50 protein-coding genes and 1 riboswitch (2 of these 51 cut by a window edge) are annotated in these 56,066 nt (G+C 65.6%); of the genes, 23 read left to right on the top strand and 27 right to left on the bottom strand.

Annotated elements, in window-relative coordinates:
- Positions 1–610: the 5' end (the start) of an adenosylhomocysteinase gene (gene ahcY, locus ACFW0H_RS07350; protein WP_422913236.1), read on the bottom strand. 800 nt of this gene lie to the left of the window's left edge; only the first 610 of its 1,410 coding nucleotides appear in the window; its start codon is at positions 608–610; its stop codon lies off the left edge, out of view.
- A gap of 22 nt (positions 611–632) precedes the next feature.
- Positions 633–805: riboswitch (S-adenosyl-L-homocysteine riboswitch) on the bottom strand.
- A gap of 185 nt (positions 806–990) precedes the next feature.
- Here ahcY and ACFW0H_RS07355 point away from each other — a divergent pair.
- Both ACFW0H_RS07355 and ACFW0H_RS07360 read left to right on the top strand, forming a co-directional pair.
- Positions 991–1,395: an acyl-CoA thioesterase gene (locus tag ACFW0H_RS07355; RefSeq protein ID WP_422913237.1), complete on the top strand. Its 405-nt coding sequence runs from the start codon at positions 991–993 to the stop codon at positions 1,393–1,395.
- A 190-nt stretch (positions 1,396–1,585) separates the two neighbouring features.
- Complete coding sequence (locus tag ACFW0H_RS07360) at positions 1,586–2,035, top strand: c-type cytochrome (RefSeq protein WP_422913238.1); 450 nt, start codon at positions 1,586–1,588, stop codon at positions 2,033–2,035.
- 108 nt (positions 2,036–2,143) lie between these two features.
- Here ACFW0H_RS07360 and ACFW0H_RS07365 read toward each other — a convergent pair whose 3' ends face one another.
- The 5 genes from ACFW0H_RS07365 to ACFW0H_RS07385 form a co-directional block, all read right to left on the bottom strand.
- On the bottom strand, positions 2,144–2,668 hold the full coding sequence (locus ACFW0H_RS07365; RefSeq protein ID WP_422913239.1) for a helix-turn-helix transcriptional regulator: 525 nt from the start codon (positions 2,666–2,668) through the stop codon (positions 2,144–2,146).
- Between the two features lie 2 nt (positions 2,669–2,670).
- Positions 2,671–2,955, bottom strand: coding sequence for a hypothetical protein (locus ACFW0H_RS07370; RefSeq protein ID WP_422913240.1), 285 nt, complete (start codon positions 2,953–2,955; stop codon positions 2,671–2,673).
- Positions 2,956–3,214: 259 nt separating this feature from the next.
- Positions 3,215–4,888 (bottom strand): NAD-dependent DNA ligase LigB, encoded by a 1,674-nt coding sequence (ligB, locus tag ACFW0H_RS07375; RefSeq protein WP_422913241.1) that lies wholly within the window; start codon positions 4,886–4,888, stop codon positions 3,215–3,217.
- A 196-nt stretch (positions 4,889–5,084) separates the two neighbouring features.
- Complete coding sequence (gene metK, locus ACFW0H_RS07380) at positions 5,085–6,275, bottom strand: methionine adenosyltransferase (RefSeq protein ID WP_422913242.1); 1,191 nt, start codon at positions 6,273–6,275, stop codon at positions 5,085–5,087.
- Positions 6,276–6,294: 19 nt separating this feature from the next.
- Positions 6,295–7,296 (bottom strand): ArsR/SmtB family transcription factor, encoded by a 1,002-nt coding sequence (locus tag ACFW0H_RS07385; RefSeq protein ID WP_422913243.1) that lies wholly within the window; start codon positions 7,294–7,296, stop codon positions 6,295–6,297.
- Between the two features lie 206 nt (positions 7,297–7,502).
- Between ACFW0H_RS07385 and tkt the strand changes: the two genes are divergently transcribed.
- The 7 genes from tkt to ACFW0H_RS07420 all read left to right on the top strand — a co-directional run bounded on the left by tkt (position 7,503) and on the right by ACFW0H_RS07420 (position 14,312).
- Positions 7,503–9,503 carry a transketolase gene (gene tkt, locus ACFW0H_RS07390; RefSeq protein ID WP_422913244.1) on the top strand — a complete coding sequence of 667 codons (2,001 nt, stop codon included), beginning with the start codon at positions 7,503–7,505 and terminating at the stop codon, positions 9,501–9,503.
- A 67-nt stretch (positions 9,504–9,570) separates the two neighbouring features.
- Complete coding sequence (epd, locus tag ACFW0H_RS07395; protein ID WP_422913245.1) at positions 9,571–10,620, top strand: erythrose-4-phosphate dehydrogenase; 1,050 nt, start codon at positions 9,571–9,573, stop codon at positions 10,618–10,620.
- Between the two features lie 28 nt (positions 10,621–10,648).
- Positions 10,649–11,812, top strand: a complete 1,164-nt coding sequence (locus ACFW0H_RS07400; RefSeq protein WP_422913246.1) for a phosphoglycerate kinase — start codon at positions 10,649–10,651, stop codon at positions 11,810–11,812.
- 87 nt (positions 11,813–11,899) lie between these two features.
- A complete protein-coding gene (locus ACFW0H_RS07405) occupies positions 11,900–12,100 on the top strand; it encodes a hypothetical protein (protein WP_422913247.1) in 201 nt (66 codons plus the stop codon).
- A gap of 37 nt (positions 12,101–12,137) precedes the next feature.
- Complete coding sequence (locus ACFW0H_RS07410) at positions 12,138–12,455, top strand: MliC family protein (protein ID WP_422913248.1); 318 nt, start codon at positions 12,138–12,140, stop codon at positions 12,453–12,455.
- Between the two features lie 264 nt (positions 12,456–12,719).
- Positions 12,720–13,784 (top strand): class II fructose-bisphosphate aldolase, encoded by a 1,065-nt coding sequence (gene fba, locus ACFW0H_RS07415; protein ID WP_422913249.1) that lies wholly within the window; start codon positions 12,720–12,722, stop codon positions 13,782–13,784.
- Between the two features lie 66 nt (positions 13,785–13,850).
- Complete coding sequence (locus ACFW0H_RS07420) at positions 13,851–14,312, top strand: hypothetical protein (RefSeq protein WP_422913250.1); 462 nt, start codon at positions 13,851–13,853, stop codon at positions 14,310–14,312.
- 131 nt (positions 14,313–14,443) lie between these two features.
- Here the strand turns inward: ACFW0H_RS07420 and ACFW0H_RS07425 are convergent, their stop codons facing one another.
- Together ACFW0H_RS07425 and ACFW0H_RS07430 are read right to left on the bottom strand one after the other, a co-directional pair.
- Positions 14,444–15,115 carry a polysaccharide lyase family 7 protein gene (locus ACFW0H_RS07425; protein ID WP_422913251.1) on the bottom strand — a complete coding sequence of 224 codons (672 nt, stop codon included), beginning with the start codon at positions 15,113–15,115 and terminating at the stop codon, positions 14,444–14,446.
- A gap of 204 nt (positions 15,116–15,319) precedes the next feature.
- Positions 15,320–15,538 (bottom strand): hypothetical protein, encoded by a 219-nt coding sequence (locus tag ACFW0H_RS07430; protein ID WP_422913252.1) that lies wholly within the window; start codon positions 15,536–15,538, stop codon positions 15,320–15,322.
- Between the two features lie 126 nt (positions 15,539–15,664).
- Between ACFW0H_RS07430 and ACFW0H_RS07435 the strand changes: the two genes are divergently transcribed.
- From ACFW0H_RS07435 to ACFW0H_RS07450, 4 genes are all read left to right on the top strand, one after another.
- Positions 15,665–16,153 (top strand): YgjP-like metallopeptidase domain-containing protein, encoded by a 489-nt coding sequence (locus ACFW0H_RS07435; protein WP_422913253.1) that lies wholly within the window; start codon positions 15,665–15,667, stop codon positions 16,151–16,153.
- 64 nt (positions 16,154–16,217) lie between these two features.
- The gene (locus ACFW0H_RS07440) at positions 16,218–16,973 is read left to right on the top strand and encodes a substrate-binding periplasmic protein (RefSeq protein WP_422913254.1); all 756 of its coding nucleotides are present in this window, start codon (positions 16,218–16,220) and stop codon (positions 16,971–16,973) included.
- A gap of 88 nt (positions 16,974–17,061) precedes the next feature.
- The gene (locus ACFW0H_RS07445; protein ID WP_422913255.1) at positions 17,062–17,919 is read left to right on the top strand and encodes an HDOD domain-containing protein; all 858 of its coding nucleotides are present in this window, start codon (positions 17,062–17,064) and stop codon (positions 17,917–17,919) included.
- Positions 17,920–17,964: 45 nt separating this feature from the next.
- Positions 17,965–18,855: a hypothetical protein gene (locus ACFW0H_RS07450; RefSeq protein ID WP_422913256.1), complete on the top strand. Its 891-nt coding sequence runs from the start codon at positions 17,965–17,967 to the stop codon at positions 18,853–18,855.
- Between the two features lies 1 nt (position 18,856).
- Here the strand turns inward: ACFW0H_RS07450 and ACFW0H_RS07455 are convergent, their stop codons facing one another.
- Positions 18,857–19,090, bottom strand: a complete 234-nt coding sequence (locus ACFW0H_RS07455; protein WP_422913257.1) for a DUF1127 domain-containing protein — start codon at positions 19,088–19,090, stop codon at positions 18,857–18,859.
- Positions 19,091–19,277: 187 nt separating this feature from the next.
- Between ACFW0H_RS07455 and ACFW0H_RS07460 the strand changes: the two genes are divergently transcribed.
- Together ACFW0H_RS07460 and ACFW0H_RS07465 are read left to right on the top strand one after the other, a co-directional pair.
- The gene (locus ACFW0H_RS07460) at positions 19,278–20,696 is read left to right on the top strand and encodes an aminotransferase-like domain-containing protein (RefSeq protein WP_422913258.1); all 1,419 of its coding nucleotides are present in this window, start codon (positions 19,278–19,280) and stop codon (positions 20,694–20,696) included.
- A 238-nt stretch (positions 20,697–20,934) separates the two neighbouring features.
- A complete protein-coding gene (locus tag ACFW0H_RS07465) occupies positions 20,935–21,384 on the top strand; it encodes an REP-associated tyrosine transposase (protein ID WP_422913259.1) in 450 nt (149 codons plus the stop codon).
- Positions 21,385–21,523: 139 nt separating this feature from the next.
- Here the strand turns inward: ACFW0H_RS07465 and yccS are convergent, their stop codons facing one another.
- Positions 21,524–23,701, bottom strand: coding sequence for a YccS family putative transporter (yccS, locus tag ACFW0H_RS07470; protein ID WP_422913260.1), 2,178 nt, complete (start codon positions 23,699–23,701; stop codon positions 21,524–21,526).
- A gap of 238 nt (positions 23,702–23,939) precedes the next feature.
- On the opposite strand from yccS, the gene ACFW0H_RS07475 reads away from it, so the two are divergent.
- Positions 23,940–24,677 (top strand): substrate-binding periplasmic protein, encoded by a 738-nt coding sequence (locus ACFW0H_RS07475; RefSeq protein ID WP_422913261.1) that lies wholly within the window; start codon positions 23,940–23,942, stop codon positions 24,675–24,677.
- Between the two features lie 2 nt (positions 24,678–24,679).
- Here ACFW0H_RS07475 and dbpA read toward each other — a convergent pair whose 3' ends face one another.
- A complete protein-coding gene (dbpA, locus tag ACFW0H_RS07480) occupies positions 24,680–26,059 on the bottom strand; it encodes an ATP-dependent RNA helicase DbpA (protein ID WP_422913262.1) in 1,380 nt (459 codons plus the stop codon).
- 155 nt (positions 26,060–26,214) lie between these two features.
- On the opposite strand from dbpA, the gene torT reads away from it, so the two are divergent.
- Positions 26,215–27,246: a TMAO reductase system periplasmic protein TorT gene (gene torT, locus ACFW0H_RS07485; RefSeq protein WP_422913263.1), complete on the top strand. Its 1,032-nt coding sequence runs from the start codon at positions 26,215–26,217 to the stop codon at positions 27,244–27,246.
- Between the two features lie 200 nt (positions 27,247–27,446).
- On the opposite strand, the gene betA is transcribed toward torT, so the two are convergent.
- The 3 genes from betA to betI (ACFW0H_RS07500) form a co-directional block, all read right to left on the bottom strand.
- Positions 27,447–29,129 (bottom strand): choline dehydrogenase, encoded by a 1,683-nt coding sequence (betA, locus tag ACFW0H_RS07490; protein WP_422913264.1) that lies wholly within the window; start codon positions 29,127–29,129, stop codon positions 27,447–27,449.
- Positions 29,130–29,236: 107 nt separating this feature from the next.
- Entirely contained in the window at positions 29,237–30,709 is a 1,473-nt protein-coding gene (betB, locus tag ACFW0H_RS07495) for a betaine-aldehyde dehydrogenase (RefSeq protein WP_422913265.1), read from the bottom strand.
- Positions 30,710–30,757: 48 nt separating this feature from the next.
- Complete coding sequence (betI, locus tag ACFW0H_RS07500; RefSeq protein WP_422913266.1) at positions 30,758–31,351, bottom strand: transcriptional regulator BetI; 594 nt, start codon at positions 31,349–31,351, stop codon at positions 30,758–30,760.
- A gap of 287 nt (positions 31,352–31,638) precedes the next feature.
- On the opposite strand from betI (ACFW0H_RS07500), the gene ACFW0H_RS07505 reads away from it, so the two are divergent.
- The gene (locus tag ACFW0H_RS07505; RefSeq protein WP_422913304.1) at positions 31,639–33,177 is read left to right on the top strand and encodes a BCCT family transporter; all 1,539 of its coding nucleotides are present in this window, start codon (positions 31,639–31,641) and stop codon (positions 33,175–33,177) included.
- Between the two features lie 165 nt (positions 33,178–33,342).
- Here the strand turns inward: ACFW0H_RS07505 and betI (ACFW0H_RS07510) are convergent, their stop codons facing one another.
- The 6 genes from betI (ACFW0H_RS07510) to choX form a co-directional block, all read right to left on the bottom strand.
- Positions 33,343–33,939, bottom strand: coding sequence for a transcriptional regulator BetI (gene betI / locus ACFW0H_RS07510; protein WP_422913267.1), 597 nt, complete (start codon positions 33,937–33,939; stop codon positions 33,343–33,345).
- A 294-nt stretch (positions 33,940–34,233) separates the two neighbouring features.
- Entirely contained in the window at positions 34,234–35,091 is an 858-nt protein-coding gene (locus ACFW0H_RS07515; RefSeq protein WP_422913268.1) for a glycine betaine ABC transporter substrate-binding protein, read from the bottom strand.
- A 150-nt stretch (positions 35,092–35,241) separates the two neighbouring features.
- Positions 35,242–36,186: a choline ABC transporter substrate-binding protein gene (locus ACFW0H_RS07520; protein ID WP_422913269.1), complete on the bottom strand. Its 945-nt coding sequence runs from the start codon at positions 36,184–36,186 to the stop codon at positions 35,242–35,244.
- A gap of 36 nt (positions 36,187–36,222) precedes the next feature.
- Positions 36,223–37,107, bottom strand: coding sequence for an ABC transporter permease (locus tag ACFW0H_RS07525; protein ID WP_422913270.1), 885 nt, complete (start codon positions 37,105–37,107; stop codon positions 36,223–36,225).
- Between the two features lie 2 nt (positions 37,108–37,109).
- Positions 37,110–38,306: a quaternary amine ABC transporter ATP-binding protein gene (locus ACFW0H_RS07530; RefSeq protein WP_422913271.1), complete on the bottom strand. Its 1,197-nt coding sequence runs from the start codon at positions 38,304–38,306 to the stop codon at positions 37,110–37,112.
- Between the two features lie 416 nt (positions 38,307–38,722).
- Positions 38,723–39,679: a choline ABC transporter substrate-binding protein gene (choX, locus tag ACFW0H_RS07535; RefSeq protein ID WP_422913272.1), complete on the bottom strand. Its 957-nt coding sequence runs from the start codon at positions 39,677–39,679 to the stop codon at positions 38,723–38,725.
- A 418-nt stretch (positions 39,680–40,097) separates the two neighbouring features.
- Here choX and ACFW0H_RS07540 point away from each other — a divergent pair, with 418 nt between their 5' ends.
- Together ACFW0H_RS07540 and gbdR are read left to right on the top strand one after the other, a co-directional pair.
- Positions 40,098–41,474, top strand: coding sequence for an L-serine ammonia-lyase (locus ACFW0H_RS07540; protein WP_422913273.1), 1,377 nt, complete (start codon positions 40,098–40,100; stop codon positions 41,472–41,474).
- 388 nt (positions 41,475–41,862) lie between these two features.
- Positions 41,863–42,963, top strand: coding sequence for a choline metabolism transcriptional regulator GbdR (gbdR, locus tag ACFW0H_RS07545; protein WP_422913274.1), 1,101 nt, complete (start codon positions 41,863–41,865; stop codon positions 42,961–42,963).
- A gap of 236 nt (positions 42,964–43,199) precedes the next feature.
- On the opposite strand, the gene ACFW0H_RS07550 is transcribed toward gbdR, so the two are convergent.
- From ACFW0H_RS07550 to ACFW0H_RS07580, 7 genes are all read right to left on the bottom strand, one after another.
- Positions 43,200–43,445, bottom strand: coding sequence for a hypothetical protein (locus ACFW0H_RS07550; protein ID WP_028630518.1), 246 nt, complete (start codon positions 43,443–43,445; stop codon positions 43,200–43,202).
- Between the two features lie 31 nt (positions 43,446–43,476).
- Complete coding sequence (gene etfB / locus ACFW0H_RS07555) at positions 43,477–44,256, bottom strand: electron transfer flavoprotein subunit beta (RefSeq protein ID WP_422913275.1); 780 nt, start codon at positions 44,254–44,256, stop codon at positions 43,477–43,479.
- Positions 44,246–45,478, bottom strand: coding sequence for an electron transfer flavoprotein subunit alpha (gene etfA, locus ACFW0H_RS07560; RefSeq protein WP_422913276.1), 1,233 nt, complete (start codon positions 45,476–45,478; stop codon positions 44,246–44,248). Before etfA ends, etfB begins: the two co-directional genes overlap by 11 nt.
- Positions 45,479–45,632: 154 nt before the next feature.
- The gene (gene dgcB, locus ACFW0H_RS07565) at positions 45,633–47,591 is read right to left on the bottom strand and encodes a dimethylglycine demethylation protein DgcB (protein ID WP_422913277.1); all 1,959 of its coding nucleotides are present in this window, start codon (positions 47,589–47,591) and stop codon (positions 45,633–45,635) included.
- 158 nt (positions 47,592–47,749) lie between these two features.
- Positions 47,750–49,810: a dimethylglycine demethylation protein DgcA gene (dgcA, locus tag ACFW0H_RS07570; RefSeq protein ID WP_422913278.1), complete on the bottom strand. Its 2,061-nt coding sequence runs from the start codon at positions 49,808–49,810 to the stop codon at positions 47,750–47,752.
- 15 nt (positions 49,811–49,825) lie between these two features.
- The gene (locus tag ACFW0H_RS07575; RefSeq protein WP_422913279.1) at positions 49,826–50,356 is read right to left on the bottom strand and encodes a DUF5943 domain-containing protein; all 531 of its coding nucleotides are present in this window, start codon (positions 50,354–50,356) and stop codon (positions 49,826–49,828) included.
- A 192-nt stretch (positions 50,357–50,548) separates the two neighbouring features.
- Complete coding sequence (locus ACFW0H_RS07580) at positions 50,549–51,526, bottom strand: dipeptidase (protein WP_280323704.1); 978 nt, start codon at positions 51,524–51,526, stop codon at positions 50,549–50,551.
- A gap of 594 nt (positions 51,527–52,120) precedes the next feature.
- Here ACFW0H_RS07580 and ACFW0H_RS07585 point away from each other — a divergent pair.
- The 3 genes in view from ACFW0H_RS07585 to fdhF are tightly spaced (each overlapping or abutting the next) and all read left to right on the top strand, a layout consistent with a single transcriptional unit that may run on beyond the window.
- Positions 52,121–52,603, top strand: a complete 483-nt coding sequence (locus ACFW0H_RS07585) for a formate dehydrogenase subunit gamma (protein WP_422913280.1) — start codon at positions 52,121–52,123, stop codon at positions 52,601–52,603.
- Positions 52,597–54,156 carry a formate dehydrogenase beta subunit gene (locus tag ACFW0H_RS07590; protein WP_422913281.1) on the top strand — a complete coding sequence of 520 codons (1,560 nt, stop codon included), beginning with the start codon at positions 52,597–52,599 and terminating at the stop codon, positions 54,154–54,156. Before ACFW0H_RS07585 ends, ACFW0H_RS07590 begins: the two co-directional genes overlap by 7 nt.
- Positions 54,153–56,066 carry the 5' portion of a formate dehydrogenase subunit alpha gene (fdhF, locus tag ACFW0H_RS07595; protein ID WP_422913282.1) on the top strand. It continues 963 nt past the right edge of the window, so the window shows 1,914 of its 2,877 coding nt (coding positions 1–1,914); its start codon is at positions 54,153–54,155; its stop codon lies off the right edge, out of view. The genes ACFW0H_RS07590 and fdhF overlap by 4 nt, the downstream gene beginning before the upstream one ends.

Genomic DNA, 56,066 nt, shown 5'->3' on the forward strand with positions numbered 1-56,066 from the left:
GGCAGCCGTACTTGTTGTCGTTCTTGCTCTTGGTCACCGAGTCGTTGACGTTGATCGCCGGGACTTTCAGGGTGCCGGCCTTGAGCATGTCGAGCAGGCGGTGCACGCCGGTGGTGGTTTCCTCGGTGATGCCGTGGATCTTCTCCAGCATCTGCGGGTATTTCTTGTGCAGGATCTCGGTCAGGTCACCGCCGTCGTCCAGCACCATGTTGGCGTCCCAGGGCTGGCCGTCCTTGAGGATGGTCTGCTCGATGCACCACTCGTACTCCTGCTCGGTCTCGCCTTTCCAGGCGAACACCGGGATGCCGGCGGCGGCGATGGCGGCGGCGGCCTGGTCCTGGGTGGAGAAGATGTTGCAGGACGACCAGCGCACTTCGGCGCCCAGGGCGGTCAGGGTCTCGATGAGCACGCCGGTCTGGATGGTCATGTGGATGCAGCCGAGGATCTTCGCACCGCGCAAAGGCTGCTGGCCGGCGTATTTGCGGCGCAGGCCCATCAGGGCGGGCATCTCGGATTCGGCGATGATCAGCTCGCGGCGGCCCCAGGCGGCCAGGGAAATGTCGGCGACCTTGAAGTCTTTGAAATCGGCAGGCGTCATGACAGCGCTCATGTATGAGTCTCCATTCGTAGTGTGCGAATGGGCGCCGTTGATGCGTTTGTCGATCGGATGGGTACCGACCGGGTCTACGCCCCTTCCGAGCCTGACAGGCGGAGCCTGATTCGAATCGGGTCGAGTGCCACAGAAATACTCTGAGGTTCGCAAGATTCGAAACAGGCACCACGTGCTGCAGCGCCCCTCGGACGGGTGGCGGGAACGGTCGGACTGCGCCGGCCGTTTGAAAAACCTGCGGATTATAGCGGCGCCGGTGGGCAAGCCCAAGGTTTTCCGTCGCCCGGCCGGTTGCCTATGGTGCCCATTGAAAGCCTTGCCGCGACAAGCGGTACCCGGAAGGGCATGATGCGCGGCATTCCAGACCCGGAGGACGCTGCATGAATTTCCATACGCGCAAGTGGATCAAGCCCGAAGACCTCAACCCCAATGGCACCCTGTTCGGCGGCAGCCTGTTGAAGTGGATAGACGAGGAGGCTGCGATCTACGCCATCGTCCAGCTCGGCAACCAGCGCGTGGTGACCAAGTTCATCTCCGAGATCAACTTCGTCAGTTCGGCGCGCCAGAGCGACATCATCGAGCTGGGGATCACCGCCACCGATTTCGGCCGCACGTCCATCACCCTGCGCTGCGAAGTGCGCAACAAGATCACCCGCAAGAGCATCCTCACCATCGACAAGATGGTCTTCGTGAACATGGGCGAGGATGGCCTGCCGTCGCCCCACGGCAAGACCGAGATCACCTACAGCAAGGACCGCTTGAAGGACGAGTCGCCGTCGGGCTGATCCGGGGGCTGCCGGCGCAGCCCGTCGGTTTCTCCATTCTTGCGCCGAGGCCCGTCGAACGCCCTTGAGGCGCGGGCTTGAGCGCTTCGGCGGCCTTTTGCCGGCGTGCGACAAACTGTCGCCAGGCTTGGTATTTTCCTGGCAGGTGCGGATACTGTCGCGCGCCTTCAGTCCTACCCGTGATTTCCCGATGAATGCCAAGAAGCTTCTGATCCTCGCCGCCTGCATTGGTCTCGCCGCTTGCGGTGGCGTGGACCCCAATTCGCCGCTGGGCAAGCGCCAGGCGATCTTCAAGGACATGCTGCGTACCAGCGAGGACCTCGGTGGCATGCTGCGCGGCCGCATCAGTTTCGACGAGCAGCGTTTCGCCAGCGGTGCCACCAAGCTCGACCAGCTTTCCCGCCAGCCCTGGCAGCATTTCCCCCAGGTTCAGGAAGGCGACTCCGACAGCGCCGCGCGCGACGAAGTCTGGCAGCGCCAGGAGCGCTTCCAGCAACTGGTGCGCGAGCTGGAAGCCAGCACGGGCCAGTTGGCCAGCGCCGTTCAGACCCGTCCGCTGAACGCCCAGGGTGTCGCCCCCCTGGTGCAGAAGGTGGAGGACAGCTGCGAGGCCTGCCACAAGGAGTTCCGCGCCTACTGAGGTGCGCGTCGAGCAGGTTGGGTTGCGCCGGCGGGCATGAGATCCGCCGGATCGCTGGCGGAAAGCCGGTCTTCTAGCGGCTCCAGAAGCCTGACGCAGAGGTTTCGTCTACCACGCCAGTACACCCGGCTCGAAGGTTGGCTTTTTCGCCAGGCGCTGCTGCTCCTTGGCAACATTGACCTGCATGGCAATCTCGGAGACCTCCACCAGATCCGGGGCCAGGGCATAGATGCCTCGCTTCTGCATCCAGGCCAGGATGTCGGCCAGGTGCCAAAGTACGGTTGAGCCTTCATGAACGGGGGCTGGGAAGCTGGTTGCATTGGCCAGCATGAGCTTGCGCATGTTCTGGCGAGTCATGCCGACGATCTCTGCAGCATCGGTCAAGCCAACCAGGTCGGGGGTCACCTCGATAAGCACTGCCGCTGGCAGGGCTTCGCGCACATTTGCCAGCGCACTTTTCACTGCGTCCTCTGCACAGGAGGCTTCACGAGTGAACTCCAAGGCCAGCCGGCCAGGCTGTCCAATCCCAACCAGGGCATCATCACAGCCGGTCCCACCCAGACGTTCGACCAGCGCATCCATATCCTGATCATCAGCGGTCAGTTGGTACTTCAGGGTAAAGATGTAGTCCATCACTATTCCTCCGCTTCAGCCTGTTTCACCTTGGCTGCTTGCTCTTTACGGTGGGTGGTGCAGTTATCCACTGCACGCCGGATGGCTTTGGCAAAATTGCCTGGGTTCCTGGGTGTGCTCCAGATGCTGGTGATGCAGAACTCACCGCATCGGCACTCCTTGTCGTTGTATGGACAATACATTTTTCCCCAGCAGTGGCCGCCACCTTCCACAACTCGCCACCCTTGCGATTCGGCATGTCTCAGCGCCTCTTCGACCTCCTTCTTGGAGTGGGTGGATCGGCTCATCGAGTTGTTTCCAGTGTGTGAATGAGTTGTTTGGTTGTCAACTGACAACTTGTTGAGTGGCAGTCTGTATAAGACCGCTTGAACGGCAAGACGCCTTTCTTCCAGTGCTCGTGAGGCCGGGCGCGGTGCCCGGCGGGAACGGATTCGGTCGCAGCCCATGTGCCGGCTGCCCTGGGAAGGGAATCCTAGGGGAGGCGTATATCGCCGTACCATTGCGCCCCGCCCCGCGCGCTCGTAGGAAACGTCAGGAGTTCCGCGCCTACTGAGGCGCGACGAATCCCTCCACCCCTTCGGTGCTGAGCCGCTCGGCCAGTTCGCGGACTTCCGGGTGCTGGAAGAATCCCCTGAGCTGGCCGGCCCGCGCCGGGCCGATGCCGGCCAGTGCCTGCCAGTCCGCCAATGTCCGCCGGCTCAGTGACGCCCAGTCGCCCTCCAGGGCGGCTGGAGTCGTCGTCGGAATACCCAGTGCCCGCAGCCACTGGCCGAACGGCCGGCGGCGGGCTTCGTCGAAGCGCTGCACCAGTTGCTCCGCCCGGCGGTCGCCTATGCCCGGTCTTTGCGTCAGCGTCCGGGCATCCAGTTCCAGCCACTCCAGCAGTCCGTCCAATTCCAGGCGAGCCCAGGTGCCGCGGCCTACGCCCTTCAAGGCCAGCCCCTTGGGGCCGCTCAGCCAGGCCAGGCGGGCGAGGAATTGCTCCGTGCAGCCGTCGACGGGGCGGAAGCAGCTGAGGGCGTGATACCGGTCCGGCGCTGGTGCTTCCACTTCGGGACGTTGGCTGGCGCGCACGACCACCGAGTCCAGTCGCGGAATGGTGAGGCCGGCCAGGGCGATGGCCACCTGGTCGCCGGGGCGGATATCCAGGCTCCGCCAGCGCTCGACGGAGCCCAGGCCGATGCGCTGGATGCGCCGGCCGTCCAGCTCCACCGGCGCCAGGCGCAGCAAGGGCGTGACCCGGCCGGTGCGGCCCACCTTGAACTCCACCGCGCGAACTTCCGCCAGCGCCTTGGCGAAGGGGTATTTCCAGGCCACGGCCCAGTTCGGCGGCTCTGCCCTCCATTGCCGCGCGGCCGGTCGTCGGCTTTGGCGAACGACGATGCCGTCGCTGGCGAAGGGCAGGGGGGAGCGGTACCAGTGTTGGCGCCAGGCCGCGATGTCCTCGGCACTCTGCACTGGCCGCGTCATCTCGGCGGCGCTGGTGAAGCCCATGGCTTGCAGGCCCTGCAGACGCTCGTCCATTCGATCGGGCCCGTCCGGCCAGTCCCAGACGAAGAGGCCGATGCCGGCGGCATCGTCCGTGGCCAGCTCCTGGCGATTGAGCAGCCCGGCCACCTTGCCGCGGGCGCCCCGGCCGCCCTGGCTGGCCTGCACATGGGCGTCCAGCCGCCAGTAGAGTTCCCCTTGCAGCACGCCATCGCCGATACCGGGCAGGTCCTGGGGAATGGCTGCGATGCGCCGGGTCTGACGGGTCCAGTCCTGCCCCTGGCTGCCGTCGCCGCGGCTGATGGCCTGCACCAGTCGCCCCTGCCGGTAGACCAGGGTGACGGCGACACCATCTACCTTGGGCTGGACCCAGAGGTCGCGCCGCTGGCCCAGCCAGCGGCGCAGGTCGTCGATGTCCCGCAGCTTGTCCAGGCCGGTCTGAGCCACGGGGTGGCGGACTTTGCCATGGCTGGTCGCCAGTGGGTCGCGAACCGGCGGCGCAGCCTCGGGGAAGCAGGCGCGCAACTCTTCCAGGCGGGCGCGGGCCTGATCATAGAGTTCGTCGTCCACTGTCGAGCGGCCCTGGGCGTGATAGGCCCGGTCCCATTCGGCGATGCGGCTGTCGAGGGCGGCCAGTTCGGTGCTGGCGCGGCCCGCTGGCCAGTCGGGGCAGCCATCGGCCAGGGCGGGGAGGGCGACGCAGAGAAAGGGCAGGGCAATCCAGTGGTGCATGGCGAGCCTCCTTGCTCGTCGGGGAGGCGACCACTCTAGTATTCCGGCTTGTGGGCGCGTGCCGAACCGGTTGTCCGTTCGGGCGCTGCTGAGTGTGGGGCGATGGGTATCGCTACGCTCAACCCATCCTACGGGGCCTTCGTCGCGCCAACAAAAAGCCCCGCACTGGGCGGGGCTTTATGCATTTCGTCAGGGCTTACAGGCCAGCGGCGGCGCGCAGGGCTTCGGCCTTGTCGGTCCTTTCCCAGGTGAACGCGGTGAAGGTGTCGTCACCGTAGGTCATCTCGAAAGGATTGCGACCGAAGTGGCCGTAGGCCGCGGTCGGCTGGTACATCGGGTGCAGCAGGTCGAGCATCCGGGTGATGGCGTACGGGCGCAGGTCGAAGTGCTCGCGGACCAGTTGGACGATCTTGTCGTCGCTGATCTTGCCGGTGCCGAAGGTGTTGATCGAGATGGAGGTCGGCAGGGCTACGCCGATGGCGTAGGACACCTGGATCTCGCAACGCTCGGCCAAGCCCGCGGCGACGATGTTCTTGGCCACGTAGCGGCCGGCGTAGGCGGCGGAACGGTCCACCTTGGACGGGTCCTTGCCGGAGAAGGCGCCGCCGCCGTGGCGGGCCATGCCGCCGTAGGTGTCGACGATGATCTTGCGACCGGTCAGGCCGCAGTCGCCCACCGGGCCGCCGATCACGAAGGTGCCGGTCGGGTTGATGTGGAACTGGGTGTCCTTGTGCAGCAGTTCGGCTGGGATCGCGTGCTTGACGATCAGCTCCATCACGCCTTCGCGCAGGTCGGAGTACTTCACGTCGGGGTTGTGCTGGGTGGACAGCACGATGGCGTCGATGCCGACGACCTTGCCGTTCTCGTAGCGGCAGGTGACCTGGCTCTTGGCGTCCGGGCGCAGCCACGGCAGCAGGCCGGACTTGCGGGCTTCGGCCTGGCGCTCCACCAGACGGTGGGAGAAGCAGATCGGAGCGGGCATCAGCACGTCGGTTTCGTTGCTGGCGTAGCCGAACATCAGGCCCTGGTCGCCGGCGCCCTGGTCTTCCGGCTTGGCGCGGTCCACACCCTGGTTGATGTCGGGGGACTGCTTGCCAATGATGTTGAGGATGCCGCAGGTGGCACCGTCGAAGCCGACGTCGGAGCTGTTGTAGCCGATGTCGATGATGACCTTGCGCACCAGCTCTTCCAGGTCGACCCAGGCGGAGGTGGTGACTTCACCGGCGATGATGGCGACACCGGTCTTGACCAGGGTTTCGCAGGCGACGCGGGCGTGCTTGTCCTGGGCGATGATGGCGTCGAGGACGGCATCGGAAATCTGGTCGGCGATCTTGTCCGGATGGCCTTCGGACACGGATTCGGAGGTAAACAGGGAATATTCGCTCATCTATCGGTTTTCCTATTAGTTACCGGTGGGTGAGTTCGCTTCGTGAATCCGGTTTGGCGAAGTGCCTAACCTGAATCTGAAAGCCGTTTCGCAAGCCAATGTAGAGGCTCTCGCCGGGCGTGAGCCCCGCGGCATTGGCCCAACGGGCCAGGTCGTCCTGTTCGAAGCCCAACCATAGATCGCCGCAGGCCTCCCTGGCCCAACTCTGGTTGTGGCTGCACAACTCGGTCACCAGCAGGCTGCCTCCCGGCAGCACCCGCTGGGCCAATTGTTTCATCGCATCGGCCGGCGCGGCGAAATGGTGCAGGACCATGTTCAGCACCACGCAGTCGGCAGCCGCCTGCTCGTCATTCAGGGCATCGGCCAGTCGCAGCTCGACGTTGCCGAGGCCTTCCGCATTACAGCGCATCCGTGCCAGCTCCAGCATCGCCGCGCTGTTGTCCAGTGCGGTGACGCGGGCAAAGCGCCGTGCCAGCTCCGGCAGGAATCCGCCATCGCCCGGGCCGACTTCCAGTGCTGTGGCGCCGGTGTCGAAGTCCAGGGCATCGAGCACCGCCAACACGCTGTCACGGTATTGCGGCAATCCTGCGATCAGGTCCTGCTGCGCCTGGAATTTTTCCGCCGCGCGGGCGAAGTAGTCGCGGCTGACCGCTTCGCGCTGGGCATGGACTTCGGCGATGCGGGCGTCGATCTCCGCCGGCAGCGCGAGGTCGTCCACCTCGGCCAGCAGGGCCGCGTGCAACATGCCGCCAACTCGCTCGTTCTGCGCCAGGGAGCGGCGGTAGAAGATCGCGTTGCCCTCGCGCCGGGTGGCCACCAGGCCTGCCTGGGCCAGCACCTTGAGGTGGTGGCTCATGCCTGACTGGCCGGTGGCGAAGATCTGCGCCAGTTCCAGCACGCCGAAGGAGTCGTTGGCCAGCGCCCGCAGCACGTACAGCCGCAGCGGGTCTCCGCCGGCCTTGCACAGGGCGGCCAGCTCGTCGCTGTCGTCATGACGGATCTGGGGTACGCGCAGGCTCATAGGGCGCGCAGTCTAGTCCCCGTCTCCCGGCGTCGCAATGCCAATATCAAAAAGTTTTGATATTGGCTGATCGGCGGTCGGCAGGGCTTTCGCACAACTGACCGGTGAAACTGCGACCATCTGTGATTGCCCGCGACCTCCCGGCTGGGCGAAAATAGCGGCCTTTTTTCGATTAGCCGTCTATTCAGACCTGCAGGAGATAAGCGATGCCCAGCCGTCGTGAGCGTGCCAATGCCATTCGTGCCCTGAGCATGGATGCGGTGCAGAAAGCCAACAGCGGCCACCCCGGCGCCCCCATGGGGATGGCCGATATCGCCGAAGTGCTCTGGCGGGATTACCTGCAGCACAACCCGAACAACCCCGAGTGGCCCAACCGCGACCGCTTCGTGCTGTCCAACGGCCACGGTTCGATGCTGAACTACTCGCTGCTGCACCTGACCGGCTACGACCTCACCATCGAAGACCTGAAGAACTTCCGCCAACTGAACAGCCGCACCCCGGGCCACCCGGAATACGGCTACACCGCCGGCGTCGAGACCACTACCGGTCCGCTGGGCCAGGGCATCGCCAACGCCGTCGGCTTCGCCATTGCCGAGAAGACCCTGTCCGCGCAGTTCAACCGTGAAGGCCACGCCATCGTCGACCACAACACCTACGTGTTCCTCGGCGACGGCTGCATGATGGAAGGCATCTCCCACGAAGTCTGCGCCCTGGCCGGCACCCTGGGCCTGGGCAAGCTGATCGCCTTCTACGATGACAACGGCATCTCCATCGACGGCGAAGTCCACGGCTGGTTCACCGACGACACCCCGAAGCGCTTCGAAGCCTACGGCTGGCAGGTGATCCGCAACGTCGACGGCCACGATGCCGACGAGATCAAGACCGCCATCGAGACCGCGCGCAAGTCCAGCGACCGTCCGACCCTGATCTGCTGCAAGACCGTGATCGGCTTCGGCTCGCCGAACAAGCAGGGCAAGGAAGAGTGCCACGGTGCTCCCCTGGGCAATGACGAGATCGCCCTGACCCGCGCCGCACTGGGCTGGAACCACGCGCCCTTCGAAGTCCCGGCCGACATCTACGCCGAATGGGACGCCAAGGCCGCCGGCGCCGCCCGCGAAGCCGAGTGGAACGAGCGTTTTGCCGCCTACGCCGCCGCCCATCCGGAACTGGCCGGCGAATTCCAGCGCCGCATCAAGGGTCAGCTGCCAGCCGACTTCTCCGCCAAGGCCGACGCCTACATCGCCGAAGTCGCCGCCAAGGGCGAAACCATCGCCAGCCGCAAGGCCAGCCAGAACGCCCTGAACGCCTTCGGCCCGCTGCTGCCGGAATTCCTCGGCGGCTCGGCTGACCTGGCCGGCTCCAACCTGACCCTGTGGAAGGGCTGCAAGGGCGTTTCGGCCTCCGACGCTTCCGGCAACTACCTGTACTACGGCGTTCGCGAGTTCGGCATGAGCGCCATCATGAACGGCATCGCCCTGCACGGCGGCTTCATTCCCTACGGCGCCACCTTCCTGGTGTTCATGGAGTACGCCTGCAACGCCGTGCGCATGGCCGCCCTGATGAAGAAGCGCGTGCTGTTCGTCTATACCCACGACTCCATCGGTCTGGGCGAAGACGGCCCGACTCACCAGCCGGTTGAGCAGCTGGCCAGCCTGCGCTGCACCCCGAACCTGAACACCTGGCGTCCGGCCGACGCGGTGGAATCCGCCGTGGCCTGGAAGTCCTCCATCGAGCGCAACGACGGCCCGAGCGCACTGATCTTCTCCCGCCAGAACCTGCCCCACCAGGCTCGCGACGCCGCCCAGGTGGCGAACATCGCCCGCGGTGGTTATGTGCTGAAGGACAGCGATGGCGAGCCGGAGCTGATCCTGATCGCCACCGGCTCCGAAGTCGGCCTGGCCGTGCAGGCCTTCGAGCAGCTCAGCGCCGCCGGCCGCAAGGTGCGCGTGGTGTCCATGCCGTCCACCAGCCTGTTCGACCAGCAGGACGCTGCCTACAAGCAGGAAGTACTGCCGGTGCAGGTCGGTGCGCGCATCGCTATCGAGGCCGCCCATGCCGACTTCTGGTACAAGTACGTCGGTCTGGAAGGCCGCGTGATCGGCATGACCACCTTCGGTGAGTCGGCCCCGGCCGCCGCGCTGTTCGAGCATTTCGGCTTCACCGTCGACAATATCGTCGCCACCGCCGAAGAACTGCTGGACGTCTGATCCACCCGTAGGAGCGAGCAAAGCTCGCTCCTACGGTGTTTCCTTTCCCCAGCCCTGCGAGCGCCCCATGCCCAGCAATCGCCCCTTCAAAGTCGCCCTCAACGGCTACGGCCGCATCGGCCGCTGCGTGCTGCGCGCACTTCACGAGCGCAGTGGCGGCGCGAGCTTCGAGATCGTCGCGCTGAATGACCTGGCCGATCAGGCCAGCATCGAGTACCTGACCCGCTTCGACTCCACTCACGGCCGCTTCCCCGGCGAGGTGCGGGTGGATGGCGATTGCCTGCATATCAATGGCGACTGCGTGAAGGTGCTGCGTCACGCCGAGCCGGAAGGCATCGACTGGGCCGCCCTGGGCGTGGACCTGGTACTGGAGTGTTCCGGCCAGTACACCCATCGCCAGGACGCCGAGCGCTTCCTCGCTGCCGGCGCGCCCCGGGTGCTGTTCTCCCAGCCCATGGGGGGCGAGGCGGATATCGATGCCACCGTGGTCTTCGGGGTCAACCAGGACAGCCTGACCGGCGCCGAGAAACTGGTGTCCAACGCCTCCTGTACCACCAACTGTGGTGTGCCCCTGCTGAAACTTCTCAACGAGTCCGTGGGTCTGGAATACGTCTCCATTACCACCATCCACTCGGCGATGAACGACCAGCCCGTGATCGACGCCTACCACCACGAAGACCTGCGCCGCACCCGCTCGGCCTTCCAGTCGGTGATCCCGGTGTCCACCGGCCTTGCCCGCGGCATCGAGCGCCTGCTGCCGGAACTTACCGGGCGCATCCAGGCCAAGGCCATCCGCGTGCCCACGGTGAACGTCTCCTGCCTCGACATCACCTTGCAGACCGCCCGTGATACCTCGGCTGCCGAAATCAACCGCGTGCTGCGGGAGGCCGCCGAGAACGGCGCGCTCAAGGGGATCCTGGCCTACACCGAACTGCCCCACGCCAGCTGCGATTTCAACCACGACCCCCATTCCGCGATTGTCGACGGCAGCCAGACCCGCGTGTCCGGCCCGCGCCTGGTCAACCTGCTGGCCTGGTTCGACAACGAATGGGGCTTCGCCAACCGCATGCTCGACACCGCAGACCACTATCTGCGGGTTTCCGCTGCTTCTCGTTAACAACCAGCCCCCGTGAAGGACTGACCTCATGACCGTGTTGAAAATGATCGACCTCGACCTCCAGGGTAAGCGCGTGCTGATCCGCGAGGATCTCAACGTGCCGGTGAAGGACGGCGTCGTGAAAAGTGACGCGCGCATCCTCGCTTCCCTGCCGACCATCAAGCTGGCACTGGAGAAGGGCGCGGCGGTAATGGTCTGCTCCCACCTGGGCCGTCCCACCGAGGGCGAGTTCTCCGCAGAGAACAGCCTGAAGCCGGTGGCTGACTACCTGTCCGAGGCCCTGGGCCGCGAAGTGCCGCTGGTGGCCGACTACCTGGGCGGCGTGGATGTGCAGCCTGGCCAGGTGGTGCTGTTCGAGAACGTGCGCTTCAACAAGGGCGAGAAGAAGAATGCCGATGAGCTGGCCCAGCAGTACGCCGCCCTCTGCGACGTCTTCGTGATGGACGCCTTCGGCACCGCCCACCGTGCCGAGGGCTCCACCCACGGCGTGGCCAAGTTCGCCAAGGTCGCCGCCGCCGGCCCGCTGCTGGCCGCCGAGCTGGACGCACTGGGCAAGGCCCTGGGCAAGCCGGCCCGCCCGATGGCCGCCATCGTCGCCGGTTCCAAGGTCTCCACCAAGCTGGACGTACTGAACTCCCTGAGCCAGATCTGCGACCAGCTGATCGTCGGCGGCGGCATCGCCAACACCTTCCTCGCCGCCGCTGGCTACAAGGTCGGCAAGTCGCTCTATGAAGCCGACCTGGTGGACACCGCCAAGGCCATCGCCGCCAAGGTCAGCGTGCCGCTGCCGGTGGACGTGGTGGTCGCCAGGGAATTCGCCGAAAGCGCTGCCGCCACCGTCAAGGCTATCAGCGAGGTCGCCGACGACGACATGATCCTCGACATCGGCCCGCAGACCGCCGCCCAGTTCGCCGAGCTGCTGAAGTCCTCCAAGACCATCCTCTGGAACGGTCCGGTGGGCGTGTTCGAGTTCGACCAGTTCGGCAACGGCACCAAGGCCCTGGCCCTGGCCATCGCCGAGAGCCCGGCCTTCTCCATCGCCGGCGGTGGCGACACCCTGGCGGCGATCGACAAGTACGGTGTGGGCGAGCAGATTTCCTATATCTCCACCGGCGGTGGCGCCTTCCTCGAGTTCGTCGAGGGCAAGGTACTGCCGGCCGTGGAAGTGCTGGAACAGCGCGCGAAGGCTTAAGGCGCCGCTACCTCCAGTGGATTCGCACTAAACCCTGGCGGCGCTTCGTGGTCCCTTTACCAGGACCTGCAATAAGGAGGGGCCGCCATGCATGACGCTGCGATCCTGCTGGTGCTGGTCACCGGGCTCTGGGGATGCTCCGGAGCCCGACACGCCAGTACCTGCGAGGTGGTCAGCCCGCCCCAGGTCATTGTTCCTGGCAGCCAGGACGATCAGCGGATAGAAGCGCAAGGCAGCGGCGAACCGCCCGGCGATGAAAATGGACAAGGGGAGCGGCATTGCCCCTGACGATGGAAGAGCGGCGCAGCCGCATCAAGGAGTAGGGATGAAAGGCTTGTTCGCCCTCGCGGGTTTCGCGCTGCTGGCCGGTTGTGCCGGCCGTGAGGGGCCCAGCGACGACTGGACCCGCTGGGTCTGCGACAGCCAGGCGGAACTGCTCTGGCGCTTCACTGATGCGAGCAGGGACAGCGTCGACCTGCGCCTGGGCGGCGGCGATATCGTCCACCGCCTGAAGCGGGAGCCTTCCGGTTCCGGCGCGCTGTTCAGCGACGGCAACCTGGCCTTCCACACCCAGGGTGACGAAGGCCTGGTCTACTGGGCGGCCACCGACGACCTGATCGGCCGCGGCTGCAAGGCGCCTTGAGAACCTGTTTACGATCTGCTGCGCGTCGGAATAGCCGCGTTGAAAATGGCTTCGGAATGCTCATTTACAACTTGTAAACTCCGCTTCCTCAGCCATTTTCGCCTTGCTCTTCTCTAGCTCGCGAAACCGTAAACAGGTTCTGAGGCAGATTTATTTTCCCCGGGGCAGGCGGATGACCGCTCCTCCCCGAAAACTTGAACCCGGCCCGCCCCTGCGGCAGGCTTTGCAATTTGACAGCCCACCCACTCGGGAGACTGAAACACCATGGCACTCATCAGCATGCGCCAGATGCTGGACCACGCCGCCGAATTCGGCTACGGCGTACCGGCTTTCAACGTCAACAACCTGGAACAGATGCGCGCCATCATGGAAGCGGCCGACAAGACCGACTCCCCGGTGATCGTGCAGGCCTCCGCCGGTGCCCGCAAATACGCCGGCGCCCCCTTCCTGCGCCACCTGATCCTGGCCGCCATCGAAGAATTCCCGCACATCCCGGTGTGCATGCACCAGGACCACGGCACCAGCCCCGACGTCTGCCAGCGCTCCATCCAGCTGGGCTTCTCCTCGGTGATGATGGACGGCTCCCTGCGTGAAGACGGCAAGACTCCGGCCGACTATGACTACAACGTCCGCGTGACCCAGCAGACCGTTGCCTTCGCCCACGCCTGCGGCGTATCCGTGGAAGGCGAGCTGGGCTGCCTGGGCAGCCTGGAAACCGGCCAGGCCGGTGAAGAAGACGGCGTCGGCGCCGAAGGCATCCTGGACCACAGCCAGATGCTGACCGATCCGGAAGAGGCCGCTGACTTCGTCAAGAAGACCCAGGTCGATGCCCTCGCCATCGCCATCGGCACCAGCCACGGCGCCTACAAGTTCACCAAGCCGCCGACCGGTGACATCCTCGCCATCGACCGCATCAAGGAAATCCACAAGCGCATCCCCAACACCCACCTGGTGATGCACGGTTCCTCCTCGGTTCCGCAGGACTGGCTGGCGATCATCAACGAGTTCGGTGGCGACATCAAAGAAACCTACGGCGTCCCGGTCGAGGAAATCGTCGAAGGCATCAAGCACGGCGTGCGCAAGGTGAACATCGATACCGACCTGCGCCTGGCTTCCACCGGTGCCATCCGTCGCTTCATGGCCCAGAACCCGGCCGAGTTCGATCCGCGCAAATACTTCGCCAAGACCGTCGAAGCCATGCGCGACATCTGCATCGCCCGCTACGAAGCCTTCGGCACCGCCGGCAATGCCTCCAAGATCAAGCCGATCTCCCTGGATGGCATGTTCGCGCGCTATGCCAAAGGCGAGCTGGCCGCCAAGGTCAACTGATCCCACGGCCTGTACGAGGAGCCCCGCACTGCGGGGCTCTTTCGTATCCGGCACAAGGAGTTTCCGATGCGCCTGCCCCTGTCGATGGGCTTCGTCCTGCTGCTTGCGGGCTGTGCCGGCCAGCCGCCGGTGGCTCCCGCGCCGCCGCCGGAGCCGGTTTCCAGCGACCCGCAGCAGTGCCAGGGCCGCACCGACTGCACCACCAAGACCTCGCGCACCCTGCTGTTCGTCTTCGATTACGCCGAGGCCGGCGGTGCCCTGGTGCAGCGCAAGGGACCCTGGCTGTTCACGCCTTCGGCGGCCAAGCCATCCGGCTGGCCTTCCCTGAAGATCCGCCTGGCCGATCCACCGGCCGGACGCTTCGAGTTCGCCAGCCAGTGCCCGGCGGGGAACTGCCGGATCGGCGAGGACGACCTGCTGAGGGTCTATCGGAGTTATCTGGGGGGTGAGCCTTGCCTGCTGTCGGATGCTAAGGCATTGGCACGGTGCCTGGAGCCGGCCACCCTCACCCCCGACCCCTCTCCCTGAAGAGGAGAGGGGTGACTCGCGCCTGAAGCTTCGGCGTTCGCCGGCAAGCTCGGAGTCAAGTCGAGCCAAGCACTCATCTCGGCGCGGATGAACTCCCCTCGCCCTTCAGGGAGAGGGGCCGGGGGTGAGGGTTACAACCCCCGATGCTCGATCTTCAGGTTGTAGAAGGTCGCCGCCCCCGCCTCGGTCTCGTATCCCGTGTTGTCCTGGGCATACACCCCCGCCTTGAAGTACAGCGGCTTGGGCGCCCATTCCGAGCTCAGCTGCTGGCTCCACAGGCTGCTGTTGACCATGACGCTGAGCTGGCCATTGGGCGCCAGGTCGATCACGTAGCTGAAGCGCTGGTTCAGCGGAATGCCGCTGATCAGCGGGATCACCGTGCTGGTTTCGTCGTTCGGATTGTTGCGCACCTTGGCGACTATGTTCGCGGTGTTGGTCTTGGTCTTGAACTGGTACTCCAGCTTGATCAGCGGGCTGGTGCTGCCATAGGCATGGATCTGGCCGATCACGACCTTCCCGGTGGAAGGCACCTGGCTGACGCTCAGGTTGGCGCTCAGCACGTTGTCGGCGCCGGCGTAGGTCCAGTTGCGCAGACTGCCGTCGGCGTAGGTCTCGCGCAGTTCGGTGCGCGGGTAGCTGGCGTTGGCGGTGGTGGAGCCATTGACCGGCGTCCAGAAGAACAGGCTGTCGGCGGTGGGCTGGAAGAATTGGTCCCGATAGCCGCCGAGCAGCGCCGGGGTTTCGATGGTGATGGCGGGTTCGCCGACGGGCAGGGTGAGATTCCAGGTGGAGAGGTCGATCATGACTGAGTTCTCAGAAAGAACTTTCAGTCGGGCGCTGCGCATCCTCGTCGCTGCTTTTCGCTGCGACGGCGTTCCGGCCAGTTGCGCTCGAACTAAAAGTGAAGGTTGCTGATGGCAGTTGCCCGCCGTGTCGTCCGAAGGCGTTTGGGGCCGTCTCGCAAGCGCTTTATAAGGCCTGTCCGAGTGCCTGTCAGTCACTGGTCGTCATGTCGTTGGCGTCAAATTTTTGATCTTTTTCGCGATGGCCAGTATTGCGCTATTGGCCTTGGACTGGATGCCGCAGATGGTCGGAAAGGCCCGTCCTTGATGGATAAGGGAATTTTTCGGCGGCGCGCGCCGGTTTTTTGGAGCCGTCCGGTTCGCCGGCCGAATACTGGTGAGGAAAAATCCGACGAGTGGTATGGAGAAAAATGAAGGAATCATTGTCCCTCTCGCTCCGAGAGCTGTGCCAGGGGGCCGCAGGCGGTCTGGCCGGCCGGTCGCTCCGGCGCACGGGGTCGGCCGCGGTCGGGTAGACTGTCGCCTTTTTCGACAGCCGACCGCCGCACCATGACCGCTCTCAAGTACCTCCGGGGTTACCCCGCCAACCTGCAGGACCAGGTGGGGCGGATGATCGAGGCCGGCCGCCTGGGCGAATACCTCGAGCGCCGCTATCCCGGCCGCCACGAGGTGCAGAGCGACAAGGCGCTGTACAGCTACGCCATGGCCCTCAAGCAGGAGCACCTGCGCAACGCCCCGGCACCGGACAAGGTGCTCTACGACAACAAGCTCGACGTGGTGCACAAGGCCCTCGGGCTGAACACGGCGATCTCGCGGGTACAGGGCGGCAAGCTCAAGGCCAAGAAGGAAATCCGTGTCGCCTCGCTGTTCAAGGAGGCCGCGCCGGAGTTCCTGCGGATGATCCTGGTCCATGAGCTGGCCCACTTGAAGGAACGCGACCATACCAAGGCCTTCTACCAGCTCTGCGAACACATGCTGCCCGGCTACCACCAGCTGGAGTTCGACCTGCGCGTCTACCTCACCTGGCGTGAGCTCTAGGCCGCCGCCTGCGATCACGGTCGGCTGCTAGGCTCAAGGGAGAAACCGACCGAGGTCCGCGGGCATGCGTCCGATATTCCGCACCCTTTGCGTCATTCTCTGGGTGCTGGGCCTGGTCCCCTTCGCCGCTGCCCGCGACTTGCTCGCCGTGGGCACCGAGTTCCCCGGCATCTATGCCCTGGCGCCCAATGGCCAGCCTGCCGGACTGGGCGTCGATGTGATGCGCGCTGTCGCTACCGAGTTGGGCGACCGGGTGCGCTTCGAGACCTACCCCTGGGCCCGCGCGCAGAAGCTGGTGGAAGAAGGCCGCGCCGACGTGCTGATCGGCCCTTACCGCACTACCGCCCGCGAGCGCCGCTTCCAGTTCGCCGAGCCCGGCTTCTACCGCGACAACGTGGTTTTCTACGCCCGCAGTGATTCCGGCTATTCCTGGGACGGCAGCACCGTGAGCCTGATGGGCAAACGCATCGCGATCATCCATGGTTGGAGCTACGGCGAGCGTTTCGACGCCATGCGCGACCAGCTCGACCTGCACGTCGCGCCTTCGGTGGAGCTGGCATTCAAGCTGCTCATGGCCGGCCGCGCCGACCTGACGGCGAGCAACGAGCGGGACTCCATCCCGCGCATCGAGGCCCTGGGCATCGCCAAGCAGGTGCGGCGCCTCACCCCTGTGATCGATACCCAGATCGGCTACCTCGCCCTGCCCCGGGGCGAATCCCACCACCAGCTGCGCGATGACATCGGCCGGGTGCTGCGGCAGATGCGCGCCGATGGCCGGCTGGCGAAGCTCGCCAGGCCTTACGGCGTGCCGTTGCCCTGATAGACCCTCCGCTCCCGCGAGCGTACCGGTGGGCGGGCATCGCCGGCCCGGCTACACTGCCGCCAGAAAAAGAAAGGGGAGAATCGGTTTGAGCGCAGCAGAGTCGGACTATTCGATTTACCGCAAGGTCGTCACGCAGCTGATGAATGGCGAAGAGCAGCTGCCCAGCCTGCCGATGATCACCCTGGAGATTCGCCGCGCCCTGGCCGACCCGAATGTCAGCGTCGCCCGGCTCAAGCAGGTCATCAGCCGGGACCCGGCCCTCAGTGCGCTGTTGATGAAGCATGCGTCCAGCATCGTGTTCCGCACGACCCAACCGCCCAAGACGCTGGAAGACGTGATCCGTCTGCTCGGCCTGCAGGAGGTGGACCGCATCACCCTGGTGCACAGCCTGAAGAGCCTCTTCACCCTCCACAGCGTCGCTCACAAGCAGCTGTTCATTGGCGTCTGGGCGCGCCTGACCCGCCAGGCCGCCGTCAGTGCCGTGCTGGCACGCCCCCTGGGCTTCGCGCCGGCGGATCACGCGCTGCTGGCCAGCCTGTTGTGCGACGTGGGGGAACTGGCGGTGCTATCGGCGTTCAAGGACGCCAGCCAGGTGCCGACGCCCGACGTCTATGCGCGACTCTGCCGCGAATACGGCAAATCCCTGGGGGTGATCGTGCTGAAGAAATGGGCGGTGGACGAGGGCTACATAGAGGTCGTGCGCAACGCCAGGCAGTGGGATGCCGAGAGCGGCAGTCGTCTGGGGCTGATCGACCTGGTCAACCTCGGCCTCTACCACGCCCAGCGGGACGAAGGTCACTTCGCCCAGTTGCCGGCCATCGAAGCGCTCAGTGCCTTCCGCAAGCTGGTGCCGCCCCTGGATGCGCTGGATGCCGGAGGTGGCCTGGCCCTGGTGGCCGCGCATCAGGACGCCATCCAGCGCACGGCCAGCCTGCTGCGCTAGAACCCGCACCTATACTCAGGCGTACCTTTTCCCTGTGGGTGATCCATGCGCCTGTTCGCGATGCTCTGCCTCGGCCTGTGTCTGGCCTGGCCTCCCGTCACCCTGGCTGCGGAGCGGTGGCGGGTGGCGGTGGCCGAGGTACCGGGACTGGCCGAAGCCAATGGCAGCGGGCCCCTGATCGACCTGGTCCGCGGCCTCGATGAACAGCTGCCGGACATCGATTTCGAGCTGCAGATCATGCCCTTCGCCCGCACTTTTCATGTGCTGCAGAACGGCCAGTGCGAGTTCCAGGTGCCCTTCCTGGGCAACCTGCCGCGTCTGCCGGCGGGGCTGCGCTACGGCTCCGGCAGCCTGTGGCAGGTGCGCTTCGGCCTCTTCACCCGGCGCGACAATGCCCTTGGCGTGGCCCAGTTGCGCGACCCTGTCCATGTGCTGAGTGCCGAGCGCCTAACCGCCAGCGGCCTGAGTGCCCAGCAGCAGGCGCAGCTGGCGCCCCTGCTGGGCCGCAGCTGGCGGCTGGACGAATTGCAGGAACAGCTCGCCGCCCCGACCGTGGACCCGGCGCTGCGCGGACTGGCCTTTCCCTACAAGGTCGAGACCGACCGCGCCCACGCGCCCTGGCTGGGCTTTCCGGCGCTGTCGGGCAACAGCATCGAGAGCAGTCTGCAGAAACTGGTGCGGGGCCGCATCGATGGCTATGTCTTCGCGGTGAACGAGACCGAACATGAGATCGATCGGCTTGGCCTGCGCCAACAACTCCGCGCCCAGGACTTCGGGCTCTACCCGGTGAACTGGCTGGTGCCGGACAATCCCCGCGGCAAGCTGGTGGACCAACGCCTGGCGGAGGCCCTGCGGCGGCTCCAGGCACTGCCTGCTTTCCAGAGCCTGCAGGCGCCGCTGAACAGGCCTTCCAGCGACTGGAAGGCCTGGCCCTGAGTCAGAGCTTCCAGAAAGGCTTCAACGCCTCGTCCAGCGCCTGGGCGCGGGTCAGGCCGACGTCCCGCAAGGCGTGATCATCCAGCTCCAGCAGCTGATGGCGGGTGTGCAGGCGCATCCAGAAGCGCTCCCAGCGGTTGCCCAGCGGGATGGGGGCCAGGGACACGGGGGGGCGTTGCTCCTGTTCCAGTTCCCGTGCTTGGAGAGTCAGGCGTACATCGCTCAGGCCGTTCATCGTCGTGTTCCTCATGCCCTGTGGTGGATCGGGGTGGAGACATGATGGCCGTAGGAAAAGTCTCAATACAGATTCACGATCTGTGTATTTTCTTCATACAGATTGCGTGATTTCCTATCTGAATCCTCCGTTTCGGGATCATCTGTATTGGTGCCGATCCGGATGCGTGCAGATTCGGGAGACTGTCATGAAGCTCTATATCAAGCTGGCCGAGACCCTTGGCGAACGTATCGAACAGGGCTATTACCGCCCTGGCGACCGCCTGCCCTCGGTGCGTGCCCTGAGCCTGGAGCACGGGGTGAGCCTGAGCACGGTGCAGCAGGCCTACCGGATTCTCGAGGACAGTGGCCTGGCCGAGCCGCGGCCCAAGTCCGGCTACTTCGTCCCGCAGAAACGCAAGACCCCGGCGTTGCCGGCGGTGAGCCAGGCGCTGCAGCGTCCGGTGGATGTCTCCCAGTGGAACGACGTGCTCGACCTGGTCAAGCGCAGTGCCAGGGACAACGTCGTGCAACTCGGTCGTGGCGTGCCCGACATCACCAGCCCGACCTTGAAACCGCTGCTGCGCAGCCTCGGCCGGATCAGCCGGCGCCAGGATTCCAGCTGCCTCAACTACGACAGCATCTATGGCACCGAGGCCCTGCGTGAGCAGGTGTCGCGCCTGGCGCTGGACTCGGGCTGCCAGATCCCCGCCAGCGATATCGTCATCACCACCGGCTGCCACGAGGCCCTGTCGGTGGCCATCCGCTCCACCTGCGAGCCGGGCGACATAGTCGCGGTGGATTCGCCGAGCTTTCACGGCACCATGCAGCGACTCAAGGGGTTTGGCATGAAGGCCCTGGAACTGCCCACCGACCCGCTCAACGGCATCAGTCTGGAGGCCCTGGAAATGGCCCTGGAGCAATGGCCGATCAAGCTGATCCAGCTCACCCCCAGTTGCAACAACCCGCTGGGCTACATCATGCCGGAGGCGCGCAAGCGCGCTTTGCTGACCCTGGCCCAGCGCTATGACGTGGCGATCCTCGAAGACGACGTCTACGGCGACCTCGCCTACCAGTACCCGCGACCGCGCACCATCAAGTCATTCGACGACGACGGCCGCGTATTGCTCTGCAGTTCGTTCTCCAAGACCGTGGCCCCCGGCATCCGCGTCGGCTGGATCGCCCCCGGCCGCTACCTCGACCGGGTGCTGCACATGAAATACATCTCCACCGGCGCCACCGCCACCCAGCCGCAACTGGCCCTGGCCGACTTCATCGGCCACGGCCATTACGAACCGCACCTGCGGCGCATGCGCAGTCAGTACCAGCACAGCCGCGACCAGATGATCGACTGGGTGATGCGCTACTTCCCCGAAGGCACCCGCGCCAGCCGGCCCCAGGGCGGCTTCATGCTCTGGGTGGAGCTGGCCGAGGATTTCGACACCCTGCGCCTGAACCGTGCCCTGCTGCCCAAGGGCGTGCAGATCGCCGCCGGCAGCATCTTCTCCGCCTCAGGCAAGTACCGGAACTGCCTGCGGATGAACTATTCGTCCAAGCCGACCCCGGCGATCGAGGCAGCGGTGCGGGCGGTGGGGGAGACGGTGAGGGAGTTGATGGGGGAGGTTTGACCCCCGAGGTCTCTGAAACCTGTAGGGGCGAATTTATTCGCCAAGGGACGCGAAGCGGCCCCTGTGACTTCAAAGGGCAGACCTTCGGTCTGCTTGGCGAATGAATTCGCCCCTACAAAGGCTGCGCCCGAATCGGAGTCTTCCGCGGGCTGGATCATCCATTTCTGCAGACGCCTTAGCCCAGTGCTCGCCTTTTGCCCAATAGAGTCGTTGCCTTCTGCACAACGAGGCAATGGATATGCCAAGGGATGACCTCTTCAAGGGCCGGATATCGACGGTCGGTCAGATCTACCACATCACCACCACAACCGAAGGTCGCAGGCCGCTGTTCAGGGACTTCAACTGCGCCCGCATGGTAATCGCTGAAATGCGTCGGCTTCAGGAGCAGAATCTGCTCCATTCGATTGCCTGGGTACTGATGCCAGACCATCTGCATTGGTTGCTTCAACTCCGAGGGCCCATATCCGTTTCGACCGTTATCAAGGTGCTCAAGGGGCGCTCCGCCCGCCAATTGGGCTTGTATCTGCAAGGATGTCCAGGCATTTGGCAGCGAGGCTTTCATGACCATGCGTTGCGCCAGGAGGACGATGTGCTCAAGGTCGCCCGCTACATAGTGGCCAACCCATTGCGTGCTGGGCTGGTGGAGAGGCTCGGTGACTATCCGTTCTGGGATGCGCACTGGCTCTGATGATGGGGCAACCATCCTGTAGAGGCGAGTTCATTCGCCATGGGCGGCGAAGCCGCCCTTCGAACCGGTCAGGGCAGGCCTCCGGCCTGCTTGGCGAATGAATTCGCCCCTACAAAATTTCTGTGCTCCTGAATGGGGCCTACGCCACCTTCCCCTCATTCAGCAAATGCGCGGCCAGCGTCCGCAGCGCCCCCAACTGGCGGCAGATCAGCCCCAGTTCGGTCTGTACCAGGCGCGGGCGGTCGTCCATGTCTTCCGGCAGTTGCGCCAGGTCCTTGGCCAGGGTCTCTTCCCCGTCGTCCTGGATGCTCACCGCGCGCTTCTCGGCCAGGCCAAGGGCGATTTCGTCGAGGCTGCCGGCGATGCGCTCGGCGGCGGCTTCGATGGTGGCTGTCAGGGCTTCGCCAGGCGTCTCGCTGCGATGGGCGCCAAGGGCGGAGAGGTAGCTGAGCAGCGTGTGGGAGAGCACCAGGAAACGGAAGCCGACGTCCGCCTCCTTACGGAAGTGGCCGGGTTCCATGAGCATGTTGGACAGGGTGGTGGACAGCGCCGCGTCGGCGTTGTGGGCGTTGCGTCGGGCCAGGCGGTAGGCGAGGTCGTCGCGCTTGCCGCTGGCGTACTGCTGCATGATCTGGCGCAGGTAGCGGCTGTTGCAGGCCAGGGTGTTGGCCACCACCTGGTTGAGCCGTCGGCCCTGCCAGTCGGGGAGGATGAAGATCACCGCCAGGCCGGCGATCAGCGCCCCGAGCAGGGTATCCACCAGGCGCGGCAGGAACAGGCCGTAGCTGTCGCCGACCTGGTTGAAGCAGAACAGCACCAGCAGGGTGATGGCGGCGGTGGCCAGGGTATAGCGGGTCGTGCGGGTGGCGAAGAACACCACCCCGGCGACCACGGCGAAGACCGATTGCACCAGGGCGCCGGGGAACAGGTCGAAGAGCGCCCAGCCCAGCGCCAGGCCGAGCAGGGTGCCGGCGATCCGCTGCACCAGCTTGCGCCTCGTGGCACCGAAGTTGGGCTGGCAGACGAATACCGTGGTCAGCAGGATCCAGTAACCCTGTTGCGGGTGGATCAGGTGCAGCACGCCGTAGCCGGCGGCCAGCGCCAGGGCCATGCGCAGGGCGTGGCGGAACACCAGGGAGGTGGGCGTGAGGTTCTGCTTGAGGCGTTCCCAGACGTCCTTCAGGCCCTGGGGCGAGCGGTCCAGCAGGCTGGCATCCTGGGCCTCGGCGAGGGCCTCGGGGTTGCTGGAATCGGTGAGCAGGCGATCCAGGGTGGCGAGGTTGCGCGCCAGGGCGTTGAGCGAGCGCAGCAGGCTGCGCCAGGCGGGATTGCTCTGGATGCGCAGGTGTTCCAGGGACTTGTTCAGGTCTTCCAGGGCCTGGGTGCCGTCCAGGTAGTCGAAGGGCTGGCGCATCTGGATGGCCCGCCCCAGGGCCTGGCAGGCACCGCCCTGCTGGCGCAGCAGGCGCTGGCAACGGAACAGCACGTCACTGTGGAAAAAGGCCTCGGCGAGCTCGTTGTACGGATGATGGGACGAGCTGGCGCGTTCGTGGATGTCCTGGGCCAGGAAGTAGAGCTTGAGGTAGCGGTTCACCTTGGGCCCCGGGCGACCGTTGCCGACCCGGTGCAGGATGATTTCCTTGGCCGCGTTCAGTGCGGCCACCACCTTGCCGTTCTGCTTGGCCAGTTCCAGGCGTCGCGCCTCTCCATCCAGATGGCGCACCGGCTCCAGCAGCGCGGATTTCAGCTTGAGGTACTGCCCCAGCTCGTGGAACAGCTTGGCCAGGCTCTGCTGTACCGGCTGATGGGTGAAAAGCGCCTGCCAGAGTACCGAGAGCAGGCCGTACCAGGCGGCGCCGGCCACCAGCAGGAGGGGCTCCTGCCAGAGGTTGTCGGGTACGCCGTTGCGCTGGTCGACACCGATCATGGTGTAGATGGAGAGGATCAGCGTTGCCGAGGCGATGGCGGCGTAGCGCTCGCCGAGAGCGCCGAGCATGGTCAGGCCGAAGCTGGCCAGGGCCAGGGCGCTGACGAAGATCCAGGGATAGGGGAACAGCAGTTCCACCGAGAGCGAGGCGACGCTGAAGCAGCCGAGGGTCACCAGCAGTGCGGTGAGACGGCCCTGCCAGCTGTCATCGGTCTCCGCCAGGGCGCTGGCGATGATGCCGAGGAAGAGCGGGATCAGCAGCTCCATGCGGTCCTGCTGCCAGCACAGCGCCATGCTCCCGGTAAGGGCGACGAAGACGCGCAGGCTGTAGCTGAACTTGTCCAGCGCCCAGAGGCGGCGCAGCGTTTGGTTGAATCGGGTCGAGGGCATATGGGCCTTGTGGGCGGATGTCCGGTTGCGGCTGTGCTGCCGGCTACAGCCTAAGTGTTGGTGTGGGCGCTGTCAGCCGCCCTGTCGCATTCGATCTCTTGGTCTGTCGCCGAGTGCCGGAAGTCACAGGGATGCAGACGAAATTCAGGTACATCGGTTCCGCCTGGCGCTGGTCGATGCCGAAGATTTGGTACAGGCTGGATAAACCTGCCGGCCAAACCTGTTCGCGGATGCCCGCATGAGAAGTCGCCTTGCTACTGCCCTGTTCGCCCTGCTGCTCGCCTGTGCCGGCGTCAACGCCGAAACGCTGCGCATGGCTGCAAATCTCTGGCCACCCTTCACCGACGCCCGGCTGTCCGGCGATGGCCTGGCGAGCGAATTGGTCCGCACCGCCCTGAAGCGCGCCGGGCATGTCGTCGTGTATGTCGAGGTGCCCTGGGCCCGAGCCTTGCGCGGCCTGGAGATGGGCGAATACGACCTGCTCGTCAGCGCCTGGTACAGCGACGAGCGCGCCCGTTTCGGCCAGTTCTCGAAACCCTACCTGACCAACCGCATCCGCTTCCTCAAGCGCAAGGACACCACGGTCGATTTCCATACCCCCGCCGATCTCAGGCGCTACAGCATCGCCGTGGGGCGCGGCTACCGCTATTCGCCGGCCTTCGATGCCGATACCAGCCTGCACAAGGTGCCGGTGACGGACTTCCCGATGGCCGCGCGGATGCTCGCCGCCGGACGTGTGCAATTGGCCTTGGAGGACGAGCTGGTGGCGCGCTTCTACCTGAACCGCGAATTGAAGGGCATCAGTGACCAGCTGGAGTTCCTGCCCGAGCCGCTTTCCGAGAGCGGCGCGCACATCCTGGTGCGGCTCAGCCATCCGCGACACCAGCAACTGGTGGAAGATTTCGACCGCGCCATCCAGGCCATGCGCGAAGACGGCACCTACCAGGCCATCTTCGCCCGCCACGGCCTGCACTGAACTCAGAGGATGCGCACCTTATAGGAGCGCCCCTTGATGCGGCCCTCGCTGAGGCGCTTGAGCGCCTGCTTGGCGACGCCGCGTTCGACGGCGACGAAGGCCTGGAAGTCGAAGATGGCGATCTTGCCCACCTGGTTGCCGGGTAGCCCGGCGTCTCCGGTGAGGGCACCGAGGATGTCACCGGGGCGCAGTTTTTCCTTGCGCCCGCCGTTGATGCACAGGGTGGCCATCGGGGGCAGCAGCGGCTCCCGGTTCTTCACGATCAGCTCATCGATGCGCTGCCAGTTCAGCGGTGCCTGCTGCAGCTCCTCGATGGCCTGGGCGCGGTTGGCTTCGGCTGGCGCCACCAGGCTCAGGGCGAGGCCCTTTTCGCCGGCGCGGCCGCTGCGGCCGACGCGATGGATGTGCACTTCGGGATCGCGGGACAGTTCGACGTTGATCACCGCTTCCAGCCCGACGATATCCAGGCCGCGCGCGGCGACGTCGGTGGCCACCAGCACGCTGCAGCTCTGGTTGGCGAACAGGGCCAGCACCTGGTCGCGCTCGCGCTGCTCCAGGTCGCCGTGCAGCGACTGGGCGGAGATGCCGTTGTCGCGCAGGTGGGCTTCCAGTTCCTGGCACTGCTGGCGGGTGTGGCAGAAGGCGACGCAGGATTGCGGGCGGTTGCTTTGCAGCAGGCGCAGCACGGCGTCCATGCGCTGGCGCGGGTCGATCTCGTAGAAGCGCTGTTCGATCTGGCTGTCGTCATGCAGCGCCTCTACCTTCACCTGCTGTGGGTCGCGCATGAAGGTCTTGGCCAGTTGGGCGATGCCCGCCGGGTAAGTGGCGGAGAACAGCAGCGTCTGCCGGCGCGCCGGGAGCTGGCCGATGATCTCGGCGATGCTGTCGTAGAAGCCCATGTCGAGCATGCGGTCGGCTTCGTCCAGCACCAGGGTGTTGAGGCCGTCCAGCACCAGCGTGCCCTTGCGCAGGTGTTCCTGCACGCGGCCCGGGGTGCCGACGATGACATGGGCGCCGTGCTCCAGGGAGCCAACCTGGGGCCCGAAAGGCACGCCGCCGCAAAGGGTCAGCACCTTGATATTGCCGTGACCACGGGCCAGGCGGCGGATTTCCTTGGCGACCTGGTCGGCCAGTTCGCGGGTGGGGCAGAGCACCAGCGCCTGGCAACCGAAGAAGCGTGGATTGAGCGGTTCCAGCAGGCCGATGCCGAAGGCGGCGGTCTTGCCGCTGCCGGTCTTGGCCTGGGCGATCAAGTCCTGGCCCTTGAGGATCAGCGGCAGGGCCTGGGCCTGGATCGGCGTCATGTCGCGATAGCCCAGGGTCTCCAGGTTGGTCAGGGTGGCCTCGCAGAGGGGCAGCGAAGAAAAGGCGGTGGTGGTCACGGGACGGGCCTGCAAGTCGAAATGGCGCGCAGTTTAACAGGCCTGGCCCTGCTACCGGGCGACCCGGCTGACGGGCGCGAGGGTCCGCTGGTATCCGGCTGCTAGGCTTGCGACTATCCGACCCTGTTATCCACCCTGAGGATAGGAATGTCCCCATGCGGACTCTCTGTGCCCTATTGTTGAGCTGCCTGAGCGTCGCGCCCGGCCTTGCGGCCGAGTGGTATCCGCAGCAGGTCGAGGTGGACGGTCGGGAAGCCAGCTACCGGCCGCTTGAAAAGGCGAGCAAGCCCTGGCGCATCTGCGCGCTGCTGCCCCATGGCATGGACCGCTACTGGTGGGGTGTGGCTTGGGGGCTGCATGAGGAGGCGCAACGCCAAGGCGTCCAGCTCGGGGTGTACGAAGCCGGTGGCTACCAGTACCCGGACATGCAACGGGCGCAATTGACCCGCTGCGGGCAGCTCGCCGCGGATGCCTATGTGATCGCCGCCATCAAAGCCAAGGGGCTGTGCGACGAGATCGCCCTGCTCAAGCGCGACAAGGTGCCGGTGATCGATCTGGTCAACGGCATCGACTGCCCCGGCGTCACCGCACGTTCACGAGTGGATTTCGCGGGCATGGTGCAAGCGGCCATTGGCTATATCCGCAACCACAGCAAAGGCCGACCGGTGCGAGTGGGTTGGGTGCCCGGCCCGAAGGGCGCCGGTTGGGTGGAGGCTGCGGAACGCAGTCTGGCCGAGGTGACCGCCGGCACCCACATGACCCTGATATCGGCGGGCTATGGCCCGGTGGACCGCTCCACCCAGGCGGTGCTGGTGCGCCAGTTGCTGGCCCGCGAGCCGCAGCTCGACTACATCCTCGGCAATGCCGAGGCGGCTGCCTTCGCCGCTCAGCTGGTGCGTGCCCGTGGCAGCCGCTACAAGGCCCAGGTGGTGTCGTTCTACGCCACCGAGCGGGTGCTGGAGGCCATCGGCGACGGCACCATCCTGGCCGCGCCCACCGATTCTCCGGTAATCCAGGCGCGGGTCGCGGTGGACCTGGCGGTGCGGGCGCTGGAAGGCAAGCGGCTCGCGACCCTGGTCAGCCCGAAGATAGAGGTGATTGACCGGGAGAACCTGAAGGACTTCGACGTCAGCCACCTGATGCCGCCCAGCGGGCACTGGATGATCCGGCAGGAGTTGCCGGAGTAGGGCGCCGGAGCAAGGCCTGCGTTTCCTGTAGGGGCGAATTCATTCGCCATGCGGGCCGAAGGTCCGCTCTTGAGACGCCCCGGGGCGACTTCGTCGCCCTTGGCGAATGAATTCGCCCCTACAGAGTTATTTCCATCCCGCGGAAATGAAAAGGCCCCGGGCGCATAGCGCCTGGGGCCTTCTGCCTGGAGCGGCCAGCCTTACAGCTGACGCACCGGCTTGCCGCGTACCGGCTTGTCGCCCGCCACGTAGTAGCTGGCGGTGCTGCGCGGCAGCGGTTTGCGATTGCGGATTTTGTCGGCGATCTTCTCGGCGATCATGATGGTGGTCGCGTTGAGGTTGCCGGTGATGATCTCCGGCATGATCGAGGCGTCCACCACCCGCAGGCCTTCCATGCCGTGCACGCGGCCCTGGCCGTCCACCACCGCCATGTCGTCGGTGCCCATCTTGCAGGAGCAGGAGGGGTGGAAGGCGGTTTCCGCGTGAGTACGGATGAACTCGTCCAGCTCGGCGTCGGACTTCAGGTTGGCGCCGGGGCTCAGCTCGCGGCCGCGATACGGGTCCAGCGCCGGCTGGGCCATGATCTCGCGGGTGAGGCGGATGCCGTCGCGGAATTCCTGCCAGTCCTGCTCATGGGACATGTAGTTGAACAGGATGCTCGGGTGCTGGCGCGGGTCCTTGGACTTGAGGAGGATGCGGCCGCGGCTCGGCGAACGCATGGAACCCATGTGCGCCTGGAAACCGTGCTCCTGCACGCCCTTGCTGCCGTTGTAGTTGATCGCCACCGGCAGGAAGTGGAACTGGATGTTCGGCCAGGCGAATTCCGCACGGGTGCGGATGAAGCCGCCGGCCTCGAACTGGTTGCTGGCGCCCAGGCCCGTGCCGAGGAGCATCCACTCGGCGCCGATCGCCGGCTGGTTCCACCACTTGGTGGCGGGGTAGATGGACACCGGCTCCTTGCAGGCGTACTGCAGGTAGAGCTCCAGGTGGTCCTGCAGGTTGGCGCCGACGCCCGGCAGGTCATGCACCACCGGCACGTCGAGGTCGCGCAGCAGGGCCGCCGGGCCGACGCCGGAACGCTGCAGCAGCTGCGGCGAGGCGATGGCGCCGCTGCACACCAGCACTTCGCGGCGGGCACGGGCGGTGATCGGGGTGTCGCTGTTGCCCTTGAGGTAGGCGACGCCGATGGCGCGCTTGCCGCTGAACAGGATGCGGTCGCTCAGTGCGTGGGTGACGATGGTCAGGTTCGAGCGGTTGCGTGCCTGGTCCAGGTAGCCGCGGCCGGTCGCGGCGCGGCGGCCTTCCGGGGTCACGGTACGGTCCATGGGACCGAAGCCTTCCTGCTGGTAGCCGTTGAGGTCCTCGGTGCGCGGGTAACCGGCCTGCACGCCGGCCTCGACCATGGCGTGGAACAGCGGGTTGTTGCCGGCCTTGGGCGTGGTCACGCTCACCGGGCCTTCGCCGCCGTGGAAGTCGTTGGGGCCGATGTCGCGGGTCTCCGCCTTGCGGAAGTAGGGCAGGCAGTCCAGGTAGGTCCAGTCTTCCAGGCCCGGGAGCTTGGCCCAGCTGTCGAAGTCCAGGGCGTTGCCGCGGATGTAGCACATGCCGTTGATCAGCGAGGAGCCGCCCAGGCCCTTGCCACGGCCGCACTCCATGCGGCGGTTGTTCATGTAGGGCTCCGGATCGGTCTCGTAGGCCCAGTTGTAGCGGCGGCCCTGCAGCGGGAAGGCGAGGGCGGCGGGCATCTGGGTACGGAAGTCCAGGCGATAGTCCGGGCCGCCGGCTTCCAGCAGCAGCACGCTGACATTGGCGTCTTCGGTCAGGCGGGTGGCCAGGACGTTACCGGCGGAGCCGGCGCCAACGATGATGTAATCGAATTCCATAGAGCAGCATCCTTCGGATGAAAGCTGCAAGCTTCAAGCCGCGAGTAGAAGCGTGAGCGGTTCCGGCTTTTTTCTTGCAGCTTGTGGCTTGCAGCTTGTAGCTGTTTTCAGAACACCGAGTAGTAATCGCCCATCTCGACCTGCACCGACTTGATGCGGGTGTAGTGGGCCAGGGTGGTCAGGCCGTTCTCGCGGCCGACGCCGGACTGCTTGTAGCCGCCCACCGGCATTTCGGCGGGGGACTCGCCCCAGGTGTTGATCCAGCAGATGCCGGCTTCCAGCTTGTGGATCACGCGGTGGGCGCGGGCCAGGTCGCGGGTGACCACGCCGGCGGCCAGGCCGTACTCGGTGTCGTTGGCGCGGCGGATCACTTCTTCCTCGGTGTCGTAGACCAGGATGCTCATCACCGGGCCGAAGATTTCCTCGCGGACGATGGTCATGTCATCGGTGCAGTCGCTGAACACGGTGGCGGCCACATAGGCGCCCTTGGCGAATTCGCCGTCGGTGACGCGCTCGCCGCCGATCAGGAGGCGCGCGCCTTCCTTGCGGCCGGCCTCGATGTAGCCGAGCACGCTTTCCATGTGGGCGAAGCTGGTCAGCGGGCCGAAGTTGGTGTTGGCGTCTTCCGGGTTGCCCAGGCGGATGCGCTTGACGCGCTCGATCACCTTGGCCTCGAAGCGGGCCTGCAGGGCGCGCGGCACGAATACGCGGGTGCCGTTGGTGCAGACCTGGCCGGAGCTGAAGAAGTTGGCCATGACGGCGATGTCGGCGGCGCGGTCGAGGTCGGCGTCTTCGAAGATGATCAGCGGCGACTTGCCGCCCAGTTCCATGGTCACTTCCTTGAGCGACGAGCTGGAGGCGCTGGCCATCACCTTCTTGCCGGTTGAGGTGCCGCCGGTGAAGGAGATCTTCTCGATCAGCGGGTGCTCGGTCAGCCACTGGCCGACTTCACGGCCGCTGCCGGTGAGGACGTTGAACACGCCGTCCGGCACGCCGGCCTCGGTGTAGATCTCGGCCAGTTTCAGGGCGGTCAGCGGAGTGACTTCGCTGGGCTTGAAGATCATGGCGTTGCCGGCGGCGAGCGCTGGAGCGGATTTCCACATGGCGATTTGCACCGGGTAGTTCCAGGCGCCGATACCGGCGACCACGCCCAGGGGCTCGCGGCGGGTGTAGACGAAGCTGGTTTCGCGCAGGGGGATCTGCTCGCCTTCGATGGCGGGGATCAGGCCGGCGTAGTACTCGATCACGTCGGCGCCGGTGACGATGTCCACGGCGCGGGTTTCGGCCAGCGGCTTGCCGGTGTCCAGGGTTTCCAGCTCGGCCAGCTCGTCGTTGCGCTCGCGCAGGATGTCCACGGCGCGGCGCAGGATGCGCGAGCGCTGCATGGCGGTCATCGCGGCCCAGACCTTCTGGCCTTCCACTGCGCTGGCGACGGCGCGCTCGACGTCGTCCTTGCTGGCGCGCTGGACCTTGGCGAGCACTTCACCATTGGCCGGGTTGACGGTCTCGAAGCTGGCGCCGCTGGTGGCCTCGACGTAGCGGCCGCCAATGTAGAGCTTCTGTTCTTCGAATCGGGCCATGGTGGTTGTCCTCTCTTGTAAGTGATGAGCGCAAGGTGGCCGGGCGGTTCAAGCCGCCTGCCTGGCCAGTTGTTGATCAAGGAATTCGTAGGCGATCCGGCGCGCCTGCGCGGTATCGAAGGCTTCGCCGGACAGGGCGCCGCGCAGCCAGAGGCCATCGATCAGGGCGGCCAGGCCGCGGGCGGCGGCGCGGGCACGCCCGGCTTCGAGTTCGCGGCGGAACTGCCAGCAGAGGTTCGAGTACAGGCGCAGGTCGTTGATGCGCTGCAAACGGCGCAGCGACGGCTGGTGCATGCTGCTGGCCCAGAACGCCAGCCAGGTCTTCATGGCCGGGCCGTTGACCTGGGTCTCGTCGAAGTTGCCGTCGATGATGGAGCGGATGTAGCCGCGCGCGGTCTCGTCGCGCATGGCTTCGCGGCGCTTGCGCACCGCGTCCTGCAGATCGTTCATGAGGAAGCGCATGGTGGCTTCCAGCAGGCCGTTCTTGTCCTGGAAGTAGTGGCTGATGATGCCGTTGGAAACCCCGGCCAGCTTCGCGATGTAGGAAATGCTGGCGTCGCCCATGCCGACCTGGTCCACCGCCTCGAGGGTGGCGTGGATCAGCTGGGTGCGGCGCAGGGGCTGCATTCCGACTTTGGGCATTGGGATTTCCTCTTCTTCCGGGCCTTTCCGGACGGGTTGAAATCCAGCCTACTTTATTTTGATTGATCGTTCAAACAACAAAGAATAGGATGCGCACCATGGAACGGTGTGCGGCAGTTCGCCGCACCCGATTCCAGGCCTTCGGCCGGCGGTTGCCACCCGTCGCCGGCTGCGGCCGCGGGTCTGTCGTTGCGCCCATGAGGCGCCTGCTTTCACTGCCCTGGAACGTCCCAATGAGTAAAGCTTCAACAACAACAAGCCATGGGAAGGTGCGCCTGAATCCGGTCGTGTTCTACGGATCCACCGCGCTTATCCTGCTTCTCACGGTTGCCTTGATCGTCTTCCCCGACAGTGCCGGCGCCTGGCTCGGCAAGGCCCAGGCCTGGCTGTCGCGCAGTTTCGGCTGGTACTACATGCTGGCCATCGGCGCGTACCTGTTCTTCGTCCTCTACGTCGCCTTCTCCCGCTACGGCCAACTGCGCCTGGGCGCCGACGACAGCAAGCCGGACTTCAGCTACGGCGCCTGGGCCGGCATGCTGTTCTCCTCGGGCATCGGCATTTCGCTGCTCTACTTCGCCGCGTCCGAGCCCATCGATCACCTCTACAACCCGCCGGAAGGCCAGCCGGGCAGCCAGTTCGCCGCGCGCCAGGCGTTGCAGCTGACCTTCCTCCATTGGGGCGTGCATGGCTGGGCCATCTATGCGCTGGTGGGCCTGGCTGTCGGCTACTTCGCCTACCGCCACAACAAACCGCTGGCGCTGCGCTCGGCGCTCTACCCGCTGTTCGGCGAACGCCTGATGAAGGGCTCGGTGGGCAACGCGGTGGACTGCTTCGGGATCTTCGTGACCCTGCTGGGCCTGGTGACCAATCTCGGCATCGGCTCGTTGCAGGTGTCTTCCGGACTCGAATACCTGTTCGGCATGCCCCATAGCCAGGGCGCGCTGCTGGCGGTGATCCTGGTGATGAGCGCGGTGGCCACCCTGGCCGCGGTGTCCGGCATCGAGAAGGGCATCCGCCGCCTGTCCAACCTGAACATCATCCTGTTCAGCGGCCTGCTGGTGTTCGTGTTGCTGGCCGGCCAGACCCTGCACCTGCTCAACGGCTTCGTGCAGAACCTGGGCGACTACCTCAACGGCCTGGTGCTGAAGACCTTCGACCTCTACGTCTACACCGGCCAATCCGGCAAGAGCGAAGAGTGGATGGGCCTGTGGACCCTGTTCTACTGGGCCTGGTGGATATCCTGGGCGCCCTTCGTCGGCATGTTCGTGGCCCGTATCTCCCGTGGCCGTACCGTGCGCGAACTGGTCAGCGGTGTGCTGCTGATACCGCTGGGCTTCACCCTGGCCTGGCTCTCGGTGTTCGGTAACAGCGCCATCGACCTGGTGATGAACCAGAACGCGGCGGACCTGGGCAAGGCGGCGCTGGAACAGCCGGCCATGTCCATCTACCTGCTGCTGGAGCATTACCCCTGGGCCAAGGCGGTGATCGGCCTGTCGATCTGCGTCGGCTTCGTGCTCTTCCTCACTCCGGCTGACTCCGGCTCGGTGATGCTGGCCAACCTGTCCCGCGAAGAGGGCGACCTGGACGAGGACGCGCCGAACTGGCTGCGTATCTTCTGGTCGGCCGTGGTGACCCTGGCGACCATCGGCCTGCTGTTCGCCGGTAATTTCACCGCCATGCAGACGGTGGTGGTGCTGGCTGGCCTACCGTTCTCGGTGGTGCTGCTGCTCTACATGTTCGCCCTCCTGAAGACCATGAAGGCGGACCTGGCGGCGCAGCAGCCGACCCCGGTCGTGCAGCCGGTGCTGCGTGGCGAAGTGGCCTGATCGGCCATTGGCGTGAAATGAAAAAGCCCGGTCCAAGACCGGGCTTTTTCGTTTGTGGACGGACTGTGTCCTTGTAGGGGCGAATTCATTCGCCAAGCAGGCCGAAGGTCTGCCCTGGGATTTTGAAGGGGGCAGCTGCGCTGCCCTTGGCGAATGAATTCGCCCCTACAGTGTTTCGGCTTTTGCGAGCTGCTGGTCGAGGTAGTCGTAGGCGATCTGCAGGGCCTGATCGATGTTGAAGGCATCGCCCGACAGGGCGCCGCGCAGCCAGAGGCCGTCGATCAGTGCGGCCAGGCCGCGGGCGGCGGCGCGGGCGTCCTCGCGGGGCAGGGTGCGGCGCAGTTCGCAGCAGAGGTTTGAATAGAGCCGGTGGTCGTTGATCCGCTGCAGGCGGCGCAGGGACGGCTGGTGCATGCTGGCGGCCCAGAAGGCCAGCCAGGTCTTCATGGCCGGGCCGCTGACCTGGCTGTCGTCGAAGTTGCCGGCGACTATGGCCCGCAGGTGAGCGCGGGGAGTGTCTTCGCGCAGGGTGGCGCGGCGTTGGCGCACGGCGGAGCTGAGCGCGGCCATCAGGTGCCGCATGGTGGCTTCCAGCAGGCCGTTCTTGTCCTGGAAATAATGGCTGATGATGCCGTTGGACACCCCGGCGACGCGGGCGATATAGGCGATGCTGGCATCGCCCAGGCCTACCTGGTCGACGGCTTCGAGAGTGGCCTGGATCAACTGCGAACGGCGGATCGGCTGCATTCCGACCTTGGGCATCGGGTATTTCCACCAGTCTGTGCGGGATTCGGGGAGCGCGCAGTCTAGGGGGTAATCGATTGATCGATCAATCGAGGGGATTGATCGGGGGCGGCGAGTCCAGGTAGGGCTGACTTCAATGTAGGGGCGAATTCATTCGCCAAGGGCGGCGCAGCTGCGCCGTTCCCCCTTACAGGGCAGACCTTCGGCCTGCTTGGCGAATGAATTCGCCCCTACAAGGCCAGGATCAGGCACCGAAAAAAGCAAAACCCCCACCGGCCTTGCAGTCGGTGGGGGCTCGCTACGCGGGAGGGCTTACTTCAGCCAGTCGTCCACGCGCTCGGGGTTCTTGGCGATCCAGTCCTTGGCGGCCGCTTCCGGCTTGGCGCCTTCGCGGATGGCCAGCATCACGGCGCCCACTTCCTCGCCGCTCCAGGAGAACTTCTTCAGGAACGCGGTGGCTTCGGCGGCCTTGGCTTCCAGACCCGGGTTGACCACGGTGTCGACGTGCTCGTCATCGCCATAGACCTTTTTCGGGTCTTCCAGGAAGCGCAGCTTCCACTTGGCGAACATCCAGTGCGGAATCCAGCCGGTGACCACGATCGGCTTCTGGGCCTTCTCGGCGCGGGTCAGGGCGGTGGCCATGGCCGGGCCGGAGCTGGGCATCAGCTTGATGTCGAGGTTGTATTGCTTGATGGCGTCTTCGGTGCGGCGCATCACACCCGCGCCGGCGTCGATGCCGGTGATCTTGCCGTCGAAGTCCTTGCTGTACTTGCCCAGGTCTTCGATGGATTTGGCCTGCACGTAGTCAGGAACGATAAGGCCGATCTTCGCGCCTTTGTAGTTGGAGCCGAGCACCACCACCTTGTCCTTCAGCTTGGCGTAGTACTCGCCGTGGGTGGCCGGCAGCCAGGCGGAGAGGGTGGCGTCCAGGTCACCGCGGGCCACGCCTTGCCACATGATGGCCGGTTCGACGGGCTGGAGTTCTACGCCGTAACCCAGTTTCTCCTTGAGGATTTCGCCCGCTACATAGGTGGCGGCGACGCTGTCGTCCCAGCCGTTCACGTAGCCGATCTTCAGGGTGGGTTTGTCCGCGGCATTGGCCAGGCCCATGCCAAAGGCGAGGGCGGCGACGCCGAGGGTTTTCAGATACACGGATTTCAACTTGCGCATACGTATTGCTCCATCAGGTGGGATTGGCAGCCAACTACGTGGTCGATGACCCGTTCTCAGGCGGGTTTCGCGACAGTGCCCCTCGCGGCCCGTTGCCGGACCGCGATTGGCGAATTGCAAGGAACGGGGCCCCGGACGGGGCCCGGGGTGTTACAGACCGAGGTGTTTCTTCACGGCGGTGGCGCCGTCCTGGCCGTCATAGGTGGTGACGCCGGCCAGCCACTTGTCCAGCGCGGCCGGGTTGGCCTTGAGCCAGGTGGTGGCGACTTTCACCGGATCCTCCTTCTCGAGGATCTTCTCCATCAGCTGGCTTTCCATCTGCACATTGAACTGCAGGTTGTTCAGCAGCTTGCCGACGTTGGCGCAGCGTTGCTCGTAGTCCGGCGGGATCACGGTGAAGACCTTGGCGGCGCCGTAGTCCGGACCGAATACATCATCGCCGCCGGCGAGGTAGGTGATGTCGAACTGGGTGTTCATCGGGTGCGGTGCCCAGCCCAGGAACACCACCGGCTCCTTCTTCTTCACTGCGCGCTGCACCTGCACCAGCATGCCGGCCTCGGAGGACTCGACCATGCGGAATTCGCCCAGGCCGAACTGGTCGCCCTTGATCATCTTGTCGATCAGCAGGTTGCCGTCGTTACCCGGTTCGATGCCGTAGATCTTGCCGCCGAGCTGGTCCTTGAACTTGGCGATGTCCTGGAAGCTCTTCAGGCCCGCATCAGCCGCGTAGGTCGGAACCGCCAGGGTGTACTTGGCGCCTTCCAGGTTCGGGGTCGGCAGCACTTTCACGCCGTTGTCCTTGGTGAAGGGCTCGATCACCGCGTCCATGGATGGAGCCCAGTAGCCGAGGAACACGTCGATCTGCTTGTTCTTCACCCCGGTGAAGGCGATGGGCACGGACGCCATGATCTTGCGCGGGGTGTAGCCCAGTCCCTCGGTCAGCACCATGGCCACACCCGTGGTGGCGGCGATGTCGGCCCAGCCGATTTCGGCGAAACGGACCTGCTTGCAGCTCTGCGGCTCCTGGGCCCAGGCGCCCTGGGTCAGTGCGCAGGCCAGCAGGCCCAGTGCAGCGACTTTTTTCATTTTTTTCATCAAGCGACTCCCTGACTTTGAAGGATGAAGCGTTCTTTACTGCGCTTGCTGCCGCTGCAATCTCGCGCCGAGCCGGCCAAAGACACGACCGCGGGTGGTCTGGCGCGTTCCGAAGCTTTCGGTGATGCGGTCGAGGATGATTGCCAGCAGTACCACTGCCATGCCGCTTTCGAAGCCCAGGCCAATGTCCAGGCGCTGGATACTGGCGAGTACATCGTTACCCAGGCCGCCGGCGCCGACCATCGACGCGATGATCACCATGGACAACGCCATCATGATCGTCTGGTTGACCCCGGCCATGATCGAGGGCATGGCATTGGGCAGCTGCACTTTGTATAGCAGCTGCCACGGGGTGCAGCCGAAGGATTGGCCGGCTTCGACGATTTCCTTGTTCACCTGGCGGATACCCAGTGCGGTCAGGCGCACCGCCGGGGGCATGGCGAAGATCACCGTGGCGATGATGCCGGGCACACGGCCGAGGCCGAAGAGCATGGCGGCCGGGATCAGGTAGACGAAGGCCGGCATGGTCTGCATGAAGTCCAGGATCGGACGGATGACCACGGCCACGCGCTCGCTCTTGGCGGCCCAGATGCCCAGCGGGATGCCGAGCAGCAGGCTGATCAGGGTGGAGGAGAAGGTCAGGCCGAGGGTGACCACGGTCTGCTCCCAGAACCCGGTCATCACGATCAGGATCAAGGACGCCGCGGTGAAGGCGGCGAACTTGGCGCCGATGCGCCAGAAGCCGAGGCCGACGAAGACGGCGATGATCACCCAGGCCGGCGGCCAGAGCAGGAAGCGTTCGATCAGCTCGGAGAAGCCGCTGACCACGTTACCGACGCTTTCGAAGGCGCCGCTGTAGTTTTCCAGAAGGTGCTGGACGACATCGTTGACCCAGCTGCCCAGATCCAGTTTCTCGCTCATCGTCATTCTCCCCGCAGGCGGCTCAGCAGGCGGCCTTTGCTGATCGCGCCGCAGTAGCGGCCACTCTGGTCGACCACCGGGATCGGCCCTTCATTGATCACCAGGCGCTGGATGACGCTGTCGAGCGGCAGGTCTTCCGGCACCGGGTCGATGTGCTTGAGCAGGTTGTGCTCGAGGTCCAGGGTGCGACCGCCTTCGACCAGCAGAGCGATCTTCTCCAGGCTGATAGAGCCGCGGAACATGTTCTTCTCGTCGACGATGAAGGCGTAGTGCTTGTCCATGGCCTGCAGCTTCTGGCAGACGGTCTGGGCGTCGGGCGCCCTGCCGTTGTGCACGAACAGCGGAACGCTGTCGGACTTGAGCTGGCCGGCGGTGAGGTAGCGGCTGGTGTCGACCGTGTTGAAGAAGTTGCGCACGTAGTCGTTGGCCGGATTCTCGATGATCTCCTGGGGCGTGCCCACCTGGATCAGCTTGCCGCCTTCCATGATGCCGATGCGCGAACCGATGCGCATGGCCTCTTCGATATCGTGGGACACGAAGATGATGGTGCGGCTGTGCTTCTTCTGCAGGTCCAGCAGCACGTCCTGCATCTCGCGGCGCTTGAGCGGGTCGAGGGCGGAGAAGGCCTCGTCCATGATGATCATCGACGGGTCGACCGCCAGGGCGCGGGCCAGGCCGACGCGCTGCTGCATGCCGCCCGACAGCTCATGGGGATACTTGTGGGCGAAGCTGGCCAGGCCGACCTGCTCCAGCACTTCCATGGCGCGCTTCTCGCGTTCCTTCTTGCTCTTGCCGGCCACTTCCAGGCCGAAGGCAGCGTTGTCCAGCACCGTGCGCGAGGGCATCAGTGCGAAGGATTGGAACACCATGCTCATGTCGCGGCGGCGCAGGTCGATCAGTTGCGACTTGGGCAGCTTGGCGACGTTCTGACCATCGATGAAGACATCGCCGGCGGTGGGCTCGATCAGACGATTGATCAAACGGATCAGGGTCGATTTGCCCGAGCCCGACAGGCCCATCAGCACGAAGATCTCGCCTTCGTTGACGCTGAAGGACACATCGCTGACGCCGATCACGGCGCCGCGCTCGGCCAGGATCTTTTCCTTGCTCCAGCCTTGCTTGAGTAAATCGATTGCTTCTTGCGGTTGTTGCCCGAAAACCTTGTAAAGGTTTTGAACCACGATCTTTCCAGACTGCATGGGATATTTCCCCTTCAGTAGACATCCAGGTCAGCTACACGGAGCCAGAACGGACGCTCGATGACGCCCAGCCTGGTGATGCCGACTGTCTTGCCTGTGTGGATAACAATGTTTCGAGAACCTGACAGCCCTCTGGCAGTGTTACGAAACCCATTCCCTGGGCGGGTTCTGCACCTCGAACCGAGGCGCGCGTACTTCCGAAATTTCTTATTAGGCCGGCCTCTACTCGGGGGGAGGCCGCCGCTTGTGTTCTTCGGTCCGGAGCGGAGTGCTCACGGTCTGTCAGTCCACGGGAACCGACAGCGACGAAATCGGGTGACTCAACGATAAAGCCTTGAGGCCTTGGCAATTGTCGGTTTGCGACGTTCATATGTTGGGCGACGACATGGCCAGGGGATATCGCTGGATGCGTTGCGTCAGGGCGCTTCGGCCCGGACGAGCGCTGCCGGGAGTGCACCACCGTCGCGCGCGGTGACGCCCTGCAGCCAGGTGGCCAGGGCGCCGGGATTGGCCTTCAGCCAGGACTTGGCCTCGCGCCGGCGGTTGGTGCTCTGATTAAGTATGGCCTCCATCAGGTGGTTCTCCATGGCCAGGCTGAACTTCAGGTTCTTCAGCAGCCGCCCGAGGTTCGGGCACTCCTGGGTGAGCCCCTTGCGCACCGTGGTATAGACGGTGGCGCCGCCGTAATTCGGGCCGAACCACTCGTCTCCGCCGTCCAGGTAATGCATCTGCAGCTGGTTGTTCATGGGGTGCGGTTCCCAGCCGAGGAACACCGCCCACTGCTGGAGATGCTCGGCGCGCTTGACCTGGGCGAGCATGCCGTTTTCGTTGGACTCAACCAGTTTGAAATTGCCGAGGCCGAATGCGTTCCCGGCAATCATCTTCTGGATCAGCTTGTTGCCGTCGTTGCCGGGCTCGATGCCATAGATCTTCCCGCCCAGCTGCTGCTTGAACCCGGCCAGGTCGGCGAAGCTCTTCACGCCGCCGTCCCAGGCCGCCTGGTTCACCGCCAGGGTGTACTTGGCGCCGGTGAGGTTGGCGCCCAGGCTCTCGACCGTACCTTTCTCCAGGTAGGGGCGGATGTCGTTTTCGCTGGCCGGCATCCAGGTGCCGAGGAACACGTCGACCTTGCCGTCACTCATCGCCTTGTAGGTGTCGGGAACCGACAGGCGACTGACCTTGGTGACGTAGCCGAGCTCGCTCAGCACATGGCGGGTGACGGCGGTGGTGACGGTGATGTCGCTCCAGCCGACATCGGCGAAATGCACGGTGGAGCAGCGCTCGGGATCGGCGGCGGCCAGCGCCGGCTGGGTGGCGATAAGGGCAGTGGCCAGCAGCGTTGCCGCCAGCAGGGAAGTGGTGGGTCGAGTCATCTGGAGGGTCCGTCCACAGCAGGTTTTATTGTCGTTTTTTCCGGACTCGCGTGGCTGTCGGACTGCTGCAGGCCGCGCCCCCGGGCGCCCGGATGATGCGTGCCAGACGTATCGACTGACTACCGACCCGGTCGCACTCAGAACTGATCTGTCGCGGGTGGTGCATCGCATCAGGGGTTCCCGGAGACGGCTTTCTGTAGGGGCGAATTCATTCGCCAAGCAGGCCGAAGGCTTGCCCTTGGGCGCCTGCTGGGGGCAGCTGCGCCGCCCCTGGCGAATGAATTCGCCCCTGCAGGCTGTTCGCCCCCCATGCAGTCGATCACGACGTATTTGGATACGACTAAGTCGGTGTTGGAAGTCTCCGCTTCGGCGAAATGCCGATCATGTCGCCAAGAGTGATCCCGACCGGAGTTTTCCCGTGGCTATCAGCGTGTTCGACCTGTTCAAGATCGGTATCGGCCCCTCCAGCTCGCATACCGTGGGCCCCATGCGCGCGGCGGCGCTGTTCGCCACGGCGCTGCGCGAGCGCGGCCTGCTGGCGCAGGTGACGCGGGTCGAAGTGCGCCTGTACGGCTCGCTGTCGGCCACCGGCGTCGGCCACGGCACCGACCGTGCGACGGTCATGGGGCTGATGGGCGAGTGGCCGGACCGCATCGACCCGAAGCAGATTGCCCCGCGCATTGCCGCGCTGCAGGAAAGCCGCGAGCTGCTGCTGGACGGCACGCAGCCGGTGGCCTTCGACTGGGCGCGCGACCTGCTGCTCCTGGAAGAAAACCTGCCCTACCACCCCAACGCCATGACCCTGATCGTCGAAGGCGAAGCCGGTGAATTGCACCGCGACACCTACTACTCCATCGGCGGCGGCTTCGTGGTCGACGAGGCCCAGGCCAAGTCCGGCCAGCTGGACCAGGACGCCACCGCACTGCCCTACGATTTCTCCAGCGCCGAGGAGCTGCTGCAGCTGTGCCGGCAGCACAACCTGCGCATCTCCGAGGTGATGCTGGCCAACGAGAAGGCCTGGCGCAGCGAGGCGGAGATCCGCTCCGGGCTCTTGAAACTCTGGGACGCCATGCAGGAATGCGTGAGCAACGGCCTGGGCGAGGAGGGCATCCTCCCTGGCGGACTGAACGTGCGCCGCCGCGCGGCCCGGCTGCACCGTAGCCTGCAGGAGCTGGGCAAGCCGAATGTGATCGGCTCGACCATGAGCGCCATGGAATGGGTCAACCTCTACGCCCTGGCGGTGAACGAGGAGAACGCCGCCGGCGGGCGCATGGTGACGGCGCCGACCAACGGCGCGGCGGGGATCATTCCGGCGGTGCTGCACTACTACATGCGCTTCAACCCCGAGGCCAACGACGACGACGTGGTCAATTTCTTCCTCGGCGCGGCGGCGGTGGGCATCCTGTGCAAGAAGAACGCCTCGATCTCCGGCGCCGAAGTGGGCTGCCAGGGCGAAGTGGGCTCGGCCTGCGCGATGGCGGCGGCGGGGCTGGCGGAAGTGCTGGGGGCGACCCCGGCACAGCTGGAGAACGCCGCCGAGATCGGCCTGGAACACAACCTGGGGCTGACCTGCGACCCGGTGGGCGGGCTGGTGCAGGTGCCGTGCATCGAGCGCAACGCGATTGCCGCGGTGAAGGCGATCAACGCGGCGCAGATGGCGCTGCGCGGCGACGGCGAGCACTTCATCTCGCTGGACCGGGTGATCCGCACCATGCGCGACACCGGCGCCGACATGCACGACAAGTACAAGGAAACCTCCCGCGGCGGCCTGGCGGTCAGCGCCATCGAGTGCTGACCCACAATCGTCCGCCGCTGCCTTCCTTTGGTGCGCGAGGCGGCGGATGAGTGGGGTGACCAGCTGGTCATTGCGGAAACCTTCGGTCTGTTACTGAAGGTGTTGTCCTACAGCGCGGGGTGACAGCCACTGACGCCCCCAGTGCTACCTAAGTCCCCAGGGACCGGCGGACGCTGGTTCTGGCGGTCGCAAACAGAATGATTCTGTCGCTCACGCCTAGGCCTTGTGGCACGGGGCTTGGATGGAATTCCCTTTTTTTGATTGAACGACCAATCAATCTAGGCACGACCTTTGCCTAGATTTAGTACTTCCCGGTTTCGCAGTACCGGGCCATAACAAAAAGCCTCGAAACGAGGCTCCGCTCCGTGCCTAGCCCGAGGGTTCGCCTATGTCACAGTTCAACCAAGGGGCTCAACCCCAGAACCGTGTTCCTCAGTCCATCGGTTTCCTGCTGCTGGACAACTTCACCCTGATTTCTCTGGCGTCCGCGGTAGAACCGCTGCGCATGGCCAACCACCTCTCCGGCCGCGAACTCTATCGCTGGCACACCCTCAGCCAGGACGGTCGCCCCGTCAGCGCCAGTGACGGCCTGCAGATCACCCCCGACAGCGGCCTGGACAACGCCCCGGCCCTGGACGCGGTGATTGTCTGCGGCGGCGTCGACATCCAGCACAGCGTCAGCCGCGAGCATGTGCAGTGGCTGCAGTCCCAGGCCCGCCAGGGACGCCAGCTCGGCGCCGTATGCACCGGCAGCTGGGCGCTGGCCAAAGCCGGCCTGCTCGATGGCTTCGAATGCAGCGTGCACTGGGAATGCCTGGCGGCCATGCAGGAAGCTTTCCCCCGCGCCGGCATCAGCACCCGCCTGTTCTCCATCGACCGTAACCGCTACACCTCTTCCGGCGGCACCGCGCCCATGGACATGATCCTGCACCTGATCGCCCGCGAGCACGGCCGTGAACTGGCGGCGGCCATCTCCGAGATGTTCATCTACGAGCGCATCCGCAACGAGCAGGATCACCAGCGCGTGCCGCTCAAGCACATGCTCGGCACCAACCAGCCGAAGCTGCAGGAAATCGTCGCGCTGATGGAGGCCAACCTGGAGGAGCCCATCGACCTCGACGAGCTGGCCTGCTACGTGGACGTTTCGCGCCGTCAGCTGGAGCGGTTGTTCCAGAAGTACCTGCACTGCTCGCCGTCGCGCTATTACCTCAAGCTGCGCCTGATCCGCGCCCGCCAGCTGCTGAAGCAGACCGCCATGTCGATCATCGAAGTGGCTTCGGTGTGCGGCTTCGTCTCCACCCCGCACTTCTCCAAGTGCTACCGCGAATACTTCGGCATCCCGCCGCGCGACGAGCGCGCCGGCCAGAACGCCAATGTGGTGGCCCTGATGCCGGTACCGGACGAACTGGTGCGCCAGCCCTCCACGGCCGGCGTGGCCCTGAGCCGCGCCCAGGGCGAGTCCACCTTCGCCAGCGTGCGGGTGGTGTAAGGGGCGCGCTGCGCGCGCCTTGGCGAATGAATTCGCCCCTACAGTGGACGGATCGGGCGATTGATTGTCGTGCGGCACGATCTGCCCCCTCTCCCTCCGGGAGAGGGTTGGGGTGAGGGGGCCAGGGGTCGCTGGGAGTTCCAATTCGCGAATGAATTCGCTCCCAAAAGATGCTGCTCTACCTGCAACGAAAAAGGGCGCCAATGGCGCCCTTTTTCGTTACCAATGATCCCGCTTCAGCGCGGCACCAGCGCCGGCAGCAGGGTCCGCGAAATGGCTTCGCGCACGTTCGGCAGCAGGGTGGCGCTGCCGCCCAGCAGTTCTTCCACCAGGCGTCGCAGGGCCAGTGCGCGCTCAGGGCTGAGGCCGCTCACGGCCTGTTCGCAGGCCTGCTCGGCCGTTACCCCCGGCGGGATGCTGATACCCAGCGCCACCAGGCGCTCGCGAAAATCTTCCTGGTCGATCAGATCGGCATGCATCATCGCCCTAGTCCTCCGTCGTGGTGCCGCGCGGTCAGCGCAGCACGCCTTCTTCCAGCAACAGTTTGAAGATAGCTTCGGCGCCTGCCTGCGGCGAGACATCCTTGAGCACCTGGCCGCCGCCGCCGGAAGCCTTGGCGGTAGCCGCCTTCATCCGTTCGGCACCGGTCTTGGCCTTGATCACCTTGAGCCGCTTGGGGCGTGGGCGAGCCGGTTGCAGCTGGGCCTCGGCGAACAATACATCCTCCACCAGCTCCACGTCCTCTGCTTCGATGCGGCCACGGCGGGCCGGGCCGAACGCGCTCTGGCGCGCCGCCGGGGCGGCGTTGTCGACGCTGGCCAGGAACGGCAGGCGTACCTTCAGCCGGCGCCGCTGGCCGCGGGGCAGGGCCTGCAGCACCTGGGCCACGCCGTTGTCGACCTTTTCGACCTCGGCCAGGCCCACCACCAGCGGCCAGCCCAGGCGCTCGGCCAACAGGTACGGCAGCATCCCGGAGCCTTCGCCGGTTTCCGCCTGGCTGCCGGTGAGCACCAACTGGGCGCCGCTTTCGCGGAGGAAGTCGCCCAAGGGCGCCAGCGCGTCGTCCTGCGCGCCTTGCTCGAGGACGATGAGTTCATCCAGACCCATGCCCAGATAGGCGCGCAGCGCCTCGTCATGGGGATCGCCGGCGTGTACCACGCGCAGGCGTGGTCCGGCCAGGCGCAGGCCCAGTTCGACGGCACGGGAATCCTGGTCGGCGCGGCGCGCGCGGCCCGAGGTGGGGTGCGCGCCGATGGAGACCAGGCTGACGATCTTCAGTGCGTCATGCGGCATCGCGTGCCCCTCCCTGACGGTATTGGGTGGCGAGTTCGATCAGCGCGGCGAGAACCGCTGCGGAGTCGCCGATCACCGAGAGATCGGCGCGTTTGATCATGTCGCAGCCGGGGTCCATGTTCACCGCCACCACCTTGTCGCAGGCGCCGATGCCCTGCAGGTGCTGGATGGCGCCGGAAATGCCCACTGCCAGGTAAACCCGTGCGGTGACCCAGGTACCGGTGGCGCCCACCTGACGGTTGCGCGGCATGTGGCCGTCGTCCACCGCCACACGGGACGCGCCTTCGGTGGCACCGAGAGCGGCGGCGGCCTGGTGGAACAGGTTCCAGTCCTTCACGCCGTTGCCGCCGGAGAGGATGAACTCCGATTCGGCCATGGGGATCTGTGCCGGGTCCACGGCCACGGGGCCGAGGTCTTCGATGCGCGGCAGGCTGTGGGCGATGTTCGCCGACAGCTCCAGGGCGCGCGCTTCATGGCGGGTTTCGCTGACCGGCTCGGCACATTCGGCGGCGGCCAGGATCAGGCGCGGTACTGCTCGCACCAGGTCCTCGCGACCGGCGCCGGCGCGGCCGATGGCTTGTTCGTTGGCCACCTGCCAGACGCGGGTGGCCGGGCGCTCGCCCAGCTTGGCGCCGAGCCGGCGGCCCAGTTCGCCGCCACCGGTGCGGCTGTCGGGCAGCAGCCAATGACGTGGCGCCAGTTGGCTTTCCACGGCGCTCAGGGCCAGCACGCGGGCTTCCGGGGAATAGCCTTCGAATTCATTGCCGTCGATGCGCAGGATGCGGTCGACGCCGGCGGTGTCGAAGGCGGCTTCCTTGTCCTCGCCGAAGAGTACGGCGACCACCGCACCCTCGCTGCCGGCCAGCTTGTTGGCCAGGCCCAGCAGGTCCTTGTCGTGGCTGGAGAGGCGGCCGCCGACCATGTCCGGCACCACGCAGATGTGGAACGCCGGCTGTTCGATGACATGCAGCGGCAGCTGCACCACTTCGGTGGCGGCGCTGCGCTTGCCGGCGGTGCCTTGCTGGGCGCCGCTGCGGTCGATGCGCTTGAGGCCGTTGGGGCCGATGAAGCCCGCGGCCGCGGCATGGGGGTTCTTGCGGATGAGGCCGTTGGGGCCCATCCAGCTCGTCTGACCCTGGGTCTGCATGGCGGCATGCAGCGGGTGCAGGCGGTTGCGGGCGATCCACTCGGCGCGTGGGTCGCGGCGGATGATGTCGCTCATCTCAAGGTCTCCAGGGCTGCGCGGACGGCTCCCTCTCCCTCCGGGAGAGGGCTGGGGTGAGGGAGGCTGTTGACTGCGAGGGGCATGAGGTTTCCCTCACCCCCGGCCCCTCTCCCAGAGGGAGAGGGGAGACAAGCGTGCGGAGTCCGGGTCATCACGCCACCTCCACGGCAGCTTTAGCCGCCGACGGCTTTTTTGCTTCCACGGGCACCTCGATCAGCACATCCGCCACCAGCTCGGCGATGTCCTTGATCTCCGGGCGCGGCGCCACCACGCCTTCGAGCATCGCGGTGCACTGCGGGCAGCCCACGGCCACCAGTTCGGCGCCGGTTTCCTTGATGTCCACCATGCGCATGTCGGGAATCCGCTGCTTGCCGGGGATGTCGGTGATCGGCGCGCCGCCGCCACCGCCGCAGCAGCGCGAGCGGAAGCCGGAGCGTTGCATTTCCTTCACCTCGATACCGATGGCCTTGAGCACGTTGCGCGGGGCTTCGTACTCGCCGTTGTAGCGGCCCAGGTAGCAAGGGTCGTGGTAGGTCACGCTGCCGCCCTTGTGCTGGCCCAGGTTGAGGCTGCCGCGCTGCATCAGCTCATCGATGAAGGTGCTGTGGTGCAGGACTTCGTACTGGCCGCCCAGGGCGCCGTACTCGTTCTTCAGCACGTGGAAGCTGTGCGGGTCGCAGGAGACGATCTTCTTGAAGCGGTACTGGTTCAGCGTGGCGATATTGCGCTTGGCCAGTTGCTGGAAGGTCGCTTCGTCACCCAGGCGACGGGCCACGTCACCGCTGTCGCGCTCTTCCAGGCCGAGCACGGCGAAGTCGACGTTGGCGGCCTTCAGCACTTTGACGAAGGCGCGCAGGGTGCGCTGGTTGCGCATGTCGAAGGCGCCGTCGCCGACCCAGAACAGTACTTCGGCCTGTTTCTTCTCGCTCATCAGCGGCAGGTTCAGGTCCGCCGCCCAGTTCAGTCGGCCGCCGGGGGCAAAGCCGCCGGGGTTGTCGGTGGCGATCAGGTTTTCCAGCACCTCGGCGCCCTTGTTCGGGGTCGCGCCCTTCTCCAGGGTGAGGTGGCGGCGCATGTCGACGATGGCGTCGACGTGCTCGATCATCATCGGGCACTCCTCGACACAGGCTCGGCAGGTGGTGCAGGACCAGAGGGTGTCCGCTTCCACCAGACCCTTGCCGCCCTGGACCACGATCGGCTGGTGCGGACCGCCGCCGTGCTCGCCCAGCGGGATGCCCGGGTAGGGGCTGCCGGCGAACTTGGCGTCGTCGCCACCGGCGAGGCCAATGACCATGTCCTGGATCAGCTTCTTCGGGTTCAGCGGCTGGCCGGCGGCGAAGGCCGGGCACACCGCTTCGCACTTGCCGCACTGCACGCAGGCGTCGAAGCCGAGCAGCTGGTTCCAGGTGAAGTCAGTGGGTTTTTCCACGCCCAGCGGGGCGCTCGGATCGGTCAGGTCCAACGCCTTGAGGCCGGTTGAACGGCCGCCGCCAAAGCGCTCGGCGCGGCGGTGCCAGGCCAGGTGCAGGGCACCGGCGAAGGCGTGCTTCATCGGGCCGCCCCAGGTCATGCCGAGGAACAGCTCGGACACGCCCCAGGCCACGCCAATGGCCAGCAGGCCGGCGACGAACCAGCCGCCGAAGCCTTCCGGCAGGATGCCGGCCACCGGCAGGGTGGCGATGAAGAAGCTCGCGGAGAACATCAGCAGGCTCTTCGGCAGGCGATTCCAGGGGCCTTTCGACAGGCGTGCCGGCGGGTTGCGGCGGCGCTTGGCGACGAAGAGGGCACCGACGAACATCAGCATGGTGGCGGCCAGCAGGGCGAAGCCGAGGATCCGGCTATGCAGGCCGAAGCCGTGCACCACGATGGCCAGCAGCGCCGACAGCACGAAGCCGCCGGCGGTGGCGACGTGGGTCTTGGACATGTACTTGTCGCGCTCGACCACATGGTGGAGGTCCACCAGGTAGCGACGCGGCATCTTCATGAGGCCGCCGATCCAGTCGACCTTGGCAGGCCGGCCACGACGCCACATGAAAAAGCGCTTCGCAGCGCCCAGCACGGCCAGTGCCAGGGCGGCGAAGAGCAGGATGGGGAGAATGGTGTTCAGCATTGTTGGTCTCCTACCGGGACCTGAAAGCGGCTCGGATGGCTCCCTCTCCCTCCGGGAGAGGGCTGGGGTGAGGGGGGCTCGTCGTCACTGGGAGTCCGTGCCGACGCTCACCATCCCTCACCCCCGGCCCCTCTCCCGGAGGGAGAGGGGAGACAGGCTTAGAAGTCCTTGCACAGACGCAGGGCGTCGTAGATCGCCGCGTGGGTGTTGCGCTGGGCCACGCAGTCGCCGATGCGGAACAGCAGGTAGCCGCTGCCGGACTCGCTGAGGCAGGGCTGCGGCTTGATCGCGAACAGCGCCTCCACATCGATCTGCCCCTTGTTGCGCGAACCGTCCTTGAGTGCGTAGTACAGGCCTTCGTCGGGGCGTACACCGTTCTCGATGACGATCTGGTCCACCACACGCTCTTCCTTGGCGCCGGTGTATTCGTTCTCCAGCACCGCCACCACCTTGTCACCCTCGCGGTAGACCTTTTCCAGCATCAGGTCGCCGGTCATGATCACTTCTTTCGGGTACATGCTGCGGTAGTAGGTGGGGAAGGTGGTGCCGCCCATGGCGATGCCCGGCTTGATGTCGTCGGTGACGATCTCCACCTGGGCGCCCTTGTCGGCCAGGTAGTCCGCCGCCGACATGCCGCCGAACTCGCAGATGGTGTCGTAGACCAGCACGTTCTTGCCCGGCGCCACGGTGCCGTCGAGGATGTCCCAGCTGCTCACCACCAGGCCTTCGGCAGCGCCCCAGTGTTCGTTCTGTTCCAGGAACGGATGGCCGCCGTTGGCCAGCACCACGATGTCAGGCTTGAGGTCGAGGATGGCCTCCGGGTTCGCTGCGGTGCCCAGGCGCAGGTCCACGCCCAGGCGTGCGATCTCCAACTGGTACCAGCGGGTGATGCCGGCGATCTGGTCGCGCTGCGGCGCCTTGGCGGCGATGGTGATCTGCCCGCCGAGCTGGTCCTTCTTCTCGAACAGGGTCACGTCGTGGCCGCGCTCGGCTGCGACGCGAGCCGCTTCCATACCGGCCGGGCCACCACCGACGACGACGACCTTGCGCTTGACGCCGGTGGTCTTCTCGATGATGTGCGGCACGCCCATGTATTCACGGGAGGTCGCGGCGTTCTGGATGCAGAGCACGTCCAGGCCCTGGTACTGGCGGTCGATGCAGTAGTTGGCGCCGACGCACTGCTTGATCTGGTCCACCTGGCCCATCTTGATCTTGGCGATCAGGTGCGGGTCGGCGATGTGCGCGCGGGTCATGCCGACCATGTCCACATAGCCGCCTTCGAGGATGCGGGTGGCCTGGTTCGGGTCCTTGATGTTCTGCGCATGCAGCACCGGAACGTTGACCACTTCCTTGATGCCGGCCGCCAGGTGCAGGAAGGGCTCCGGCGGGAAGCTCATGTTGGGGATCACGTTGGCCAGGGTGTTGTGGGTGTCGCAGCCCGAGCCGACGACGCCGATGAAGTCGATCATGCCGGTGTCGCTGTAGTACTTGGCGATCTGCTTCATGTCCTCGTGGGACAGGCCGTCCGGGTGGAATTCGTCGCCACAGATACGCATGCCGACGCAGAAGTCGTCACCGACTTCCTTGCGCACGGCCTTGAGCACTTCCAGGCCGAACTTCATGCGGCCTTCGAAGGTGCCGCCCCATTCGTCGGTACGCTTGTTGACGCGCGGGCTCCAGAACTGGTCGATCATGTGCTGGTGCACGGCGGACAGTTCGACGCCGTCCAGGCCGCCTTCCTTCGCCCGGCGCGCGGCCTGGGCGTAGTTGCCGATCACACGCCAGATCTCTTCCACCTCGATGGTCTTGCAGGTGGCGCGGTGCACGGGCTCGCGGATGCCGGACGGCGACATCAGGGTCGGCCAGTTGAAGCCGTCCCAACGGGAGCGACGACCCATGTGGGTAATTTGGATCATGATCTTGGCGCCGTGCTTGTGCATGGCGTCGGCCAGGTTCTGGAAGTGCGGGATGATGCGGTCGGTGGACAGGTTCACCGAGCTCCACCATTCCTGCGGGCTGTCGATGGCCACGACCGAGGAACCGCCGCAGATGGCCAGGCCGATGCCGCCCTTGGCCTTCTCTTCGTAGTACTTCACATAGCGGTCGGTGGTCATGCCGCCATCGGTGGCGTAGACCTCTGCGTGAGCGGTGGACAGCACACGGTTGCGGATGGTGAGTTTGCCGATCTGAATCGGCTGGAACATAGCTTCGAATGCCATTGCCTTAGCCTCGCCTTACAGAGGTTTGACAGTGAACAGGCCGTCGTCGTGGCCTTCTTCCGAGCCGCCGTAGACCTGCTCGGCAACGGTGCGGATGCTGCTGCCGCGGGCCTGGAGGATCTGGTCCATGGCGCCGGCGAACCAGCCGGTGAACATGTAGTCGACCTTGCGGCCGACCTTGCCGTACACGTAGACGAAGGCCGAGTGCTTCAGGCGCACCTGGGCGGTGCCCTTGTCCAGGTCGATGGACTCGATCTGGAACAGGCCCCAGCCGCGCTGGGACAGGCGCTTCATGTAGTGCTCGAACACCGCCACGCCTTCCAGGCCATGGCACTCCGCTTCCTTCTCGCACCAGTGCCAGGCGGACTTGTAGCCGGCCTTGTAGAGGATCTCGGCGTAACGCTCCGGGCCCAGTTCGGCTTCGATGCCCATGTGGTTGTTGACGAAGAAGTGACGGGGCACGTACAGCATCGGCAGGGCGTCGGTAGTCCAGACACCGGTTTCGCTGTCGACTTCGATGGGCAGTTCGGGGGCGTGTTTGGCCATGTTGTTTTAGCTCCGGAATTCGATTTGCAATTGGCGCCGGCCTGTCTCGTAGGTTGGTGCTGAGCTTGCGAAGCCCAACATCCGGTTCTAAGAACCGGCCAGCGGCGTTGTCGGTGAAATCGCGGGAGCGCTGCGCGCTCCTTGTTGGGCCTCGTTCCTCGGCGCCAACCTACGTGGCGCCGAGTGGCGGGATCACTCGCCCCAGACGTCTTTAAGTACGCGGACCCAGTTCTCGCCCATGACCTTGCGCACCACGCGCTCGGGCATGCCGCGCTTGAGCAGGGTTTCGGTGAGGTTGGGGAACTCGCCCACGGTGCGGATGCCCAGCGGGTTGACGATCTTGCCGAAGTTGGTCAGGCGGCGGGCATAACCCTTGTCGTGGGTCAGCCACTCGAAGAATTCCTTGCCATGGCCCTGGGTGAAGTCGGTGCCGATGCCGATGGCGTCTTCGCCAACGATGTTCATCACGTACTCGATGGCCTCGGCGTAGTCGTCGATGGTCGAGTCGATGCCCTTGGCGAGGAAGGGGGCGAACATGGTCACGCCGACGAAGCCGCCGTGGTCGGCGATGAACTTCAGTTCTTCATCGGACTTGTTGCGCGGGTGTTCCTTGAGGCCAGACGGCAGGCAGTGGGAGTAGCAGACCGGCTTCTTGGATTCGAGGATGACTTCCTCGGAAGTCTTGGAGCCCACGTGGGAGAGGTCGCACATGATGCCGACGCGGTTCATCTCGGCGACGATCTCGCGGCCGAAGCCGGACAGGCCGCCGTCACGCTCGTAGCAGCCGGTGCCCACCAGGTTCTGGGTGTTGTAGCACATCTGCACGATGCCCACGCCGAGCTGCTTGAACACCTCGACGTAACCGATCTGGTCCTCGAAGGCATGGGCGTTCTGGAAGCCATAGATGATGCCGGTCTTGCCCAGTTCCTTGGCCTTGCGGATGTCGGCGGTGGTGCGCACCGGGATCACCAGGTCGCTGTTCTCGCGGATCAGCTTGCTGCTGGCGGCGATGTTGTTCACCGTCGCCTGGAAACCTTCCCAGACGGAGACGGTGCAGTTGGCGGCGGTCAGGCCGCCCACGCGCATGTCTTCGAAGAGTTCACGGTTCCACTTGGCGATGATCAGACCGTCGATGACGATGCTGTCGGCGTGCAGTTCGGCTGGGCTCATCAGGCTGTCCCCTGTTATCCATGCGCCGAATCTTCTGCCGGCGCTTTGGGGGGAGCATATCCCCGGGGAATTCGGCGCTATCGCGCAAAAGCGACCGGGGTATTGCCGAAAGCGTCAAGCCGGTCGCGAATGGGCAAGCGGGGTTCGGAAGTGAGGTTTGCCACGGGGAGGCGCGGGCTCTTGTAGGGGCGATTTCAATCGCCAAGCGGGCCGTAGGTCCGCCCTTCGGACCTGGAGGCAACTGCGTTGCCCTTGGCGAATGAATTCGCCCCTACAGGTAATCCAGCCAACCACAGGTCCGTCCCTTGCCAGCTCCCTGGCCGAACCGCCTATAAAGAAGGGGCGAGCGCCGATTTCACCGCCCCGCGGCCCAAGGTCGGTTTCAGGATACGCAGGGTCGCTGGGGTGCAATCTCCGAATGGCGGGGATGGCAAGCTCCCCAAATGCCCCACAAGTGCGCGAAGACGCCCCGCCGGGGCGCACAAGGACGGCCGCCAGCAAGGCCACGTATCCGTGACGTGGCGGGTGAGCCGCAGCCGACGACCTCCGGACGACCGGCACCGGTCAATTGTCCGTGACCGTGAGGAACGCTGTATGTCTGATGAGACGCTTCATCTGCCTCTGATCCAGAGCGTGCTGGACCGCGAGAAGAGCACCCCCGGTGCCCTGCTGCCGATCCTCCATGCCATCCAGGAAGGCGCGGGGTACATCCCCGATGTCGCTATTCCCGAGATCGCCCATGCCCTCAACTTGAGCCTCGCCGAGGTTCGCGGGGTGATCAGTTTCTACCACGACTTCCGCACCACGCCGCCGGCACGCCATACCCTGCGCCTGTGCCGCGCCGAGTCCTGCCAGAGCATGGGCGCCGAGCGCCTGGCCGCGCAGCTGCGCGAGCAGCTGGAACTGGACGACCACGGCACCAGCGCCGATAGGCAGATCAGCCTGCGTCCGGTCTATTGCCTGGGCGCCTGCGCCTGCTCGCCGGCCCTGGAGCTGGACGGCCAGCTGCATGCGCGGCTCACCCCCGAGCGCCTGCGCGAGCTGGTGAACGGCTGCCTGGAGGAGGGCTCATGCTGAAGTTGTACATCCCCTGCGATTCCGTCGCCCGCGCCGTGGGCGCCGACGATCTGGCCGTGGCCCTGGCCCGTGAAGCCGAGCGTCGGCAACTGCCCATCGAGCTGCGCCGCACCAGTTCCCGCGGCCTCTACTGGCTTGAACCGTTGCTGGAGCTGGAGAGCCCCGAAGGTCGCCTGGGCTTCGGCCCGGTAACCGCCGCCGATGTGCCCGCCCTGCTGGATGCCCTGCAAGGCGACGCCAGTACCCATCCCCTGGCCCTGGGGCCGGTGGAAGAGATTCCCTACCTGAAGAGCCAGCAGCGCCTGCTGTTCGCCCGCGCCGGCATCACCCGGCCGCTGTCCCTGGACGACTACCGTGCCCACGGCGGCTTCGAAGGGCTGACGCGCGCCATTGCCCTGAGCGGCGAGGAAATCGTCACCGCCGTGCTGGATTCCGGCCTGCGTGGCCGTGGCGGTGCGGCCTTCCCGGCGGGCATCAAGTGGCGCACCGTGCGCGGTGCCGCAGCTGAACAGAAATACGTGGTCTGCAACGCCGACGAAGGCGACTCCGGCACCTTCGCCGACCGTATGCAGATGGAAGGTGACCCCTTCCTGCTGATCGAGGGCATGGCCATCGCCGGCCTCGCCGTCGGCGCGACCATGGGCTACATCTACGTGCGTTCCGAGTACCCGCAGGCGGTGCAGACCCTGCGTGCCGCCATCGAGATCGCCCGTGAAGCCGGCTACCTCGGCGCCAATGTGGGCGGTAGCGGCCGCGCCTTCGACCTTGAAGTCCGTGTCGGCGCCGGCGCCTATATCTGCGGCGAGGAAACCGCGCTGCTGGATTCCCTCGAAGGCAAACGCGGCGTGGTTCGCGCCAAGCCGCCGCTGCCGGCATTGCAGGGCCTGTTCGGCCTGCCGACCCTGGTGCACAACGTGCTCACCCTGACCTCGGTGCCGATCATCCTGGCCCGCGGCGCGCAGTTCTACCGTGACTTCGGCATGGGCCGCTCGCTGGGTACCATGCCCTTCCAGCTGGCCGGCAATATCCGCCACGGCGGATTGGTGGAGCGGGCCTTCGGCCTGACCCTGCGCGAGCTGGTGGAAGGCTACGGTGGCGGCACCGCCAGTGGCCGCCCCTTAAAGGCTGCCCAGGTGGGCGGACCGCTGGGGGCCTGGGTGCCGCCGTCGCAATTCGATACGCCGCTGGACTACGAGGCCTTCGCCGCCATGGGCGCGATGCTCGGCCACGGTGGCGTGGTGGTGGCCGATGAAAGCCTGGACATGGCGCACATGGCGCGTTTCGCCCTGCAGTTCTGCGCCGAGGAATCCTGCGGCAAGTGCACGCCGTGCCGCATCGGCTCGACCCGTGGCGTGGAAGTGGTCGACCGCCTGCTGGCGGCGCCCGATGCCGCCGCGCGGGACGAGCAGGTGATCCTGCTCAAGGACCTCTGCGACACCCTGACCTATGGCTCGCTCTGCGCCCTGGGCGGCATGACCGCCTACCCGGTGACCAGCGCACTCAAGCATTTCCCCGCCGACTTCGGTCTGGAGACCTCGGAGGCCGACCAATGATCAACATCTTCGACCCCGCCAGCGATATCGACCTCGGCACCCCGGCCCGCGAAAGCGAGGTGCAGGTCAGTCTGACCATCGACGGCCGCGAGATCACCGTGCCGGCTGGCACGTCCGTCATGCGTGCCGCCGCGCTGCTCGGCACCACCATTCCCAAGCTCTGCGCCACCGACAGCCTGGAAGCCTTCGGCTCCTGCCGCATGTGTCTGGTGGAAATCGACGGCATGCGTGGCTACCCGGCCTCCTGCACCACGCCGGTGACGGAAGGCATGACGGTCCACACCCAGACGCCCAAGCTCGCCACCCTGCGGCGCAACGTCATGGAGCTGTACATCTCCGACCACCCGCTGGACTGCCTGACCTGCTCGGCCAACGGCAACTGCGAGCTGCAGACGGTGGCCGGTCAGGTGGGCCTGCGCGAAGTGCGTTACGGCTATGACGGCGCCAACCACCTGGACGAGCAGAAGGACGTCTCCAACCCCTATTTCGACTACGACCCGAGCAAGTGCATCGTCTGCAACCGCTGCGTGCGTGCCTGCGAGGAAACCCAGGGCACCTTCGCCCTGACCATCAGCGGGCGCGGCTTCGAGTCCCGCGTGGCGGCAGCTGGCGGCGAGAACTTCCTCGATTCGGAATGCGTCTCCTGCGGCGCCTGCGTGCAGGCCTGCCCCACCGCCACCCTGATGGAAAAGAGCGTGGTGGAACTGGGCCAGCCGGAACGCAGCGTGATCACCACCTGCGCCTATTGCGGCGTGGGCTGCTCCTTCCGCGCGGAAATGAAGGGCGACCAGCTGGTGCGCATGGTCCCCGACAAGAACGGCCAGGCCAACCACGGCCATTCCTGCGTGAAGGGCCGCTTCGCCTTCGGCTACGCCACTCACCCGGATCGCATCACCAAGCCGATGATCCGCAAGCACATCGACGATCCCTGGCAGGAAGTCAGCTGGGACGAGGCGGTGACCTACGCGGCCAGCGAATTCCGCCGCATCCAGCTCAAGTACGGGCGCGATTCCATCGGCGGCATCACCTCCAGCCGTTGCACCAACGAAGAGACTTACCTGGTGCAGAAGCTGGTGCGCGCCGGCTTCGGCAACAACAACGTGGATACCTGCGCCCGCGTCTGCCATTCGCCCACCGGCTACGGCCTGAAGCAGACCCTCGGTGAGTCCGCCGGCACCCAGAGCTTCGACTCGGTGATGCAGGCCGACGTGGTGCTGGTGATCGGTGCCAACCCCACCGACGCCCACCCGGTGTTCGGCTCCCAGCTCAAGCGCCGACTGCGTCAGGGCGCGCGGCTGATCGTCATCGACCCGCGGCGCATCGACCTGGTGGATTCGCCCCACGCCCGCGCCGAGCTGCACCTGGCGCTGCGTCCGGGCACCAACGTGGCCATGCTCAACGCCCTGGCCCACGTCATCGTCACTGAGGGCCTGGTGAACCAGCCGTTCGTCGATGCTCGCTGCGAAACGGCGGACTTCGCTCGTTGGCGTGACTTCGTCAGCCTGCCGGAGAACTCCCCCGAGGCCATGGGGCCGATCTGCGGCGTGTCGCCTGACGACATCCGTGCAGCGGCGCGGCTCTACGCCACCGGCGGTAACGCGGCCATCTACTACGGCCTGGGCGTCACCGAACACAGCCAGGGCAGCACCTCGGTCATGGGCATCGCCAACCTCGCCATGGTCACCGGCAACATCGGCCGCGAGGGCGTTGGCGTGAACCCGCTGCGCGGACAGAACAACGTCCAGGGCTCCTGCGACATGGGCTCCTTCCCCCATGAGCTGCCCGGCTATCGCCACGTCTCCAACGACGCGGTGCGCCACCAGTTCGAGCAGGCCTGGGGCGTGACCCTGCAGCCCGATCCGGGCCTGCGCATCCCCAACATGTTCGAGGCGGCACTCGGCGGCACCTTC

Origin of the sequence: Metapseudomonas cellulosilytica (assembly GCF_049334135.1) — a bacterium.
Classification (GTDB): Bacteria; Pseudomonadota; Gammaproteobacteria; order Pseudomonadales; family Pseudomonadaceae; genus Metapseudomonas.

What these genes read in the sequence shown, in the direction of transcription:
- ACFW0H_RS07355 (WP_422913237.1), top strand. Translation starts at nt 991, where the DNA reads ATGAATTTCCATACGCGCAAGTGGATCAAGCCCGAAGACCTCAACCCC.
- ACFW0H_RS07360 (WP_422913238.1), top strand. Translation starts at nt 1,586, where the DNA reads ATGAATGCCAAGAAGCTTCTGATCCTCGCCGCCTGCATTGGTCTCGCC.
- ACFW0H_RS07365 (WP_422913239.1), bottom strand. Translation starts at nt 2,668, where the DNA reads ATGGACTACATCTTTACCCTGAAGTACCAACTGACCGCTGATGATCAG.
- ACFW0H_RS07370 (WP_422913240.1), bottom strand. Translation starts at nt 2,955, where the DNA reads ATGAGCCGATCCACCCACTCCAAGAAGGAGGTCGAAGAGGCGCTGAGA.
- ligB (WP_422913241.1), bottom strand. Translation starts at nt 4,888, where the DNA reads ATGCACCACTGGATTGCCCTGCCCTTTCTCTGCGTCGCCCTCCCCGCC.
- metK (WP_422913242.1), bottom strand. Translation starts at nt 6,275, where the DNA reads ATGAGCGAATATTCCCTGTTTACCTCCGAATCCGTGTCCGAAGGCCAT.
- ACFW0H_RS07385 (WP_422913243.1), bottom strand. Translation starts at nt 7,296, where the DNA reads ATGAGCCTGCGCGTACCCCAGATCCGTCATGACGACAGCGACGAGCTG.
- tkt (WP_422913244.1), top strand. Translation starts at nt 7,503, where the DNA reads ATGCCCAGCCGTCGTGAGCGTGCCAATGCCATTCGTGCCCTGAGCATG.
- epd (WP_422913245.1), top strand. Translation starts at nt 9,571, where the DNA reads ATGCCCAGCAATCGCCCCTTCAAAGTCGCCCTCAACGGCTACGGCCGC.
- ACFW0H_RS07400 (WP_422913246.1), top strand. Translation starts at nt 10,649, where the DNA reads ATGACCGTGTTGAAAATGATCGACCTCGACCTCCAGGGTAAGCGCGTG.
- ACFW0H_RS07405 (WP_422913247.1), top strand. Translation starts at nt 11,900, where the DNA reads ATGCATGACGCTGCGATCCTGCTGGTGCTGGTCACCGGGCTCTGGGGA.
- ACFW0H_RS07410 (WP_422913248.1), top strand. Translation starts at nt 12,138, where the DNA reads ATGAAAGGCTTGTTCGCCCTCGCGGGTTTCGCGCTGCTGGCCGGTTGT.
- fba (WP_422913249.1), top strand. Translation starts at nt 12,720, where the DNA reads ATGGCACTCATCAGCATGCGCCAGATGCTGGACCACGCCGCCGAATTC.
- ACFW0H_RS07420 (WP_422913250.1), top strand. Translation starts at nt 13,851, where the DNA reads ATGCGCCTGCCCCTGTCGATGGGCTTCGTCCTGCTGCTTGCGGGCTGT.
- ACFW0H_RS07425 (WP_422913251.1), bottom strand. Translation starts at nt 15,115, where the DNA reads ATGATCGACCTCTCCACCTGGAATCTCACCCTGCCCGTCGGCGAACCC.
- ACFW0H_RS07430 (WP_422913252.1), bottom strand. Translation starts at nt 15,538, where the DNA reads ATGATTCCTTCATTTTTCTCCATACCACTCGTCGGATTTTTCCTCACC.
- ACFW0H_RS07435 (WP_422913253.1), top strand. Translation starts at nt 15,665, where the DNA reads ATGACCGCTCTCAAGTACCTCCGGGGTTACCCCGCCAACCTGCAGGAC.
- ACFW0H_RS07440 (WP_422913254.1), top strand. Translation starts at nt 16,218, where the DNA reads ATGCGTCCGATATTCCGCACCCTTTGCGTCATTCTCTGGGTGCTGGGC.
- ACFW0H_RS07450 (WP_422913256.1), top strand. Translation starts at nt 17,965, where the DNA reads ATGCGCCTGTTCGCGATGCTCTGCCTCGGCCTGTGTCTGGCCTGGCCT.
- ACFW0H_RS07455 (WP_422913257.1), bottom strand. Translation starts at nt 19,090, where the DNA reads ATGAACGGCCTGAGCGATGTACGCCTGACTCTCCAAGCACGGGAACTG.
- ACFW0H_RS07460 (WP_422913258.1), top strand. Translation starts at nt 19,278, where the DNA reads ATGAAGCTCTATATCAAGCTGGCCGAGACCCTTGGCGAACGTATCGAA.
- ACFW0H_RS07465 (WP_422913259.1), top strand. Translation starts at nt 20,935, where the DNA reads ATGCCAAGGGATGACCTCTTCAAGGGCCGGATATCGACGGTCGGTCAG.
- yccS (WP_422913260.1), bottom strand. Translation starts at nt 23,701, where the DNA reads ATGCCCTCGACCCGATTCAACCAAACGCTGCGCCGCCTCTGGGCGCTG.
- ACFW0H_RS07475 (WP_422913261.1), top strand. Translation starts at nt 23,940, where the DNA reads ATGAGAAGTCGCCTTGCTACTGCCCTGTTCGCCCTGCTGCTCGCCTGT.
- torT (WP_422913263.1), top strand. Translation starts at nt 26,215, where the DNA reads ATGCGGACTCTCTGTGCCCTATTGTTGAGCTGCCTGAGCGTCGCGCCC.
- betA (WP_422913264.1), bottom strand. Translation starts at nt 29,129, where the DNA reads ATGGAATTCGATTACATCATCGTTGGCGCCGGCTCCGCCGGTAACGTC.
- betB (WP_422913265.1), bottom strand. Translation starts at nt 30,709, where the DNA reads ATGGCCCGATTCGAAGAACAGAAGCTCTACATTGGCGGCCGCTACGTC.
- betI (WP_422913266.1), bottom strand. Translation starts at nt 31,351, where the DNA reads ATGCCCAAAGTCGGAATGCAGCCCCTGCGCCGCACCCAGCTGATCCAC.
- betI (WP_422913267.1), bottom strand. Translation starts at nt 33,939, where the DNA reads ATGCCCAAGGTCGGAATGCAGCCGATCCGCCGTTCGCAGTTGATCCAG.
- ACFW0H_RS07515 (WP_422913268.1), bottom strand. Translation starts at nt 35,091, where the DNA reads ATGCGCAAGTTGAAATCCGTGTATCTGAAAACCCTCGGCGTCGCCGCC.
- ACFW0H_RS07520 (WP_422913269.1), bottom strand. Translation starts at nt 36,186, where the DNA reads ATGAAAAAAATGAAAAAAGTCGCTGCACTGGGCCTGCTGGCCTGCGCA.
- ACFW0H_RS07525 (WP_422913270.1), bottom strand. Translation starts at nt 37,107, where the DNA reads ATGAGCGAGAAACTGGATCTGGGCAGCTGGGTCAACGATGTCGTCCAG.
- ACFW0H_RS07530 (WP_422913271.1), bottom strand. Translation starts at nt 38,306, where the DNA reads ATGCAGTCTGGAAAGATCGTGGTTCAAAACCTTTACAAGGTTTTCGGG.
- choX (WP_422913272.1), bottom strand. Translation starts at nt 39,679, where the DNA reads ATGACTCGACCCACCACTTCCCTGCTGGCGGCAACGCTGCTGGCCACT.
- gbdR (WP_422913274.1), top strand. Translation starts at nt 41,863, where the DNA reads ATGTCACAGTTCAACCAAGGGGCTCAACCCCAGAACCGTGTTCCTCAG.
- ACFW0H_RS07550 (WP_028630518.1), bottom strand. Translation starts at nt 43,445, where the DNA reads ATGATGCATGCCGATCTGATCGACCAGGAAGATTTTCGCGAGCGCCTG.
- etfB (WP_422913275.1), bottom strand. Translation starts at nt 44,256, where the DNA reads ATGCCGCATGACGCACTGAAGATCGTCAGCCTGGTCTCCATCGGCGCG.
- etfA (WP_422913276.1), bottom strand. Translation starts at nt 45,478, where the DNA reads ATGAGCGACATCATCCGCCGCGACCCACGCGCCGAGTGGATCGCCCGC.
- dgcB (WP_422913277.1), bottom strand. Translation starts at nt 47,591, where the DNA reads ATGCTGAACACCATTCTCCCCATCCTGCTCTTCGCCGCCCTGGCACTG.
- dgcA (WP_422913278.1), bottom strand. Translation starts at nt 49,810, where the DNA reads ATGGCATTCGAAGCTATGTTCCAGCCGATTCAGATCGGCAAACTCACC.
- ACFW0H_RS07575 (WP_422913279.1), bottom strand. Translation starts at nt 50,356, where the DNA reads ATGGCCAAACACGCCCCCGAACTGCCCATCGAAGTCGACAGCGAAACC.
- ACFW0H_RS07580 (WP_280323704.1), bottom strand. Translation starts at nt 51,526, where the DNA reads ATGAGCCCAGCCGAACTGCACGCCGACAGCATCGTCATCGACGGTCTG.
- ACFW0H_RS07585 (WP_422913280.1), top strand. Translation starts at nt 52,121, where the DNA reads ATGTCTGATGAGACGCTTCATCTGCCTCTGATCCAGAGCGTGCTGGAC.
- ACFW0H_RS07590 (WP_422913281.1), top strand. Translation starts at nt 52,597, where the DNA reads ATGCTGAAGTTGTACATCCCCTGCGATTCCGTCGCCCGCGCCGTGGGC.